At 67.9% G+C, this 56,105-nt stretch carries 51 protein-coding genes and 1 pseudogene (1 of these 52 only partly in view); 26 read left to right on the top strand and 26 right to left on the bottom strand.

The window, feature by feature from the left end:
• Positions 1-119: 119 nt before the first annotated feature.
• Positions 120-923: a CoA pyrophosphatase gene (locus G4G00_RS05410; RefSeq protein ID WP_108752640.1), complete on the top strand. Its 804-nt coding sequence runs from the start codon at positions 120-122 to the stop codon at positions 921-923.
• Complete coding sequence (locus tag G4G00_RS05405) at positions 920-1,822, top strand: sulfurtransferase (protein WP_108752641.1); 903 nt, start codon at positions 920-922, stop codon at positions 1,820-1,822. Before G4G00_RS05410 ends, G4G00_RS05405 begins: the two co-directional genes overlap by 4 nt.
• Positions 1,823-2,127: 305 nt before the next feature.
• Here the strand turns inward: G4G00_RS05405 and G4G00_RS05400 are convergent, their stop codons facing one another.
• Positions 2,128-2,697, bottom strand: coding sequence for an N-acetylmuramoyl-L-alanine amidase (locus tag G4G00_RS05400; RefSeq protein ID WP_164271714.1), 570 nt, complete (start codon positions 2,695-2,697; stop codon positions 2,128-2,130).
• Between the two features lie 72 nt (positions 2,698-2,769).
• Between G4G00_RS05400 and G4G00_RS05395 the strand changes: the two genes are divergently transcribed.
• Positions 2,770-3,297: a hypothetical protein gene (locus G4G00_RS05395; protein ID WP_108754762.1), complete on the top strand. Its 528-nt coding sequence runs from the start codon at positions 2,770-2,772 to the stop codon at positions 3,295-3,297.
• 145 nt (positions 3,298-3,442) lie between these two features.
• Positions 3,443-5,581 carry a bifunctional 23S rRNA (guanine(2069)-N(7))-methyltransferase RlmK/23S rRNA (guanine(2445)-N(2))-methyltransferase RlmL gene (gene rlmKL, locus G4G00_RS05390; protein ID WP_164271711.1) on the top strand — a complete coding sequence of 713 codons (2,139 nt, stop codon included), beginning with the start codon at positions 3,443-3,445 and terminating at the stop codon, positions 5,579-5,581.
• Between the two features lie 218 nt (positions 5,582-5,799).
• Here rlmKL and G4G00_RS05385 read toward each other — a convergent pair whose 3' ends face one another.
• The 8 genes from G4G00_RS05385 to G4G00_RS05350 all read right to left on the bottom strand — a co-directional run bounded on the left by G4G00_RS05385 (position 5,800) and on the right by G4G00_RS05350 (position 15,140).
• On the bottom strand, positions 5,800-6,129 hold the full coding sequence (locus tag G4G00_RS05385; RefSeq protein WP_108752644.1) for a DUF3325 domain-containing protein: 330 nt from the start codon (positions 6,127-6,129) through the stop codon (positions 5,800-5,802).
• Positions 6,126-7,754: a PepSY-associated TM helix domain-containing protein gene (locus G4G00_RS05380; protein ID WP_164271708.1), complete on the bottom strand. Its 1,629-nt coding sequence runs from the start codon at positions 7,752-7,754 to the stop codon at positions 6,126-6,128. The genes G4G00_RS05385 and G4G00_RS05380 overlap by 4 nt, the downstream gene beginning before the upstream one ends.
• A complete protein-coding gene (locus G4G00_RS05375) occupies positions 7,751-8,071 on the bottom strand; it encodes a DUF3649 domain-containing protein (RefSeq protein WP_108752646.1) in 321 nt (106 codons plus the stop codon). The genes G4G00_RS05380 and G4G00_RS05375 overlap by 4 nt, the downstream gene beginning before the upstream one ends.
• 105 nt (positions 8,072-8,176) lie before the next feature.
• A complete protein-coding gene (locus tag G4G00_RS05370) occupies positions 8,177-10,387 on the bottom strand; it encodes a TonB-dependent siderophore receptor (protein ID WP_164271706.1) in 2,211 nt (736 codons plus the stop codon).
• A gap of 262 nt (positions 10,388-10,649) precedes the next feature.
• On the bottom strand, positions 10,650-11,042 hold the full coding sequence (locus G4G00_RS05365; protein WP_159091884.1) for a DUF4124 domain-containing protein: 393 nt from the start codon (positions 11,040-11,042) through the stop codon (positions 10,650-10,652).
• A 445-nt stretch (positions 11,043-11,487) separates the two neighbouring features.
• Positions 11,488-12,774: a DUF445 family protein gene (locus G4G00_RS05360; protein WP_108752648.1), complete on the bottom strand. Its 1,287-nt coding sequence runs from the start codon at positions 12,772-12,774 to the stop codon at positions 11,488-11,490.
• 71 nt (positions 12,775-12,845) lie between these two features.
• Entirely contained in the window at positions 12,846-13,724 is an 879-nt protein-coding gene (locus G4G00_RS05355) for a plasmid replication/partition related protein (protein ID WP_164271703.1), read from the bottom strand.
• Between the two features lie 63 nt (positions 13,725-13,787).
• The gene (locus tag G4G00_RS05350) at positions 13,788-15,140 is read right to left on the bottom strand and encodes an aspartate aminotransferase family protein (RefSeq protein WP_108752650.1); all 1,353 of its coding nucleotides are present in this window, start codon (positions 15,138-15,140) and stop codon (positions 13,788-13,790) included.
• A 119-nt stretch (positions 15,141-15,259) separates the two neighbouring features.
• Here G4G00_RS05350 and G4G00_RS05345 point away from each other — a divergent pair, with 119 nt between their 5' ends.
• Both G4G00_RS05345 and G4G00_RS05340 read left to right on the top strand, forming a co-directional pair.
• Entirely contained in the window at positions 15,260-16,756 is a 1,497-nt protein-coding gene (locus G4G00_RS05345; protein WP_164271700.1) for an aldehyde dehydrogenase, read from the top strand.
• 347 nt (positions 16,757-17,103) lie between these two features.
• On the top strand, positions 17,104-18,384 hold the full coding sequence (locus G4G00_RS05340; RefSeq protein WP_108752652.1) for an MFS transporter: 1,281 nt from the start codon (positions 17,104-17,106) through the stop codon (positions 18,382-18,384).
• Between the two features lie 6 nt (positions 18,385-18,390).
• On the opposite strand, the gene G4G00_RS05335 is transcribed toward G4G00_RS05340, so the two are convergent.
• Together G4G00_RS05335 and G4G00_RS05330 are read right to left on the bottom strand one after the other, a co-directional pair.
• Positions 18,391-18,852, bottom strand: a complete 462-nt coding sequence (locus tag G4G00_RS05335) for a bacteriohemerythrin (RefSeq protein WP_164271697.1) — start codon at positions 18,850-18,852, stop codon at positions 18,391-18,393.
• Positions 18,853-18,938: 86 nt separating this feature from the next.
• The gene (locus tag G4G00_RS05330) at positions 18,939-20,282 is read right to left on the bottom strand and encodes a diguanylate cyclase (RefSeq protein ID WP_108754764.1); all 1,344 of its coding nucleotides are present in this window, start codon (positions 20,280-20,282) and stop codon (positions 18,939-18,941) included.
• A gap of 284 nt (positions 20,283-20,566) precedes the next feature.
• Between G4G00_RS05330 and G4G00_RS05325 the strand changes: the two genes are divergently transcribed.
• On the top strand, positions 20,567-20,998 hold the full coding sequence (locus G4G00_RS05325; RefSeq protein ID WP_108749131.1) for a hypothetical protein: 432 nt from the start codon (positions 20,567-20,569) through the stop codon (positions 20,996-20,998).
• A gap of 50 nt (positions 20,999-21,048) precedes the next feature.
• Here G4G00_RS05325 and G4G00_RS05320 read toward each other — a convergent pair whose 3' ends face one another.
• Together G4G00_RS05320 and G4G00_RS05315 are read right to left on the bottom strand one after the other, a co-directional pair.
• The gene (locus tag G4G00_RS05320) at positions 21,049-22,629 is read right to left on the bottom strand and encodes an MASE1 domain-containing protein (protein WP_234414668.1); all 1,581 of its coding nucleotides are present in this window, start codon (positions 22,627-22,629) and stop codon (positions 21,049-21,051) included.
• A gap of 178 nt (positions 22,630-22,807) precedes the next feature.
• The gene (locus tag G4G00_RS05315; protein WP_240336088.1) at positions 22,808-24,046 is read right to left on the bottom strand and encodes an FAD-binding oxidoreductase; all 1,239 of its coding nucleotides are present in this window, start codon (positions 24,044-24,046) and stop codon (positions 22,808-22,810) included.
• A gap of 199 nt (positions 24,047-24,245) precedes the next feature.
• Here G4G00_RS05315 and G4G00_RS05310 point away from each other — a divergent pair, with 199 nt between their 5' ends.
• The 10 genes and pseudogenes from G4G00_RS05310 (at position 24,246) to G4G00_RS05265 (ending at position 36,753) form a co-directional block, all read left to right on the top strand.
• Positions 24,246-25,007 carry a gamma-glutamyl-gamma-aminobutyrate hydrolase family protein gene (locus tag G4G00_RS05310; protein ID WP_164271691.1) on the top strand — a complete coding sequence of 254 codons (762 nt, stop codon included), beginning with the start codon at positions 24,246-24,248 and terminating at the stop codon, positions 25,005-25,007.
• Positions 25,004-26,401 (top strand): glutamine synthetase family protein, encoded by a 1,398-nt coding sequence (locus tag G4G00_RS05305; protein WP_164271688.1) that lies wholly within the window; start codon positions 25,004-25,006, stop codon positions 26,399-26,401. The genes G4G00_RS05310 and G4G00_RS05305 overlap by 4 nt, the downstream gene beginning before the upstream one ends.
• 90 nt (positions 26,402-26,491) lie before the next feature.
• Positions 26,492-27,604 (top strand): polyamine ABC transporter substrate-binding protein, encoded by a 1,113-nt coding sequence (locus G4G00_RS05300; protein ID WP_108761659.1) that lies wholly within the window; start codon positions 26,492-26,494, stop codon positions 27,602-27,604.
• A gap of 429 nt (positions 27,605-28,033) precedes the next feature.
• Positions 28,034-29,134: pseudogene (locus G4G00_RS05295) on the top strand (HlyD family secretion protein); the annotation flags it as partial.
• Positions 29,131-30,687, top strand: a complete 1,557-nt coding sequence (locus tag G4G00_RS05290) for a DHA2 family efflux MFS transporter permease subunit (protein ID WP_108761661.1) — start codon at positions 29,131-29,133, stop codon at positions 30,685-30,687. The pseudogene G4G00_RS05295 and the gene G4G00_RS05290, both read left to right, overlap by 4 nt.
• Positions 30,687-32,228 carry an efflux transporter outer membrane subunit gene (locus tag G4G00_RS05285; protein ID WP_164271683.1) on the top strand — a complete coding sequence of 514 codons (1,542 nt, stop codon included), beginning with the start codon at positions 30,687-30,689 and terminating at the stop codon, positions 32,226-32,228. The genes G4G00_RS05290 and G4G00_RS05285 overlap by 1 nt, the downstream gene beginning before the upstream one ends.
• A gap of 190 nt (positions 32,229-32,418) precedes the next feature.
• Positions 32,419-33,555 (top strand): polyamine ABC transporter ATP-binding protein, encoded by a 1,137-nt coding sequence (potA, locus tag G4G00_RS05280; protein ID WP_108771407.1) that lies wholly within the window; start codon positions 32,419-32,421, stop codon positions 33,553-33,555.
• The gene (locus G4G00_RS05275; protein WP_108752662.1) at positions 33,552-34,484 is read left to right on the top strand and encodes an ABC transporter permease subunit; all 933 of its coding nucleotides are present in this window, start codon (positions 33,552-33,554) and stop codon (positions 34,482-34,484) included. The genes potA and G4G00_RS05275 overlap by 4 nt, the downstream gene beginning before the upstream one ends.
• On the top strand, positions 34,481-35,323 hold the full coding sequence (locus tag G4G00_RS05270; protein ID WP_108752663.1) for an ABC transporter permease subunit: 843 nt from the start codon (positions 34,481-34,483) through the stop codon (positions 35,321-35,323). The genes G4G00_RS05275 and G4G00_RS05270 overlap by 4 nt, the downstream gene beginning before the upstream one ends.
• A 65-nt stretch (positions 35,324-35,388) precedes the next feature.
• Positions 35,389-36,753 (top strand): NAD-dependent succinate-semialdehyde dehydrogenase, encoded by a 1,365-nt coding sequence (locus tag G4G00_RS05265; RefSeq protein WP_164271680.1) that lies wholly within the window; start codon positions 35,389-35,391, stop codon positions 36,751-36,753.
• 162 nt (positions 36,754-36,915) lie between these two features.
• On the opposite strand, the gene G4G00_RS05260 is transcribed toward G4G00_RS05265, so the two are convergent.
• The 9 genes from G4G00_RS05260 to G4G00_RS05220 form a co-directional block, all read right to left on the bottom strand.
• Positions 36,916-37,938, bottom strand: a complete 1,023-nt coding sequence (locus tag G4G00_RS05260; protein WP_108752665.1) for a magnesium and cobalt transport protein CorA — start codon at positions 37,936-37,938, stop codon at positions 36,916-36,918.
• Between the two features lie 6 nt (positions 37,939-37,944).
• Positions 37,945-39,183 (bottom strand): DUF4105 domain-containing protein, encoded by a 1,239-nt coding sequence (locus tag G4G00_RS05255; protein WP_164271677.1) that lies wholly within the window; start codon positions 39,181-39,183, stop codon positions 37,945-37,947.
• The gene (locus tag G4G00_RS05250; protein WP_108749147.1) at positions 39,180-40,061 is read right to left on the bottom strand and encodes a transporter associated domain-containing protein; all 882 of its coding nucleotides are present in this window, start codon (positions 40,059-40,061) and stop codon (positions 39,180-39,182) included. The genes G4G00_RS05255 and G4G00_RS05250 overlap by 4 nt, the downstream gene beginning before the upstream one ends.
• A 64-nt stretch (positions 40,062-40,125) precedes the next feature.
• The gene (locus G4G00_RS05245) at positions 40,126-40,671 is read right to left on the bottom strand and encodes a hypothetical protein (protein ID WP_164271830.1); all 546 of its coding nucleotides are present in this window, start codon (positions 40,669-40,671) and stop codon (positions 40,126-40,128) included.
• A gap of 71 nt (positions 40,672-40,742) precedes the next feature.
• Positions 40,743-41,354, bottom strand: coding sequence for a hypothetical protein (locus tag G4G00_RS05240; RefSeq protein WP_164271674.1), 612 nt, complete (start codon positions 41,352-41,354; stop codon positions 40,743-40,745).
• 47 nt (positions 41,355-41,401) lie between these two features.
• Entirely contained in the window at positions 41,402-41,887 is a 486-nt protein-coding gene (ybeY, locus tag G4G00_RS05235) for an rRNA maturation RNase YbeY (protein ID WP_108752668.1), read from the bottom strand.
• Positions 41,884-42,870 (bottom strand): PhoH family protein, encoded by a 987-nt coding sequence (locus tag G4G00_RS05230; protein ID WP_108752669.1) that lies wholly within the window; start codon positions 42,868-42,870, stop codon positions 41,884-41,886. The genes ybeY and G4G00_RS05230 overlap by 4 nt, the downstream gene beginning before the upstream one ends.
• Positions 42,871-43,136: 266 nt before the next feature.
• Positions 43,137-44,555, bottom strand: a complete 1,419-nt coding sequence (gene miaB / locus G4G00_RS05225) for a tRNA (N6-isopentenyl adenosine(37)-C2)-methylthiotransferase MiaB (RefSeq protein WP_108749151.1) — start codon at positions 44,553-44,555, stop codon at positions 43,137-43,139.
• Positions 44,556-44,754: 199 nt separating this feature from the next.
• On the bottom strand, positions 44,755-45,375 hold the full coding sequence (locus G4G00_RS05220) for a glutathione S-transferase family protein (RefSeq protein WP_108755838.1): 621 nt from the start codon (positions 45,373-45,375) through the stop codon (positions 44,755-44,757).
• A gap of 83 nt (positions 45,376-45,458) precedes the next feature.
• On the opposite strand from G4G00_RS05220, the gene G4G00_RS05215 reads away from it, so the two are divergent.
• From G4G00_RS05215 to G4G00_RS05185, 7 genes are all read left to right on the top strand, one after another.
• Positions 45,459-46,427, top strand: a complete 969-nt coding sequence (locus tag G4G00_RS05215) for a WYL domain-containing protein (RefSeq protein ID WP_108752671.1) — start codon at positions 45,459-45,461, stop codon at positions 46,425-46,427.
• 46 nt (positions 46,428-46,473) lie between these two features.
• Positions 46,474-47,391, top strand: coding sequence for a lytic transglycosylase domain-containing protein (locus G4G00_RS05210; RefSeq protein ID WP_164271671.1), 918 nt, complete (start codon positions 46,474-46,476; stop codon positions 47,389-47,391).
• A 157-nt stretch (positions 47,392-47,548) separates the two neighbouring features.
• The gene (gene petA, locus G4G00_RS05205) at positions 47,549-48,169 is read left to right on the top strand and encodes a ubiquinol-cytochrome c reductase iron-sulfur subunit (RefSeq protein WP_108749154.1); all 621 of its coding nucleotides are present in this window, start codon (positions 47,549-47,551) and stop codon (positions 48,167-48,169) included.
• Entirely contained in the window at positions 48,169-49,428 is a 1,260-nt protein-coding gene (locus G4G00_RS05200) for a cytochrome bc complex cytochrome b subunit (RefSeq protein WP_108752673.1), read from the top strand. The genes petA and G4G00_RS05200 overlap by 1 nt, the downstream gene beginning before the upstream one ends.
• Entirely contained in the window at positions 49,421-50,170 is a 750-nt protein-coding gene (locus G4G00_RS05195) for a cytochrome c1 (protein WP_164271668.1), read from the top strand. Before G4G00_RS05200 ends, G4G00_RS05195 begins: the two co-directional genes overlap by 8 nt.
• Positions 50,171-50,303: 133 nt before the next feature.
• The gene (locus G4G00_RS05190) at positions 50,304-50,939 is read left to right on the top strand and encodes a glutathione S-transferase N-terminal domain-containing protein (protein WP_075674863.1); all 636 of its coding nucleotides are present in this window, start codon (positions 50,304-50,306) and stop codon (positions 50,937-50,939) included.
• Positions 50,940-51,023: 84 nt separating this feature from the next.
• A complete protein-coding gene (locus tag G4G00_RS05185; protein WP_108752675.1) occupies positions 51,024-51,476 on the top strand; it encodes a ClpXP protease specificity-enhancing factor in 453 nt (150 codons plus the stop codon).
• 43 nt (positions 51,477-51,519) lie between these two features.
• Here G4G00_RS05185 and G4G00_RS05180 read toward each other — a convergent pair whose 3' ends face one another.
• Positions 51,520-51,870, bottom strand: coding sequence for a DUF3301 domain-containing protein (locus G4G00_RS05180; RefSeq protein WP_108752676.1), 351 nt, complete (start codon positions 51,868-51,870; stop codon positions 51,520-51,522).
• Between the two features lie 210 nt (positions 51,871-52,080).
• On the opposite strand from G4G00_RS05180, the gene G4G00_RS05175 reads away from it, so the two are divergent.
• The gene (locus G4G00_RS05175) at positions 52,081-53,589 is read left to right on the top strand and encodes a PhoPQ-activated protein PqaA family protein (protein ID WP_108752677.1); all 1,509 of its coding nucleotides are present in this window, start codon (positions 52,081-52,083) and stop codon (positions 53,587-53,589) included.
• Here the strand turns inward: G4G00_RS05175 and G4G00_RS05170 are convergent.
• From G4G00_RS05170 to G4G00_RS05160, 3 genes are all read right to left on the bottom strand, one after another.
• Positions 53,483-54,433, bottom strand: coding sequence for a DUF2272 domain-containing protein (locus tag G4G00_RS05170; RefSeq protein WP_164271665.1), 951 nt, complete (start codon positions 54,431-54,433; stop codon positions 53,483-53,485). The genes G4G00_RS05175 and G4G00_RS05170 overlap by 107 nt on opposite strands.
• A gap of 114 nt (positions 54,434-54,547) precedes the next feature.
• Positions 54,548-55,399: a carboxylating nicotinate-nucleotide diphosphorylase gene (nadC, locus tag G4G00_RS05165; protein WP_164271661.1), complete on the bottom strand. Its 852-nt coding sequence runs from the start codon at positions 55,397-55,399 to the stop codon at positions 54,548-54,550.
• Positions 55,396-55,665 (bottom strand): Trm112 family protein, encoded by a 270-nt coding sequence (locus G4G00_RS05160; RefSeq protein WP_005408847.1) that lies wholly within the window; start codon positions 55,663-55,665, stop codon positions 55,396-55,398. Before G4G00_RS05160 ends, nadC begins: the two co-directional genes overlap by 4 nt.
• 58 nt (positions 55,666-55,723) lie before the next feature.
• On the opposite strand from G4G00_RS05160, the gene purE reads away from it, so the two are divergent.
• Positions 55,724-56,105: the 5' portion of a 5-(carboxyamino)imidazole ribonucleotide mutase gene (purE, locus tag G4G00_RS05155; protein WP_079221357.1), read on the top strand. 122 nt of this gene lie beyond the right edge of the window; only the first 382 of its 504 coding nucleotides appear in the window; it begins with the start codon at positions 55,724-55,726; its stop codon lies off the right edge, out of view.

The raw sequence follows: 56,105 nt of genomic DNA, 5'->3' as shown, positions 1-56,105 counted from the left end.
GAAGTAGTGAACCGAACGCGCCGGTGGCTTCCACCGGCGCGTTTTCATTTGTGCGCCACACGGTGGCCGACGCCGCCCCAAACATGGCCATTCGCGCTACTGTTGCAGGGGTGCAAACTATGGAAGAAACGTCGCGTGTTGTCGCAAGCCCCTGCATCGGCGTGTGCAAGCTGGACCTGGCCCGGCACTGTACCGGTTGCGGGCGGACCCTCGATGAAATCGCGCGGTGGTCGTCGATGAGCGACGCCGAACGCGACCACGTGCTGCATCGGCTGCTGCCGCTGCGCGAACAACTGCAGCACTCCCTGCGAGGCTCGCTGGCCGACCACGAACGCCTGCTGCGCGCGCTGCACCCGCTGGCCGAGCCGCCGCAGGGCGATGGCTGGAACCGCAGCGAACTGATCGACCTGCTGCCGCCGGGCCCGGCGGTGGAGGCGGCCGTGCTGGCCGGCATCGTGCCGCGTGCCAATGGCGCGCAGGTGATCCTGACCCGCCGCACCGAAACCCTGCGCCAGCATGGCGGCCAGGTTGGTTTTCCCGGTGGGCGCACCGAACCGGATGACCGCGACGCACTGGCGGCTGCGCTGCGCGAAAGTCAGGAAGAGATCGCGCTGGCGCCCACCCAAGTACAGGCGCTCGGCTACCTGGACCCGTTCGTCACCATTACCGGTTACCGGGTCACCCCGGTGGTGGCGGTGATCGATCCGGACTTCGTGCCGGTGGCACAGCCCAGTGAAGTGGCCGAAGTATTCGAAGTGCCGCTGGATTACCTGATGGCGCCGGACAACCTGCACCAGGTCGAAATCAACCATCGTGGGCGCGTGCGCCACGTGCTGGAATACGGCTGGCCCGGGCATCGGATCTGGGGCGCCACGGCCGCCATTCTCTACAACCTGCGCCGCCGCCTGGAGCAAGTGACATGACGCCGAACGACACGACGTGGACCACCCTGGTCGATGTGCCCCGCCTGGCCGCTGCACTGGGCGAATCCATCCGCGTGGTCGATGCCCGCGCCACTGCCAGCACCGCCGTGCGCGTGGTCGATGCACGTGCATCGTTGGCCGACCCGCAGGCCGGGGCAGGGCAGTACGCCGCCGGCCATATTCCCGGTGCGGTGTACGCCGATCTGAACCACGATCTGTCCGACCTGGGCCGCAGCGGCCACGGCCGCCACCCCCTGCCGGACAGCGATGCCTTCGCCGCAACGCTGGGGCAGTGGGGCATCACCCCCGAAACCCAGGTGGTGGTGTACGACGGCAGCGATGGCAGCATGGCTGCCGCGCGCCTGTGGTGGCTGCTTCGCTTGATCGGGCACAGCCGCGTGGCCGTGCTCGACGGCGGCATGGCGGCCTGGCTGGCGGCCGGCCAGCCGGTGGTGACCGGGCGCAGCGAAGTCGCCGCCCAGCCGCCCTATCCGGGACGCTTCGACAGCACCCAGGTGGCCAGCGCTGATGAGATCGCCGCGCGCCTGAAGCACGCCCCTGGCTGGCTGGTGGACGCCCGTGCCGGCGAGCGCTTCCGCGGTGAAGTGGAGCCCTTGGATCCGGTGGCCGGGCATGTGCCCGGTGCGGTCAACCGCCCCTTCGCCCTGAACGTGGCCGACGGTCGCCTGCGCGATGCGCAGGAACTGCGCGCCGAACTGCAGAGCGTGATTGGCAACCAGGACCCGCAGCGGGTGGTGCTGATGTGCGGCTCGGGCGTGACCGCCTGCCACCTGCTGCTGGCGATGGAAAGCGCCGGCCTGAGCGGCGCGCGCCTTTACTCCGACTCCTGGAGCGGCTGGGTAAGCGACAGCAGCCGCCCGGTCGCCACCGGCGCGTGACAGCACGGGGTCGGATCCGTTTCCCGACGGGAAACGGCTCGGACCCCATTGGTTGGAATCCGTGTGAAGCGCAGTCGAGCAACGCTCGACTCTACAACCGCATTCTTCAATCGATTCGACCCCCAATCAGGGGTCAGAGCCCGTTGCGTAGCAACGGGCTCTGACCCCGTGCCGTTCCGACAGCACGCGGGAAACTGTCGAAGGCGAGGTGGACCCACCTCGCCATTCCACGGAAAGCAGGCTTTTGACGTTGCTCCAGTCGAGCATGGCTCGACTCTACAGGGGGTAGGGCGCAGCCCTGCCAGCTACTCCCCCAGCCCCTGCAGCGGCACCTTCGCCAGCACCCGTGCCCAGGGGAACAACGGGCCGGGATCGCGCTTGCGCGCCACCGTCAGCCTTGGATCATCGCTGGCCGGTACCTGTTCCAGATCCAGCTGGTCATGCCCGGCAATCTGCCGCAGCGACGGATAGCGTTCCACCAGTGCCTGCAGCAGGGCCTCCAGCGCCTGCAGCTGCGCCTCGGCATACGGCTCGTCCATCGCCTGGTGACGGCTGTCGAACCAGTCCGGGTAACGCCCGGTATTGACCAGTTCAATGCCCACCGTGTCCGCGTTCATGCCGCGCACGTGGTGGGCGATGCGTTCGGGCGCCACGTACTGCACCACGCTGCCGTCGCGATCGATGTAGAAATGGCCGCTGTTGCCGGCGCCACTGTCATACAGCACGCGCTCACCGTACTCACGGGCCATGGCCAGGTCCGGCAGTTCGGTGCAGTGGATGACCACCATGCGCAGGCTGGCCGGGTCACGCAGGGGCAGGCGGTCGTGGTAGGGCAGCGGCTGCAGCTGCAGGCCGGGCAGGAGCGGGTTGGGCATGCGGCGATGCTAGCATTGCACGATGAACCTGCCTTCCCGATCGACCTCGAACCGCTTCGCGGGCGTGTGCGCATGAGCCGCGGCCACTGCATCCTGTCCCACGGCTTCGAGAGCGGCCCGGAGGCGACCAAGGTCACCGCGCTGGCCGAAGTCGCCCAGCGCCTGGGCTGGTCCCACGAGCGCCCCGACTACACCGACCTGGACGCCATGAGCGAGGTCAGCCGCGTGGGCGACGTGCGTACCCGCCTGCAGCGCCTGGTGGAACGGGCCGCCGCGGCCGCCGCGCAGGGGCCGGTGGTACTGGCCGGCTCCAGCCTGGGCGCCTACATCTCCGCCATCGCCTCGCTGCAGGTGCCGGTGGCCGGCCTGTTCCTGATGGTGCCGCCCACCACCATGGGTCCGATGCCGGCACTGGACGCCGCCGCCGTGCCGACCAGCGTGGTCCAGGCCTGGCACGATGACGTGGTGCCGGCCACCGGGGTGATCGCCTGGGCGCAGGCGCGCTCGGCGCAGCTGCTGCTGGTGGACGATGGCCACCGCCTGGAACATCACGTGGAGGCCTCCGCACAGGCCTTCGAGCGCCTGCTGCGGCAGCTGTGAAGCCCGGGCGCACGGCGCGCGCGCCCGCATTGACTACAATGGCAGCCCCGCCGCCGCCGGCGCGGGCCTGCTGGCCGTTTCCGCGGCCCTCCCTTCCGAAAGGCCTGGCGCTCGCGCCGCGCCCGTCCACCTGCGAACCGATCCCGTGAAATTCTTCGTCTCCTGCGCCAAGGGCCTGGAATACCTGCTTGCCGACGAACTGTCGGCCCTGGGCCTTGGCAAGGCCACCGCCACCATCGCCGGCGTCAACGCCGAAGGCGAGCTGGCGCAGGCCCTGCGCATCGTGATGTGGTCGCGCCTGGCCAGCCGCGTGCTGTGGCCGATCGACGAGTTCGACTGCCCGGACGAGCAGGCCCTGTATGACGGCGTGCGCGCCCTGCCGTGGCACGAGCACATCAAGCCGGAGATGACCCTGGCGGTGGACGCGCACGTGTCCGGCGACAAGATCACCCACGCGCGCTTTGCCGCGCAGCGCATCAAGGACGCCATCGTCGACCGCATGCGCGATGAAGGCCTGGAACGGCCGTCGGTGAACACCGATCTGCCCGATGTGCGCGTGAACCTGTCGCTGCGCAAGGGCCGTGCGTCGCTGTCGATCGATCTGGGCGGTGGCCCGCTGCACCGCCGTGGCTGGCGTGGTGCCGCCCACGAGGCACCGCTGAAGGAAAACCTGGCTGCCGCGCTGCTGCTGCGCGCGCAGTGGCCGCGCCTGCACGCCGCCGGCGGTGGCTTGCTGGATCCGATGTGCGGCAGTGGCACCCTGCTGATCGAAGGCGCGCTGATGGCCGCCGACGTCGCCCCCGGCCTGATGCGCCACGGCAGCCTGCCGCCCAGCCGTTGGCTGGGCTTTGACAAGGCCGCCTGGAAGGCGATCCAGACCGAAGCACGCGACCGCGAAGCGGCCGGCCTGGCTGCCTTGAAGCCGGTCATCCACGGCAGTGACATCGACCCGGTAGCGATCCAGGCCGCGCGCGAGAACGCCGAAGTGGCCGGCGTGGCCCACGCCATCCGCTTCACCCGTGCCGACGTGGCCGACCTGGCCGCGCCGGAACAGGAGATCGGCGCGGTGGTCTGCAACCCGCCGTACGACGAGCGCCTGGCCGCCGACCCGGCCCTGTACCGCGCGCTGGGCAACGCCCTGCAGAAGGCGGTGCCGCAGTGGCGCGCCAGCCTGCTGTGTGGCAACGACGAACTGGCCTTCGCCACCGGCCTGCGTGCGTCCAAGAAGTACCAGATGTTCAATGGCGCGCTGGAATGCGCGCTGATCGTCTGCGACCCGATCGCCGTACCGGGCCGTGACCCGGCGCAGCCGCGCGAGCTGAGCGAAGGCGCGCAGATGGTGGCCAACCGCCTGCGCAAGAACCTGAAGAAGTTCAAGAGCTGGCGCGCGCGCGAGGACATCACCTGCTTCCGCGCCTACGATGCCGACCTGCCCGAGTACGCGGCCGCCATCGACGTCTACGAAGAAGACGGTGGCCAGCGCCGCACCTTCCTGCATGTGCAGGAATACGCGGCACCGGCGGCCATTCCGGAAAACGACGTGCGCCGCCGCCGCAACGAACTGCTGGCCGCCGCGCGCGAGGTGTTCGGCGTGCCGCCGGAACAGGTATCGATGAAGTCGCGCGAGCGCGGCAAGGGCGGCAGCAAGTACGGTCGCTTCGAGCAGCGCGATGAGTTCATCGTGGTGCGCGAGAACAACGCGCTGCTGCAGGTGAACCTGTTCGATTACCTCGATACCGGCCTGTTCCTGGACCACCGCCCGCTGCGCCGCATGATGGCCGAGCAGGTGTGTGGCAAGCGCTTCCTCAACCTGTTCTGCTACACCGGCGTGGCCAGCGTGCAGGCCGCCGTGGCCGGTGCGGCCAGCACCACCAGCGTGGACCTGTCGGCCACCTACCTGCAGTGGTGCTACGACAACCTGGCGCTGAACGGGCAGGGCGGCAACCAGCACCTGCTGGTGCAGGCCGATGCCATGGCCTGGCTGGAAGGCGATCGTGGCCAGTACGACGTGATCTTCTGTGACCCGCCGACGTTCTCCAACTCGGCCCGCGCCGATGACTTCGACGTGCAGCGCGAGCAGTTGAAGCTGCTGCGTGCGGCCGTGGCGCGGCTGGCGCCGGGCGGCGTGCTGTATTTCTCCAACAACTTCCGCCGCTTCAAGCTGGAAGAGAACGCCATTGCCGAATTCGCCCAGTGCCGCGAGATCACTGCGCGCACGATTGGTCCGGACTTCGAGCGCAATGCACGCATCCACCGTGCGTGGGAACTGAAGCGGGTGGGGTGAGCCCCCGCTTGGGGTCGGAGCCCCTGCGCTGCGCGCACGGGATCCGACCCCAGGATGATCGCGGAGCCCATCGGAACCGGCTTCTGTAGAGTCGAGCCTTGCTCGACTGCGCCTTGCAGGGACCCTTGTGGCCAGTAGATCCACGCCATGCGTGGATGGCGCCGTCTATGGGGTCAGAGCCCCTGCGCTGTGCTCAGGGGATCCGACCCCACGTGCGGTTACAGCAGCGCCACCAGCAGGCCCAGCAGCGGCAGGGCGATGGCCAGCGGTGCGATCCACTGCGGGCGGTACGGGTACAGGCCGAAGGCCAGCGGCACGCCGGCCAGGGTCAGCGCACCCAGCCACAGCACCGGGCCCATGGCCCAGCCGTGGTCGACCACGCACAGGGCGAAGGCCACCACCAGCAGCGCCCAGCCCAGCACGCGCCATTGCGTGCGCCGTGCCGGTGCCGCCGCGGCCTTCCCATGCAGGTCCTGCTGGTGTTTTTCCATTGCCAGCGACAGCGCGGTGAACGCAGCGAACGACAGGGTCAGGGCCAGCAGCATCATGCGCCAGCCTCCACTTCGGTCGCCGCAACCGGCGCCTTGGTTGCCGCTGCCGCCGCCGCGCGTTTCTTCTTCTCGGCCGCGCTCAACGGCGGCGTCCAGCGCTGCATGCGCCAGCCACACAGGGCCAGCATCGCGCCGAAGGCAAGCATCGACAGATCGAACCCGGCCAGCACCCAGTCACCGTTGCGCAGGGTCACGCCCAGGTGCGCGTGGGTGGTCAGTGCATTGACCACCGGCACCAGTGCGAACAACGCTGCACCCAGATACAGCTGCCAGGCCCACATCATCCGCTTGGGCCAGATGAAGGCGGCCAGCAGCGCCGCGCCCCAGGCGTAGAAGAACACGTTGGCTTCGGCGCTGGAGCGTTCGGCCAGGTCCAGCGGCAGCAAGCGGTTGCCCCAGAAGTAGGCCGCGAAGGCGATCGGCAGGCCAGCCACCGCGCCGATGTTCAGCGCATCGACCAGGCGCAGGCCGAAACCGATGCGGCCACTCTTGGCATGCTTGGGCCGTTCCTTCACCGCCCACAGCACCACGCCGCTGGCCACCATCAGGCAGCCGGTCAGGCCGGAGAGGAAGAACAGGGCGCGCAGGCCCCAATCGGCAAAGCGCGCCAGGTGCAGGCCGTACAGCACACCGCGGGTGGCGGTGGCACCGCCGGAAGGCGGGCTTTCCTGCAGCAGCGTGCCGTTGACCATGTCGTAGCGCAGCGACGGGGTGTCGATGGACAGGCGCTTGCCATCACGCTGGCGGATGTCGATCACCGCATTGCCCGCACCGGGGTTGGAAATGGTGAAGCCAGCCACTTCGACGCCGTGCCAGTGCGCGCGGGCGCTGTCGAGCAGGCGCGCGATGGCCACCGGTGCGGCCTTGCCCTGGGCCGGCTCGCTGACCTCGGCCATGCCACCGAACGCTTCGGCGAAGAACTTGTCCTCATCCTGCGGGTAGGCCACCTTCACCCCCCACGGCAGGTACATGATCATCAGCGTGACGATGCCGGTGTAGGTGATCATGGCGTGGTACGGCAGCGCCATCACCGCGCTCACGTTGTGGAAATCCAGCCACGAGCGCAGGCCCTTGTCCTTGCGGAAGGTGAAGAAGTCCTTGAAGATTTTCTTGTGGGTGATCACCCCGGTGATGATCGCCACCAGCATGAACATCGCGCAGAAGCCGACCAGGTAGCGCGCCCAGTACACCGGAATGTAGTGCAGGTCGAAATGCAGGCGGTAGAAGAAATCACCGCCGCGGGTTTCGCGCGCCTTCAGTTCGTTGCCGGTGTTGGGGTCCAGGGTGGCATCGCCGAACGCGCCGCGACGGCCCTTGGCCGGGTCGGCCTGGTCGGCGGGCACGCGCCAGAAGGTGCTCATGGCCGGGTTGCGCGGCTGCGGCAGCGTTACGTACCACATCTCGGCATTGCCGGCGTTGGCCTGCAGGTAGTCGACGGCGCGCTGCGCGGCCACGTCGGTGCTGACCCGCGCGCTGGGCAGTTCCGGGCGCATCCAGCGGCTTATTTCTTCGCGGTAGTAGCTGGCGGTGCCGGCCATGAAGATCAGCAGCAGCAGCCAGCCCACCAGCAGGCCGGTCCAGGTGTGCAGCCAGGCCATCGATTGGCGGAATCCGTTCTTCATGCCCAGGCCCCCAGCAGGCGCGCGATCGCGGCCATCAGCAGGGTGGGCAGCAGAATGCCCACCCAGGCGCGCAGCGCGCTGCGCGTGGCAAATGCCCACAGCGCGGCGCAGGCGGCCATCAGGATGCCCAGCATCATGCCGGTCAGCACGGTCTGCCCTCGCGCGCCGGGCAGGGCGACCACGCAGAACACACTGGTGACCGACGCCAGCGCGTAGCCGCCGAAGATGGCGGCCAGCGAACGGGACAGCACACCCCAGCGTGGGCTGGCGAAGAAGGTGCTGAGGCGGGAGCTGGCAATAGCGGGCGAGCGATCCACGGCAATCCTGCAGGTTGGTTGAAAGAAGGCCGGCGCACCGAAGTGCGCCGGGGGGCCATCCCTGGCCGGGTGCCGGTCGCAGAACCGGCACCATCCATCAGGTCATCAGAGCTTCCAGCGCAGGGTCATGGTGACGTTGCGCGGTTCGCCCCAGTACACGCCGTTGTAGAAACCGACGTTGTTGTAATACTTCTTGTCCAGCAGGTTGTTGACGTTCACCTGCGCACTGAAGTTCTCGTTGAAGCGGTAGCCACCGCCCAGGTTCAGCAGATAGAACGCGTCCTGGGTGATGCGTGCGCTCTGCGTGCCACCGGTGGCGACCGGCTTGGTGCTGTTGTTCCAGATGCTGCTCTGCCAGGTCACGCCGCCGCCCAGCCAGAAGCGGCTGTCGGCACCGCCGGGGCGCCAGCTGGCGTTGAGGCGGAAGGTGTCCTGCGGGGTGGTGGTCCGCTGCAGCACGCCGGCGGCGTTGCGGATCTTGGTATGGGCGAAGCCCGCCGACACGTTCCACTGCTCACCGATGCTGCCCTGGGTTTCGATTTCCCAGCCCTTCACCTTGTTGCCCTGGCCGGTGGAGCGGTAGGCCTGGCCACCGTCGGGCAGCGAGTTCAGCGGCACCGAATCATCGATCTCGGCCACGTTGTCCTGCTTGCCTTCAAACACCGCGGCCGAGGCATTGAGCAGGCCGCCGAAGAACTCGGCCTTCACGCCGGCTTCGTACATGTCGCCGACCACCGGCTCCAGGTAGTTGCCGTTGCGGTCGCGGTAGTTCTGCGGCTTGAAGATGTCGGTGTAGCTGACGTAGCCGCTGAAGATGTCGTTGAAGTCGTAGACCAGGCCGGCGTACGGGGTCAGGGTGTCATCGGGCTTGTAGCCGGTGCGGGTGGTGCGGTTGCGGTTGCCATTGGCATCGTAGCCGTAGGCCCACTGGCGCGTTTCCCAGCTGCCGTAGCGGGCGCCGACCACGGCCAGCAGCGGGTCGGCCAGGCGCAGGCGCGCGGCCACGTACGCGGCGCGCTGGCGCAGCTCGTTTTCCGAGGCCAGGCGGCCGTAGCGGGTGACCGGCAGCACCGGCACGTCACCGGTCCAGAGGCGCCAGTCGGCAACCTGCATGTAGCCCGGTGCGCTGGTATCGAACGAGGTCGCCTCCGATTCGCCCTTGCGCACCGCCTGGCCCAGGCCGAACACCAGTTCATGCTCGCGCCCGAACAGCTGGAACGGGCCGCCGACATTCACGTCGAACACGTCCATGGTGCTGTGTTCGTTGAAGTGCGAGACATAGGCGGTCACGCCGGTGCCGTCCGGGCGCGGATTGCCGGCCGCGCCGTACCAGACGCTGCCGTCGGTATCGCGCACGGCATGGGTCACGTTGCCCTTCAGCGACCAGCCATTGCCCAGCTGCTGTTCCAGGCGGGCGAAGGTGGTCTTTTCCACCATCGGCCAGCTGCTCCACGACGCCGACAGGTTGGTCGAGCGCGGCAGGTTGGCCGGGTTGCCATCGGCGCCCCAGTACGGCACCACGCCCCAGGTCACGCCGGTGGTGCGCGGCGACTGGTATTCGTAACCCAGTTCGAACAGGGTGCTGTCGCTCAGGTCGGCCTGCACGATGCCGTAGAACACGTCCTTGTCGAGCTTGTAGACATCGCGGAACGAATCGCTCTGCTGCTTGGCGGCGACCACGCGCGCACGGATGCGGCCGTCCCAGGCGATCGGGCCGCCCAGGTCGACTTCCATGCGCTGGTTGCCCCAGCGGCCCAGGATCAGGTTGGCGCCCATCTGCACGGTGTCGGTCGGGCGCTTGCGCACCATGCTGATGGTGCCCGACGGATCGCCGGCACCGGTGGTCAGGCCGGTGGCGCCTCGGATCACTTCGATGCGCTCGTAGATCACGTTGTCGGTGTTGGTCTTGATCGAGCCACCGAAGGTGTTGAGCATGCCATCGATCTGGAAGTTCTCGATGGTGTAGCCGCGCGAGACATAGTTGATGCGCTCGCTGTCGGTGACCGACACGGTGACGCCGGTCACCTGGCCCATCACATCGGACAGCGAGAACAGCCCCATGTCGTCCAGGCGCTGGCGGGTGATGACCGTGACCGACTGCGGCGTCTCGCGCAACGACAGGTCCAGCTTGGTTGCACTGCGGGTGTTCTTCACCGTGTAGCTGTTCTGGATCTCGCCATCGGCGGTCACCTTCACCGTGTCCAGCGTGCGCGCATCGGCATCGGCCGGCGCATCGGCGTGGGCCAGCGGCGCGCAGAACAGCATGGCCAGCGCCAGCGCCAATGGGGAAACAACGGGAACGTTCGGTCGGGACATGCAGTGCGATTCCATGCAGGAGAAAAACATCAGCGATGGAATCCATGCGTGCGGGCGCCCGCGCGGAATCGCGCGACCCGAGGCATCTCCCATCGCCACGCGCTGACGGCCAGGGCCGTCGGCGCACGAGGAGCCGGGGATGTACACGGGCGGAAGCGCGGTGGGGGCGCCGGGTGGCTGAGCGTACAACCGATCAGTAAATGATAGGCATTCGCATTTCGTTAATCAAGTGTGTACGCGCGCGCCGCGGCGTGGCCGCGCTTCAGCGTGAAGCGCAGCTGCGGGTGACGTCGTCGTTGAGCTGGCGCGCGGGCGTGCGCGAACCGAACCACTCGGCCAGCTCGCGGCGCGTGCGGGCCTTGTCGCAGGCTTCGGCATTGCTGGCCGCCTCGATCACCGTGCCGGTCACCGGCGCGGCACCACGGCCGGCATTGGCCTGCAGTTCGCGCCGCGCAACGCGCAGCTCGCGGTCCACGCGCTCGGCCTCCTGCCAGCTCAGTTTCGGGTCACGCACGATCGGTCGGGTCACCCCGGTATCCTGCCCGGCCGGGCAGGGCGTGCTCTGGTAGATCGTGCGGCCACCGTCGTTGCACTTGTACACGCGCTGCGCGCACGCCTCACCGGCCGCCAGCAGCAGCGGCAGCAGAACCAACATCCTTTGCATGGATCCCCCCGTGGGCCACCCTGGCCCACATGGCGCGGGAGCATACGGAGTGTGACCCCCGTCGCGCAATACGCCTGCGCCATCCACCACAGCTGGGGTCAGAGCCCGTTGCTGCGCAACGGGATCCGACCCCGTGCCGTTCCGACAGATCGCGGGAAACTGTCGAAGGCGGGGTGGGTCCGGTTGCGGGGGCGTGAGCCGCATGGATGCGGCGACCGAGCCTACATGGGTGAGGGCGCTTTGCTTGCGAAGCACTGCTTCGCAAGCGCCCGAACGCACAGCCGCCAGCGGCTGGGCCGGGCCCCGGAGGGGGACTTGCAGCGTCCCCCGCAACCGGACCCACCCCGCCATCCCACGGAATGCCAGCTTTTGACGTTGCTTCAGTCGAGCATGGCTCGACTCTACACGGGTACAGGGCGCCGCCCTGTCGCCCCCCTCAGAACCGGAATACCACCGTCGCGGCATGCAGCAACAACCCGATCAGCCCGCCCACCAGGGTGCCGTTGAAACGGATGAACTGCAGGTCGCGGCCCACGCTCAGTTCCAGCTGTTCCACCAGGTGGCGCTCGTCCCAGCCCTTCACCGTCTGCGCGATGTGGCTGGTCACCCCTTCGCGCAGGCGCCCGGTCAGGCGCTGCGCACCTTCCAGCAGATGCTGGTTCAGCGCATCGCGCAGGGCCGGGTCGGCCTGCAGGGTCTGCCCCAGCGACGCCAGGCTGCGCTGCAGATGCCCCACCAGCGCCGAATCGTCGCGCTGCAGGTCGGCGCGCAGCGTGGCGTGGATGCGCGACCAAAGGCCCTGCACGTACTCCTGCAGGGCAGGGTGGTCGATCATTTCCTGCTTCAGCTGTTCGATGCGCTCGGCCAGCGCCGGATCATCGCGCAGGCGCTGTACGTAGTTCTGCAGCCAGGTTTCGTAATCCTGGCGCAGCGGATGCTGCGGCTCGGCCAGTACCTGCTGCAGTTCCTCCAGCACCGCCCGCGCCAAGCGCTCGGCCAGGCTGTCGCCGATCTCGTCGATCGGCTTCACCCAGTTCACCGTGCTGGACAGCGTGGGCCATTCGCGTTGGATGTAGCGCACGATCAGCTGCGAGGCGCGTTCTTTTACTTCCGGCTGTTCCAGCCAGCGGCCCAACCGCTGCAGGCCTTCGTCCAGCACGCGCTGGTGGCGGCCATCGGCGGTCAGCAGGGCCAGCAGTTCGCCGGCAGTGGCCGCCGCGTTCCACTGCCGCAGCTGCTGCACCACGAAGCCATGCAGCTGCCGGCGCACCGCGCCTTCATCGAAGAAATCCAGCGCCTGCAGGGCCCAGCCACGGGCCATGTCGGCCAGCATGCGCGCGCGTTCGGGTTCGGCCAGCCAACTGCCCAGGCGGCCGGCCGGGTCGAACACCTGCAGGCGGGCCAGCAGCACGCCCGGTTCCAGGAACTGGTCGCGCACGAACAGCGCCAGACTGTCGCCGATGCGTTCCTTGCTGCGCGGAATGATGGCGGTATGCGGAATGGGCAGCCCCATCGGCCGCCGGAACAGCGCGACCACCGCGAACCAGTCTGCAAGTGCGCCCACCGCGGCGGCTTCGCAGAAGGCCGACACCCAGGCCCAGATGCCCCGTTCACCCTGCCAGTGGCTGACCGCGAAACCGGCCAGCATCAGCAGCAGCAGGCCCAGGGCCAGGGCTTTCAGGCGCCGCAGCTGGGCGCGACGCGGATCGATGGCAGACGTCATGGCCGCAGTCTAACCGGCACCGGATGACGCCAACGCAACGGTGGCGCCGGGCAGGACCCGGCGCCAGCCGATCACAGGGCTTCCAGCTGCTTTCGCAGTGCGGCCAGCTGCGCGCGCAGGGTGTCGTTCTCGCGGGTCAGCGCCACCACCCGGCGGCGCAGTGCCGGCGCGTCTTCGCCCAACTGCTCCAGCGCCGACAGCACCTCGGCATCGCGGCTGGCCACCTCGTCGTCGCTGGGCTCTTCGAAATCCATCTCGGCCGGTTCGGGCTTCGGCGCGCGCGGCTTGCGTTTGGATTCGCGCACGCGCTTGGCGGCCTGCTTCAGCTCGTCCTTGCCACCGGCCGCAGCCGCGCGCTGCTCTTCTTCCGGCAGGTCGGCCACGGCGGCGGCCGCGCTGATCGAAATCACCCCGGCCTTCACTGCCTCTACCACTTCAGCCGCGGCCTGGGCGTGGATGCGCTCGATCATGCCCACCTGGCTGGTGCTCAGCTTGGCTTCGCGGGCCAGTTCCGCGCGGCTGACCTTCGGTGCCGGTTCCCACGGCGGGCTGTCTTCGCCCGCGTCGTCGGCCGGGTCGGCCGTGCCATCGCTTTCGCGCTGCAGCTGCGCCTGTTCCACCTGCTTGCGTGCGGACAGGATGTCACGCTTGCGCAAGGCCAGCACACCGCGCTGGAAGTCGGACACGCTGCGGCGGCCCAGGTGCTGCTCGATCATCCACAGGTGTACGTCTTCCATGCTCTGGAAGCGGGTGTTCTGCACGGTGTTGAACGGCAGGCCGTGTTTCTGGCAGATGCCAAAGCGGTTGTGGCCGTCCACCAGCACATCGCCCCACAGCACCAGCGCATCGCGGCAGCCTTCGGCCAGGATGCTGCGCTCCAGCGCGTCATGCTCGTCGGCGGTCAGCGGGTCGATGTAGGCCTTCAATTCTTCTTTGACGACGATATCCATGGGCACGGCAACAGGCAGGAGCGGAACCGACCATTGTACCCGCTCGCCCGGTCCGGCCCCGGCTCAGGCGGTGGCCCGGATCATCTCGCCCAGGATGCCGGTGATCTGGTCGATCTGTGGCTTGTCCACGATCAGCGGCGGTGACAGCGCGATGATGTCGCCGGTGCAGCGCACCAGCAGCCGGCCATCGTGGAAGCAGCGCCGGAACACCTCGTAGCCGCGGCTGCCGGGAGCATCGCGGCGCGGCGCCAGCTCCACCGCACCGACCAGGCCGAAGTTGCGGATGTCGATCACGTTGGGCAGGCCCTGCAGCGCGTGCAGGCGTTCCTGCCAATACTCGCCCAGCTCGATGGCGCGCTCGAACAGCCGTTCTTCGGCGTAGATGTCCAGCGTAGCCAGCGCCGCGGCGCAGGCCAACGGGTGGCCCGAGTACGTATAGCCATGGAACAGTTCGATCGCCTGCGCCGGGCCCTGCATGAAGCTGGCATGCACGCTGTCGCTGACCAGCACCCCGCCCAGCGGCACGGCGCCGTTGCTGGCGCCCTTGGCGAAGGTCAGCAGGTCCGGGGTGACCCCGAAGCGCTGTGCTGCGAAGGGCATGCCGACCCGCCCAAAGCCGGTGATCACTTCGTCGAACACCAGCAGGATGCCGTGCTGGTCGCAGATCTCGCGCAGCCGCTGCAGGTAGCCGGGGGCGGGCAGGATCACCCCGGCCGAACCGGCCACCGGCTCGACGAACACCGCGGCGATGGTGGACGGGTCGTGCAGTGCGACCAGCCGTTCCAGGTCATCGGCCAGTTCGGCACCCTGCCGCGGCAGGCCCTTGCTGAAGGCGTTGCGCTCCAGGTCCAGGGTGTGCCGCAGGTAGTCCACGCCGCCCAGTTGCAGGCCGAACTGTTTGCGGTTGTTGGGCAGTCCGCCCAGCGCCATGCCGCCGAAACCCACCCCGTGGTAGCCCTTTTCGCGGCTGATGAAGCGGGTGCGCTGGCCTTCGCCGCGCAGGCGATGGTGGGCCAGCACGATCTTCATCGCGGTATCCACCGCTTCCGAGCCGGAACTGGTCAGGAACACATGGTTCAGGCTGGCCGGGGCCAGTGCGGCCAGGCGCTGGGCCAGGGCGAAGGCCGGCGGCGAACCCATCTGGAAGCCGGGCGCGTAGTCCAGCGTGGCGGCCTGGTCGGCGATGGCCTTGATGATGCCGGGACGGGCGTGGCCGGCATTGCAGCACCACAGGCCGGCGGTGCCATCGAGGATGCTGCGCCCGTCCACATCTTCGTAGTGCATGCCGGCGGCGCGCACCAGCATGCGTGGCGCACCCTTGTATTGGCGGTTGGCGGTGAACGGCATCCAGTACGCATCGAGCGATTCGGGGCGCTGGGTCGCCAGCGCGTGCGGGTCGATCGCGGGATTCTTCATGCCGCCTCCGTCGGGTCCGTTGCGCTGACTGTAGCGCAGCCGGTGGGCGCGATGCCCGCTCACGGGCGGAATGCGGGCGTGGCGGTATAACCGGGGCAGTTCTCCACCCGGAACCGGACATGGCCGACTTCCCCGACCGCAGCCATTGGCAGGCACTGGCCCGCCAACTGGCCCTGCCATCGCAGGCCTTCATCGATGGCCGCTACGTGGACGCAGCCAGCGGCGCGCGCTTCGACTGCATCAGCCCCATCGATGGGCGCTTGCTGGGCCCGGTGGCCGACTGCGATGCACACGACGTGGACCGTGCGGTACTGGCCGCGCGCCGCGCGTTCGATGCGGGCCACTGGTCGCAGGCCAGCCCGCCCCATCGCAAGCGCGTGCTGCAGGCGCTTGCCGCGCTGGTGGAACACCATGCCGACGAACTGGCGCTGCTGGAAACGTTGGACATGGGCAAGCCGGTGCGCGATGCGCGGCGCATCGACCTGCCCGGCGTGGTGCGCTGCCTGAGCTGGACGGCCGAGGCGGTGGACAAGCTGTACGGCGGGATAGCGCCCACCGGGCCGCACGAACTGGGCCTGGTCAGTCGCGAGCCTGCCGGCGTGGTGGGGGCCATCGTGCCGTGGAATTTCCCACTGCTGATGGCCTGCTGGAAGATCGCGCCGGCACTGGCGATGGGCAATTCGGTGGTGCTGAAGCCGTCCGAGCGCTCACCGTTGAGCGCGCTGCGGCTGGCCGCGCTGGCCGCCGAAGCCGGGCTGCCGGACGGTGTGCTGAACGTGCTGCCGGGCCATGGCGAACGCGTGGGCGAACCGCTGGCCCTGCACATGGACGTGGACGTGCTGGCCTTCACCGGTTCCACCGCCACCGGCGCCCGGCTGCTGCAGTACGCCGGGCGTTCCAATCTGAAGCGGGTCTGGCTGGAGTGCGGTGGCAAGAGCCCGCACCTGGTCTTTGCCGATGCACCGGATCTGGATGCCGCGGCCAAGGGCGTGGCGCAGGGCATCTTCTTCAATCAGGGTGAGGTCTGCACGGCGGGCGCGCGCCTGTTGGTGGAGCGCTCGATCCGTGATGATTTCGTGCACCAGGTGCTGGCGTACGCGCGGCACATGCAGCCGCGGCACCCGCTGGAAGCGGACGCGCCGATGGGCGCGCTGGTGGATGCGGCGCACGTGGAAAAAGTGCTGGCCGATATCGCCCGCGCCGAGGCCGACGGTGCGCGCCTGCTGTTGGGTGGGCAACGCGCGCAGGTCGAGGCGGGCGGATGCTACGTGCAGCCCACCGTGTTCGACCAGGTGCGGCCGGAACAGGCGCTGGCCCGCGAAGAAGTGTTCGGGCCGGTGCTGGCAGTGTTGGGTTTCGACGGCGAAGCCGAGGCCGTGCGCCTGGCCAATGACAGTCGCTATGGGCTGGCCGCAGGGTTGTGGACGCGCGATCTGGGCCGCGCCCACCGCGTGGCCCGCCAGTTGCGCGCGGGCAGCGTGTGGGTGAATGGCTGGGATGGCGGAGACATGACCGCGCCGTTTGGCGGCTACAAGCAATCGGGAAATGGCCGCGACAAATCGCTGCATGCCTTCGACAAGTACAGCGAGATCAAGGCCACCTGGATCCAGTTGTAGAGTCGAGCTTGCTCGACTGCTCTTCGCTTTCTGTAGAGTCGAGCCATGCTCGACCGCTCTTCGCTTTCTGTAGAGTCGAGCCATGCTCGACTGCTCTTCGCGAACGGCAGTCGAGCAAGCTCGACTCTACAACGGCACGGCAGTCGAGCAAGCTCGACTCTACAACGGCACGGCAGTCGAGCAGGCTCGACTCTACCGGCAACGTGCGCTGATCCATGCAGTAACCGGTGGCGCAGCGTAACGCCCGGCCAGAAAAATTCCGTTGTCTTGGTGTCGGCTGAAACCATCGTCTCGTCAGGGCGTCCGCGCGTGGCAGAATCGGTCGGTCCACCTTCCACGCCTCGCCGATGTCCACGCTCTCCACTGCTGCAGCCCCCGTGAATTCGCCCCGCCGTGTGCTGCTGGCCAGCCTGATCGGCACCACCATCGAATTCTTCGATTTCTACATCTATGCCACCGCAGCGGTGCTGGTGTTCCCGCACCTGTTCTTCCCGGAAAGCAGCGACCAGGCGGCCCTGCTGCAGTCGCTGGCGACCTTCGCGGTGGCCTTCATCGCGCGGCCGGTGGGCTCGGCAGTGTTCGGCCACTTCGGCGACCGCATCGGTCGCAAGGCCACGCTGGTGGCGGCGCTGCTGACCATGGGGCTGTCAACTGTCGCTATCGGCCTGCTGCCGACCCATGCGCAGATCGGGCTATGGGCGCCGGCACTGCTGGCCCTGTGCCGTTTCGGCCAGGGCCTGGGGCTGGGCGGCGAATGGGGCGGGGCGGTGCTGCTGGCCACCGAGAACGCACCGCCGGGCAAGCGCGCCTGGTACGGCATGTTCCCGCAGCTGGGTGCGCCGCTGGGGTTCCTGTTGTCGGCGGGTATTTTCCTGCTGTTGGGGCGCTGGCTCAGTCAGCAGGATTTCCTGCAGTGGGGCTGGCGCATTCCGTTCGTGGCCAGCGCGCTGCTGGTCACGCTGGGGCTGTGGGTACGGTTGAAGATCCACGAAACGCCGGATTTCCAGAAGGCACTGGATCGCAAGGCGCCGGTGCGCCTGCCGATGTGGACCGTGCTGCGCCACCATGCCGTACCCATGCTGCTGGGCACGCTGGGCGCCTTTGCCACCTTCGTGCTGTTCTACCTGATGACGGTGTTCAGCCTGGGCCACGGCACCGCGGTGCTGGGCTACAGCCGCGAGCAGTTCCTGCTGATGCAGATGGTGGCCATGCTGTTCTTCGCCATTGGCATCCCGTTGTCGGCGCGCTATGGCGACCGCTGGGGCACGCGCCGCACGATGATCATCGCCAGCGTGCTGATCCTGGGCTTCGGTGTGCTGTTCGCGCCGCTGTTCCAGGCGCACAGCCCGTGGCTGGTGCTCACCTTCCTGTGCCTGGGGCTGTTCCTGATGGGCCTGACCTACGGCCCCTGCGGCACCTTCCTGGCTGAGATCTATCCGGTGGAGGTGCGCTACACCGGCGCCTCGCTGTCGTTCAACCTGGCCGGCATCCTGGGCGCGGCGCCGGCACCGTATCTGGCCACCTGGCTGGCCGAACGCTTCGGACTGGTGGCGGTGGGCTACTACCTGTGCCTGACCGCGGTGGCCACGCTGTGCGCGCTGGTGGCGCTGCACCGGCGCGGTCGTTGACGGCCGTCAGCCGAAGACGCGCTTGAGCGTGCGGCCCAGCCAACCGCCGCTCTGGTGCTCGCGGGTGAACTGGTTCAAGTGCGCCTTCACCTGCTCGGCATAGGCCTGGTCGTCGCCACGGATGTGGTTGAACAACCAGCGCGAGAGCATGGTGCGCAGCTCGTCGCTGACATCCTCGCCAGCCTGGAAACGCAACCGGTACTCGGCCACGCGCTTGATGAAGATTTCATGCACGCGCTTGTGCGCCGCGCAGAACGGGTAGCCCGCTTCCTCCATCAATTCCTCTTCGAACGCGAAGTGGGACATGGTGTAGTCCACCACCTCGTCGATCACCTCGGCCACCGCCACCCGCTGCAGGCTGGACTGCGCTACGTGCAGGTGGTTGAGCATTTCCACGATGCGACGATGCTGCTGGTCGATCACATCGATGCCCGTGTTCAGATCGTCCTGCCAGAGCAGTAGTGCCATCCGTGCGCCCCCCTTCATGCTGATGTCGGGTGCGACTGTAGGCGCGCGCCCGGCAGGCGGCGTTGATCTGGATCAAAGCATGCGTGTCAGGATAAAGCAGGCTCACGCGCGCGCTGCGGCGGTGCCACCGTGGTGCTGCTGACCCGGTTGCGGCCGCCGGCCTTGGCCAGGTACAGCTGGCGGTCGGCTTCGGAAATCAGCCGGTGCAGCGAATCGCGCTGCGGCTGCAGGCAGCACAGGCCAATGCTGACGGTCATGCGCAGGGTGGCGGTGCCGATATCCACCTGCAGCGCGGCGATGCGCTGGCGCAGTTCCTCGAAGTACTGCAGCGCTTCGTCCTGTTCCATGTCCGGCACCAGCAGGCAGAACTCTTCGCCACCAAAGCGTGCGATCAGGTCCTGGCTGCGCGCATGGTCGCCCACCGCGCGGGCGACGGCGCGCAGGGCATCGTCGCCGGCTTCGTGGCCGTAGGTATCGTTGATGTGCTTGAAGTGGTCGATGTCGATCATCGCCACCGCCACGCTCTGGCCATGCAGCTGCAGTTGCGGCAGCTGGCGCTGGCTCTGTTCCAGAAAACAGCGGCGGTTGGGCAGGCCGGTGAGGAAATCACGGGTGGCCAGATCCTGCAGGGTACCGATCAGTTCCAGCTGGTCCACGTTCTGCGAGACGCGGCAGAAGAATTCTTCGCGCGAGAATGGCTTGCGCAGGAAATCGTTGGCGCCGTTCTTCAGGAAGCGCGGGATCAACGAGGCGTCGGTGTTGCCGGAAATACCGATCACCGCCACCTTGTCGCGCGAGCGCAGGGTACGCAGGCGGCGGGTGAATTCCACGCCCTGCATGCCCGGCATTTCCTGGTCCACTACCGCCAGGCGGATGGCCGGATGGGCCTCGATGGCGGCCAGGCCCTCGTTGCCATCGGCTGCTTCGTACACTTCATGGCCGTACATGCGCAGCAGCGCGGCTGCATAACCCCGTGCGGATGGCGAATCGTCCACCACCAGCGCGGCGATGCGCCGGTTGCGCTCCAGCCGCTGTACCAGCCAGACCAGGTAATCGATGCTGCCCGGGGTGTTCTTCAGCACATAGTCGATGATCTGCTGCTGCAGCACGCGCTTGCGCAGGTCTTCGTCATACACGCCGCTGACCACCACGGTGGGCAGATCGCGCTTCAGGAAGAACTCGACCACCGCATCGCGGTCACCATCGGCCAGCACCAGTCCGGTCAGTACCAGGAACCAGCCGTCTTCCTCGCTCAGCAGGCGGCCGGCCTCGGCCAGGGTGGACGCCACCACCACAGGCAGCTCCAGGCGCTGTTCGATCGCCTCGCGCAGCATGCCGGTGAACGCACGTGAATTTTCCACCAGCAGGATCCGCTGCGGCAGGGGATCGGCCAGGTCGCCATCGACAACGACCTGCGGCAGGACGGGCATGGTGCGGTGGCTCACGTGGGAGGGCTTGGCCGGGGTAGCGGCCGTTGCAGCCGAAACTTTAGCCCAGGGTGGCCGGTGGCAGCGGGGGCGGCACATGGCTGCGCTGGCCCCGGACCGGTATGCTCGGTGCCGCTACCCGACCGTCCTGGCCGGGGGCCCTCGGAGTTCCTGGGCACCGCCGGTGCCCGCGCCGATGCACACCGGTTGTGCCAGGCGAACGCGGCAGTGCCTGGCCGCCCATCAACATTCAATCCACAAGGGGGTTGCCCGTGCGTTTTTCCCGTATGCGTATCGCAATTGCAGCGGCTGCGCTGCTGTCCACGCCGATGATTGCTGCAGCCGCCTGCTGCCCCAGCGACGGCAATGGTATCCAGCTGGCCAAGAGTGGTCTGGGCGAAGCGCTGCCCGCCGCACTGAACCTGAGCCAGGATCCGGCCTGGCAGGTCTATGGGTTCCAGCGCGATGGCATCACCTATTTCCAGGTGAATGACCTGACCGGCCAGGTGAAGTTGATCGTCGGCACGCTGGACAACGTGTTCTGGACCCTGCCGGCCGGCAAGTCGCCGGCCAAGACCTCGCTGCCCTCGCAGCGTCTGGTGATTCCGGCCAACGCATCGCGCCAGGTGGTGTACCGCCGCGCCGAGTTCTCGCTGGTGGTCTACGGCAAGGGCGCCGATGCGATCTGGTCGGTGGAACTGCCGGGCGAAGGGCAGTAAGCACGGTGCATGACCGGCCCTGCTGCATGCGGGGCCGGTCGTTGCTGCGCTCAACCCAGGCCGTGCGGCGCCAGCCGTGCCCGCAGCGGGGCGTCCTGTTCCACCTGCGCCGGTGAATCCAGCAGCAGCATCCGGATGCGGTTGCCACGGCAGTCCACGCGGCCGCCGTAGGCAATGGCCCGCGCGCTCAGCCGGCGCCGCGCCAGTGCCATGGTTTCCTCCGACAGCGTGCGGTGGCGGTCCAGCAGACCCACCGTTACTACGATTCCGCGCTGCGCGCCGCGTCGGCCGCAGCGTGCGCGCACCTGGATCTGCCCACGCTCGCCGTTCAGCAGCAGCGACACGGCCTCGGCCAGGGTGCGGTATGTGGCCAACTGCAGGCCCAGGTTCAACTGGCAGGGGTCGCCCTGCAGCTGGTGACGGCCCAGGCGATCTGTCGCGTCCCAGGCCTGGTGGATGCCGCTGGCCTGCAGGGCCAGGTACAGCCCCAGCTGCTCCAGCTCGGCCGGGTAGACCATGCTGGTCAGCTCGCGGAACTGTCGTGAATGGCTCGTCGCGGTGCCCAGCAGTTGCCGCGCGGGTTCGTGGTGGCCGTGCAGCTTCAGCAGTTCGGCGGTCTCGCCCAGCGATGCTTCAATGTCATCGGCAATCCGGCGCAGCGCCAACGCACGCTGGCGCAGGTCCATTTCGTTGGCGATGTGCGCGTTGCGGGAAAAGTCGGCGGCCTGCCGACCGGCCTGGTCGTGGTGCGCGTACTGGTGGTAGTGCTGGCTGATGCGCGAGCCCAGCGCCAGCAGCGCGGTACCGGCCACCGCCACGATCTGTACGGTCATGAAGGTGCGCTCGTCGAACGAGCCGGGTAGGCCACTGCTGGGCGTGCCCACGCTGATCAGCATGTTCAACAGCGGCACGGCCACCGCCGCGCCACGCCAGCCGTGCATGCAGGTCAGAGCCACCGCAGGCAGGGCCATCAGCAGCTGCAGGCTGGTCTTGGCCGGATCGGAACTGGCGCCGGCCCAGATTGCCGTGCCGCCCAGCAGCAGCAGGGCCGCCAGCGATGCCAGCGTCGGCCACTGCCGCCAGCTGGACCAGTCATGGCCCGCACTGCGCTGCGACCACAGCAGGGCCAGCGGTACCACGGTGATGATGGCGATGTAGTCGCCCAGCACGTAGCGCACGGCGGTGCCCAGCACCGGATCGGACGGCGGGGTGGGCCACAGCAGATGGGCCAGGCCCAGCTTCAGTACCGCGGTGGCCAGCGCGGCCCACGCGGCGATGGACAGCACCCAGCCTTCACCGGCCGTGGCCAGGCGACGACGGTGCAGGCCCACCACCAGGGCGACCGCCGGTATCAGGCAGGCCGATGCCAGCACCACCCACGGCAGGCCATAGCGGTCGACCATGGGGTAGCGCATCTGCGCGAAGTAGGCGTATTCGCCCAGGATCAGATAGCCCCACAGCCGGGGCGGGCACAGCAGCAGCGCGGCCACGCGGATGCCGGCCGGCAGGTAGAACTGGTCCAGCGAAATCTGCCGGGTGGCCCAGCAGGCAAGCGCATACAGCGCCGCCAGAGCAAGCCCCGCCGGCCGGATACGCACATCCAGGCGAATTCCATTCGTCCACCAGTTCAATCGCAAGCCTCCCTTGCTGCTGCGCGTAAGCGCCACCCAGGCATCGCACCTGGCCCCAGTCCGCGACAGTATCGGCTGACGCGGACGCTTGCAATTGCCTGCAACCGGCGTGCCGGGGCGGCCGGTGCCCACTGCGGGCCGCCGGTGCTGACCGGGTTCACACTTTCACATCAGGCGGTTACCACAGGGCATCGCGCAGCTTGTACCAGGACATGGCCGCCACCAGCAGCGGGGTCCGCAGCAGGCGCCCGCCGGGGAAGGGGGCGTGGTGCAGGCGCTGGTACACGTCCAGGCGTTCGCTTTGGCCGGCGATCGCCGCGGCGATCACCTCGCCGGCCAGCCCAGCCGCGGCCACGCCGTGGCCGGAAAAGCCCTGCGCGAAGTACAGGTTCGGGTCCAGCCGGCCCCAGTGCGGGGCGCGGTTGCGGGTGATGTCCACCAAGCCGCCCCAGACCTGTTCCAGGCCTACATCGGCCAGCTGTGGGAAGACCTGGTGCATACGCCGCTGCATCACCCGGCGCAGGCCCGGCGGCGGCAGCGCCGAATAGCTGGCGCGGCCGCCGAACAGCAGGCGGTGGTCGTGGCTGAGGCGGAAGTAGTCCAGCGCCCAGGCGGTGTCTGCCACCGCCATGTTGTTGGCGATCAATGCGCGCGCGCGTTCGGCGCCCAGCGGTGCGCTGGCGCCCACGTAGGTGCCGACCGGCATGATGCGGCGCTCCAGGTCGGGCAACAGGCCCTGCAGCAGCGCGTTGCCCGCCACCACCAGATGGCGGGCGTGCACGCTGCCGGCGGCCGTGTGCAGGGCCGGCGCCGAACCGCGCTGCAGCCGCACCACCGGTGAGCGTTCGTGGATGACTACCCCGGCCGCACGCGCCGCGTCGGCCAGGCCGCGCGCGTAGGCCAGTGGGTGCAGGTGGGCACTGAGTGGGTCGAACATGGCCGCGCGGTAGCGCGGGCTGTCCAGCTGGGCGGCAAGGGTGGGGCGGTCCCACCATTGCATGGGGTAGTCGTAGTGGCGCTGCAGGTGTTCGCAATGCCCCCGCAGCTCGCGCTCGTGGCGGGCGCGGATGGCCACGCTGGCGTGGCCTTCCACCCAGTGGCAATCGATGGCATGGCGATCGATGCGCCGGCGCATTGCCTGCACGGCCTCGCGTGACCAGTCGAACAGCAGGCGGGCGTCGGCGCGGCCGACCTCGCGCTCCAGCGTGTCCACTTCGCAGCCGTAGCCCACCAGCGCCTGGCCGCCGTTGCGGCCCGACGCCCCCCAGCCGATCCGCTGCGCTTCCAGCACCACCACCCGGTAGCCGCGCGCGGCCAGTTCCAGCGCGGCGGTCAGGCCGGTGTAGCCGGCGCCCAGCACCGCCACGTCGGCCTGCACCTGGCCCTGCAGGGGCGGCAGTGGCGACGGCTCGGGCAGGCTGGCCGCGTACCAGCTGGGCGGGAAGGCCGCGCTCACAGCGGCCCTCGCAGGCGTGCGGTGGGCGGTTCGGACGGGGCAGGGGAGGCGCTGTTCACCCGCGTAGTTTCGCCCAGCGGCGTGCCCGTGGACGTGATGGCGACGCCTTGCCGCCCTGGCCACGGCGCAGGTACCGTGCAGGCACGCCAAGGAGTCCTGCATGCGCCGCCTGCCCGCGGTGGGCCTGCCCACCGACAGCACCGTCATGGGCCACCATCGTTTCGCGGTGGCTGGCGAAAAGTACGTCCGCGCGCTGGTGGACGCCGCCGAGGTGACGCCGTGGCTGCTGCCCAGCCTGCAACCGCCACTGCCTGCCGCAGACTGGCTGCAGGATCTGGACGGGCTGCTGCTGACCGGGGCGGTCAGCAACATCGAGCCGCAGCACTACGAAGGCGGGCGTACCTGGCCGGGAAACCCGCATGACCCGGCGCGCGATGCCAACGCGTTCGCGCTGCTGCAGGCCGCCCTTGCGCTGGACCTGCCGGTGCTGGCGGTCTGCCGTGGCTTCCAGGAACTGAATGTCAGCCTGGGCGGCAGCCTGCACCCGCAGGTACATGCCGTGCCGGGCCTGGCCGACCATCGTGAAGATCCGCTGGCCCCGGTCGAGGTGCAGTACGGGCCGGCGCACAGCGTGCAACTGGTCGCCGGCGGCTGGCTTTCACAGTGGCACGGCGGCGACACGGCGCAGGTCAATTCGGTGCACGGGCAGGGCATTGCGCGGCTGGCACCGGCGTTGCAGGTCGAGGCCACCGCCAGCGATGGTCTGGTCGAAGCCGCACGCAGTGGCCACCACCGCTTCGTGCTGGGCGTACAGTGGCACCCGGAGTGGCGTGTCACGCAGACGCCGTTCTATCACGCTATTTTCCGTGCTTTCGGCCAAGCTTGCCGTCAGTACCAACAGAAACGACTGGATGCCCGATGAGTTCCCGACCGCGCCCGCGCAAGACGGCCACGCCCCCCGAGCCGCAGGAAAGCAGCCTGCTGCGCTGGCTGAAGGAACGGCGCATCACCGAAGTGGAATGCCTGGTGCCGGACATCACCGGCAACGCGCGCGGCAAGATCATCCCCGCCGACAAGTTCTCGCACGACTACGGCACGCGCCTGCCCGAGGGCATCTTCGCCACCACCGTCACCGGCGAATTTCCCGATGACTACTACGACCTGACCTCGCCGTCGGACTCGGACATGATGCTGCGCCCCGACCCGGACACGGTGCGCATGGTGCCGTGGGCGGCCGATGCCACCGCGCAGGTCATCCATGACTGTTACACCAAGAGCGGCGAGCCGCACGAGCTGGCCCCGCGCAACGTACTGCGCCGCGTGCTGGCCGCCTATGCCGAACTGGGCCTGCGCCCGGTGGTGGCACCGGAACTGGAATTCTTCCTGGTGCAGAAGAACACCGACCCGGACTTCCCGCTGCTGCCGCCGGCCGGCCGCTCCGGGCGCCCGGAAACGGCGCGGCAGTCGTACTCGATCGATGCGGTGAACGAATTCGATCCCATCCTCGACCTGATGTACGACTACGCCGATGCCATGAAGCTGGACGTGGACACCTTGATCCACGAATCCGGCGCGGCGCAGCTGGAGGTCAACTTCACCCATGCCGACGCGATGGACCTGGCCGACCAGGTATTCCTGTTCAAGCGCACCATGCGCGAGGCGGCCATGCGCCACGGCGTGTACGCCACCTTCCTGGCCAAGCCGATGGAGAACGAACCGGGCAGTGCCATGCACATCCACCAGAGCCTGGTGCGGGTGAGCGACGGCAGCAACGTGTTCACCGGCGAGACCCATGGCGAGGGTGAGTTCAGCCCGGTGTTCGGCCATTACCTGGGCGGCCTGCAGAAGTACGTGCCGCAGGCGATGGCCTTCTTCGCGCCGAACGTCAATTCGTACCGGCGCCTGGTGTTTGGCGAGGTGTCCCCCAGCAACACGCACTGGGGCTATGACAACCGCACCTGCGGCCTGCGCGTGCCGCTGGACACGCCGGAGAACATGCGGGTGGAAAGCCGCTTCGCCGGATCCGATGCCAACCCCTACCTGGCGATGGCCGCGACCCTGGCCTGCGGCCTGCTCGGCATCCGCGAGCGGCTGGCCCCGGACGCCCCGGTGACCGACAGCGCCAAGGAGCTGGGCTACAACCTGCCGCGCTCGCTGGGCGAGGCGCTGGACGGGCTGGAACAGTGCGCCGAACTGCAGGCCCTGCTGGGCGAACGCTTCTGCCGGGCCTACATCTCGGTCAAGCGCAAGGAATACGAGACCTTCTTCCGCGTCATCAGCTCCTGGGAGCGCGAATTCCTGCTGTTGAACGTGTGAAGGCCCACAATTGATGAATGAGCCGCCGGGGGGTAGGCTGGCACCCGTCGCCGGCCCGGCCGGCCCCCCACCCGCATTCTGGAGCACCCGATGAAGCTGCGTATCCTCACGCTCGGCCTGGCCTCCGCCTTGCTCGCCGCCTGTGGCGGCGGTGGCAACGGTGGCGCGCAGGACAGCAAGGTCCTGAACGTCTACAACTACAGCGACTACATCGCCGAAGACACCATCCCGAACTTCGAGAAGGAGAGCGGGACCAAGGTCACCTACGATGTGTTCGACAGCGACGAGATGGTCGAAACCAAGCTGCTGGCCGGCAACAGCGGCTACGACGTAGTAGTGCCCACGCTGAACTTCTTCGGCCGCCAGATCCAGGCCGGCGTGTTCCTGCCGCTGGACAAGAGCAAGATCCCGAACCTGGCCAACCTGGACCCGTCGGTGATGCAGCGCATCGCCACCCAGGACCCGGACAACAAGTACGGCGTGCCGTACATGATCGGCACCACGGGCATCGGCTACAACGTGGACATGCTGAAGGAGCGTTTCGGCGGCAGCGCCGACATCGCCAACAGCTGGGACCTCATTTTCAAGCCGGAAAACATCGCGAAGATGAAGGACTGCGGCGTGACCATCCTGGACACGCCGGCCGACATGATCCCGATCGCCCTGCATTACCTGGGCCTGGACCCGCACAGCGGCGACCCGGCCGAACTGCAGAAGGCGGCCGACCTGCTGAAGTCGATCCGCCCATACGTGCAGAATTTCCACTCCTCGCAGTACGTGGGCTCGCTGGCCAACGGCGGCACCTGCCTGGTGGTGGGCTGGTCGGGTGACATCATCCAGGCCCGCGACCGCGCCGAAGAAGCCAGCAACGGCGTGCACGTGGCCTATTCGATCCCCAAGGAAGGCGCCCCGCAGTGGTTCGACATGCTGGCCATCCCCAAGGACGCCAAGCACCCCGAAGCCGCCTACGCCTTCATCAACTACCTGCTGGAACCGAAGGTTGCCGCAGCCAACACCAACTTCATCCACTACGCCAACCCGGTGACCGCCGCCACCCCGCTGGTGGACGAAGCGATCCGCACCGACCCGACCATCTACCCCCCGGCCGACGTCGCCGCGAAGATGTTCACCTACTCGATCAACACCCCGGAAACCGACAAGCTCTACACCCGCCTGTGGACCGAAGTGAAGACCGGCAAGTAGGTGCCAACCGTTGGTCGGCACGCATTCTGATAGGGCCGACCAACGGTCGGCCCCCACCAGATAGGAAAAAACGGAGGCCAACGGCCTCCGTTTTTTTTTTGCTTCTGCCCTGCCGTTGACCTCCTGTCCGCCGCCGGAATGCGTGAGGGCAGGGGCCAAAGCCGGGGGCTTGGCCAGGACCGCAGGCGCCAGGGATGGCGCCTACGAGCCCCATGGATGGGTTCACCGCGTGTCCTGGCCAAGCCCCCGGCTTTGGCCCCTGCCACACAGGAAACCCACACCGGCAAGCGACAAACGCTTTCACCTCACCTCCGCACTCCTTCCCCTACCGTCCCGTATGGCACTGACCACCGCCACGACGAGACGATGACCGACCAGCCCCCGCGCGAAGACGCTCCCACCGACCCGCCCCCCTCGGCCAGCGAGGACAAACCCTCGCCCCTGAAGAATCCCAAGGTCCGCTGGACCCTGGCGATCATCGGCATCGTGGTCGCCATCGCACTGGTCATCTGGCTGGTCTACCACCTGCGCGTAGGCCGCTACCTGCAGGACACCAACAACGCCTACCTGCAGGCCGACGCCGTCGCCGTCGCCCCGCGCATCAACGGCTACGTCACCGACGTCCTGGTGCAGGACAACCAATGGGTGAAGGCCGGGCAACCGCTGCTGCGCATCGACCCGCGCACCTACCGCGCCACCCTGGACCAGGCCGAAGCCGTGATCGCCGTGCGCCAGGCCGATATCGCCGCCGCCACCGCCGGCGTGCAGGGCCAGCAGTCCAGCCTGCTGCAGGCGCGCACGCAACTGGTGGCCGCCAGCGCCTCGCTGCGCTTCGCCCGCGCCGAACTGGCCCGTTTCACACCGCTGGCCGCCAGCGGTGCCGACACCCATGAACACGTGGAAAGCCTGCGCCACGACCTGGAACGCGCACAGGCGCAGCACGATGCGGCCAAGGCGCAGATTGCCGGCGCGCAGAGCCAGATCGAAGCCAGCCAGGCCCAGCGCGCACAGGCCGAAGCCGGGCTGAAGCAGGCGCAGGCCGACGCCGCCCAGGCCCGGGTGGCCTTCGAAGACACCGAACTGCGCGCGCGCATCGACGGCCGCGTTGGCAACAAGACCGTGCAGGTGGGCCAGTTCGTGGCCGCCGGTACCCGCACCATGACCGTAGTGCCGGTGGCCGCGCTGTACCTCAGCGCCAACTTCAAGGAAACCCAGGTGGGCCTGATGCGTGCCGGGCAGCCGGCCGAGATCAAGGTCGATGCGCTGCCGGGCACCACCCTGAAGGGCACGGTGGAAAGCATCTCGCCGGGCACCGGTTCGCAGTTCGCGCTGCTGCCGCCGCAGAACGCCACGGGCAACTTCACCAAGGTCGTGCAGCGCGTGCCGGTGCGCATCCGCGTGGATGCCGGTGCCGAGGCGCGCAAGGTGCTGGTGCCGGGCATGTCGGTGGAGGTAACCGTGGACACCCGCAGCGCGAAGGACGATGCCGAGCGCAGCCGCGACGAAGCCGAGGCTCGCGGCGCGCGATGAACGCTGCAACCGCACCCGCCGCACCCGCTGCGGAAGGCAAGGCCGACGCCGCAGCGTGGCTGGCCGTGGCCGCCGGCACCATCGGCTCGTTCATGGCCACGCTGGATATCTCCATCGTCAACGCGGCACTGCCCACCATCCAGGGCGAGGTCGGCGCCAGTGGCACCGAAGGCACCTGGATCTCCACCGCCTTCCTGGTCTCGGAAATCGTGATGATTCCGCTGACCGGCTGGTTCGTGCGCACGCTCGGCCTGCGCACCTTCCTGCTGATCTGCGCCACGCTGTTCACCGCGTTCTCGGTGATGTGCGGGCTGGCCGATTCACTGCCGATGATGATTGCCGGACGCGTAGGGCAGGGCTTCGCCGGTGGCGCACTGATTCCCACCGCGCTGACCATCGTCGGCACCCGGCTGCCGCCGAAGCAGCAGCCGCTGGGCACTGCCCTGTTCGGCATGACCGTCATCCTCGGCCCGGTGATCGGGCCACTGCTGGGCGGCTGGCTGACCGAGAACGTCAGCTGGCACTACGCATTCTTCATCAACGTGCCGATCTGTGCCGGACTGGTCGCGCTGCTGCTGCTCGGCCTGCCGCACGAGAAATCGGACTGGGGCGGCCTGCTGCGCGCCGACTGGCTGGGCATCCTGGGCATGACTGCCGGCCTGTCCGCGCTGACCGTGGTGCTGGAAGATGGCCAGCGCGAGCGCTGGTTCGAATCCACCCTGATCGTGGTGCTCAGCATCGTCTCGCTGCTCGGCTTTGCCCTGCTGGCGGTCTCGCAGTTCACCAGCAAGACGCCGGTCATCCGCCTCAACATCCTGTTCCAGCGCAGCTTCGGCGCCGTGTTCGTGATGGTGATGGCGGTCGGCATGATCCTGTTCGGGGTGATGTACATGATCCCGCAGTTCCTGGCGATCATCGCCGGCTACAACACCGAACAGGCCGGCTACGTGCTGCTGCTGGCCGGCCTGCCGACCATCCTGCTGATGCCGTTGATGCCGAAGATGCTGGAAACGGTGGATGTGCGCATCATGGTGTTCGGCGGCATGCTGTGCTTTGCAGCGGCCTGTTTCGTCAACCTGGGCCTGAGCCCGGACAGCATCGGCCCGCACTTCGTGGTCGGCCAGCTGCTGCAGGGCTGCGGGCTGGCGCTGGCGATGATGGCGCTGAACCAGGCCGCCATCACTTCGGTGCCGCGCGAATACACCAGCGATGCCTCGGGCCTGTTCAATGCCGCGCGCAACCTCGGCGGCTCGATCGGCCTGGCGATCATTTCCACCTTCCAGGAGCGCCGTACCACCCTGCACGTGGACGCCATCGGCAGCAGCGTCACCGCCAATTCCACCGTGGCCCAGGACGCGCTGCACGCCTATGGCCAGCAGCTGGGCGATGCCGGCCAGGCCGTGGCCGTACTGGCGCAGACCGTGCAGATGCAGGCGATGGTGATGGCCTACAACGATCTGTTCTGGATCTTCGGCCTGATCGTGGTGCTCACCTTTCCCCTGGTGTTCCTGCTCAAGCCCCTGCCCAAGGGCGTTCCCCTGGCCATGCACTGATGACTTCGACTTCCTTGCCCGTTCCTTTCCGCCTGCGACACCTGTGCCCGGCGCTGCTGCCGCTGCTGCTGGCCGGCTGCATGCTGGGGCCCGATTACGTGAAGCCCGAGCTGGCCGGTGCTGCCACCTCGCAGGCACAGCTGCACCGCGCGCCACAGGCAGGGGTGCAGCCTGCCTCGCCGCCCAGCCAATGGTGGCGTGCGTTGCATGATCCGCTGCTGGACCAGCTGGTGGACGAGGCGCTGCGCAACAGCCCCGACCTGCGTGCCGCGCAGGCCAAGCTGCTGGCCTCGCGCGCGCTGCAGCGCCAGCGCCGTGCAGAACAGCTGCCATCGGTCGGCGCCGCCGCCGGCTACGCCAACATCAAGGCGCCCGATTCGCTGGAAAACAGCGTGCGCGGGCTGGGCGAGAACATTGCCGGCGTGGCCGAAGCCAACGGCCGCCCACAGGAAGCCGCGCAGCTGCGCCAGCAGTTTGCCGATCTCGATCTGGACACCGAACTGTACGTGGCCGGCTTCGATGCCAGCTGGGAACTGGACCTGTTCGGGCGCCGCCGCCGTGCGGCCGAGCAGGCCGCCGCCGAGGCCGAGGCCAATGCCGCCGCGCTGGCCGACGCGCAGGTGCAGCTGGCCGCCGAGCTGGCCCAGGTCTACCTGGGCTTCCGCAGCAGCCGCGAACGCATCGCCTTGGCCGAAGACAACCTGCGTGCGGCCGCGGACAGCCTGCAGCTGACCCGGCAACGCCGCCAGCGCGGCGCCGATTCGGACCTGCAGGTCGAGCGCGCGCAGGCACAGCTGCAACAGCAGCAGGCCGCGCTGCCGCCGCTGCGCGCCCAGGCCGATGAAGCACGCGATGTACTGGCGCTGATGGTGGGGCGCGAGCCCGGCGCGCTGGACGCACGTCTGGCCGTCGACCAGCCGCTGCCGCGACTGCCCGCCAACGTGCCGGTGGACGACGCAGGGGCGCTGATCCAGCGCCGGCCCGACGTGCGCAAGGCCGAGCGCGAGTTGGCCGCCTCGTCCGCGCAGATCGGCCAGGCCTTGTCCGCGTATTTCCCGCAGGTGACTCTGCTGGGCACCATCGGCGCCGGCGCGACCTCGGCATCGGACCTGGGGCGGGATTCGGCGGCCACGATCGTCGCCCCGTTCCTGCGCTGGTCGCTGTTCGATTTCGGGGTGAACAAGGCACGGGTGGCGCAGGCCCGCGCCGGCAACCAGGCGCGCCTGGCAGCCTACGAAAGCAGCGTGCTGGCGGCCCTGCAGGACGCCAACACCGCGCTGGCCCGTTTCGGCGCGGCACGCGAGCAGCTGCAGGCCAGCGAACGGGCGCAGGCCTCGGCCGAGCGCTCGTTGGCCCTGATGACCCAGCGGCGCCAGGCCGGGGCGACCTCGCAGATCGACCTGCTGGACGTGCAGCGCCAGCGCCTGCAGGCCCAGGACGGTGCCGCGCAGGCGCGCCTGCAGCTGCTGGTGCGCTACGTGGCGCTGCAGAAGAGCCTGGGCCTGGGCTGGCAGGAAGCGCCGCCGGTGGCCGTGCGTTGATGTTTCCCGCCGGGCATGGCCCGGCGCTACCAACACGACGCCCCCGGTCGCGTTGACGTCGCCGCGCACCCCGGTAGCGCCGGGCCATGCCCAGCGGACCACCCGCCGCCCGCCACACCCCGTCATACCGCCATCGCCCCCCGGCCGGTAGAATGGCCGCCGCTGTCCACCGCCCGCTCCCGGAGCCCCCATGCCCGTTGAAGCCCAGCCGGAAGCCGCCGCCGTTGATACGGCCAGCGCGCCCGGCTATCTGTCCATTCGTGATCTGCGCAAGGAATTCGATGGCTTCATCGCCGTCGACGACGTCAACCTGGACGTGCGCAAGGGCGAGATCTTCGCCCTGCTCGGCGGGTCGGGCAGTGGCAAATCGACCCTGCTGCGCTGCCTGGGCGGCTTTGAAACCCCCACCAAGGGCAGCATCACCCTGGATGGCCAGCGCCTGGACGCGCTGCCGCCGTACCAGCGGCCGGTCAACATGATGTTCCAGTCCTACGCGCTGTTCCCGCACATGACGGTGGAACAGAACATCGCTTTCGGCCTGAAGCAGGACGGCCTGGACAAGGCTGCCATCGCCAGGCGCGTGGGCGAGATGCTGGAGCTGGTGCAGATGGGCCACCTGGGCAAGCGCAAGCCGCACCAACTGTCCGGTGGCCAGCAGCAGCGCGTGGCGCTGGCGCGGTCGCTGGCCAAGGGGCCGAAGCTGTTGCTGCTGGACGAACCGATGGGCGCGCTGGACAAGAAGCTGCGCTCGCAGATGCAGCTGGAACTGGTCAGCATCATCGAATCGTCGGGCGTGACCTGCGTGATGGTCACCCACGACCAGGAAGAGGCCATGACCATGGCCACCCGCATCGCGGTGATGGATGCCGGCTGGATCCAGCAGGTCGGCAAGCCCGACGAGGTCTACGAACAGCCGGCCAACCGCTTCGTGGCCGGCTTCATCGGCTCGGTGAACCTGTTTGACGGGGTGATCGACGAAGATCTTCCCGAGTACGTGACCGTGCGCTCGCCGCTGTTCCCGGCGCCGGTCTACATTGCCCACGGCATCACTTGTTACGAAGGGCAGCCGGTCGCGTTCGCGCTGCGCCCGGAAAAGGTGATGATCGGCAAGGACGAGCCGGAAGGGCACACCAACAAGGCGCAGGGCGTGATCGAGGACATCGCCTACTTCGGCAGTCACTCGGTGTACCACGTGCGTCTGCCCAGTGGTGCCAAGGTGCTGGCCAACTTCGCCAACTCGCAGCGCTGGGCCAGCGATGGCCTGACCTGGGGCGATCAGGTCTGGGTGCACTGGCGCGACAACGACGGCGTGGTGCTGACCTCATGAGCGCGGCAGGCCTGAAGCGCTGGCTGCCGGGCACGCGTGCCACGGTCATCGGCATTCCCTACCTGTGGCTGCTGCTGTTCTTCGCGGTGCCGTTCCTGATCGTGCTGATGATCAGTTTCTCGCACAGCCGGGTCGGCTCGCCGCCGTATACCTGGCTGCTGCAGTACGTCGATGGCGCGTTCTCGCTGAAGCTGAACCTGGAAAACTACCTGGCGCTGTTCCGCGATTCGATCTATGCCCAGGCCTTCCTCAGTTCGATCAAGATCGCGGCGATCTCCACCTTCCTCACCCTGCTGATCGGCTATCCGATGGCCTATGCCATCGCCCGCCTGTCGCCGGCCGCGCGCAACGTGGCGATGATGCTGGTGGTGCTGCCGTCGTGGACCTCGTTCCTGATCCGCGTGTACGCCTGGAAGGCGATCCTGGACCGCAACGGCCTGCTCGACCAGTTCCTGCAGTTCACCGGCCTGCAATCTCTGATGACCAGCATGGGCCTGCCCAAGCTGCAACTGATCGATACGCCCACAGCGGCCTACATCGGCATCGTTTACTGCTACCTGCCGTTCATGGTGCTGCCGTTGTACGCCAACCTGGTCAAGCATGACCACCGCCTGCTGGAAGCGGCCTACGACCTGGGCGCCAAGCCCTGGCAGGCGTTCCTGCGCATCACCCTGCCGTTGTCGAAGGCGGGCATCATCGCCGGCTGCATGCTGGTGATGATTCCGGCGGTTGGTGAATTCGTGATTCCGGAGATGCTGGGCGGCTCGGAAACCCTGATGGTTGGCCGCCAGCTGTGGAACGAGTTCTTCAACAACCGCAACTGGCCCGGTGCCTCGGCCATGGCCGTGGCGATGATCGTGCTGCTGCTGGTGCCGATCCTGTGGTTCAACCGTTCCCAGCAGCGCCTGCTGGAAGGGAAGCAGGCATGAGCCCGCGTACCGCCAAGGGCCTTGGGCTGGGCGTGCTGCTGCTCGGCTTCGCCTTCCTGTACCTGCCGATCCTGTTGTTGATGTTCTATTCGTTCAACAGCTCGCGGCTGGCGATGGTCTGGGCCGGGTTCTCCACCCGCGCCTACGGCGATCTGTTCGCCGACCGCGCGCTGATGGAGGCGATGTGGACCAGCCTGGTGGTGGCGTTCTGGACCGCCTGTACCGCCACCGTGCTGGGCACCCTGGCAGCGATGGTGATGACCCGCTTCAAGCGCTTCCGTGGCAAGCCGGTGTTCGGTGCGCTGGTCACTGCGCCGCTGGTCATGCCCGATGTCATCCTGGGGTTCTCGCTGATGGCCCTGCTGGCCTCGATGGGCGCCATTCCCGGCTTCCCGGCCCGTGGCCTGGCCACCATCTGGATCGCGCACGTCACCTTCACCCTGTGCTTCGTCACCGTGGTGGTGTCCTCGCGCCTGCAGGAAATGGATCTGTCGCTGGAAGAAGCGGCGATGGACCTGGGCGCCAGCCGACTGACCGTGTTCACCCGCATCACCCTGCCGATCATCGCCCCGGCGCTGGTGGCCGGCTGGCTGCTGGCCTTCACCCTGTCGCTGGATGACGTGGTGGTGGCCAGCTTCGTCGCCACGCCCGGTTCGACCACGCTGCCGATGAAGGTGTTTGCCTCGGTGCGCATGGGCATCAGCCCGAAGATCAATGCACTGGCCACGCTGCTGGTGTCGGCGGTGTCGATTGCTGCGGTGATTGGCTGGTACATCAATGCGCGTGCGGAAAAGCGCCGCCAGCGCGACCTGCAGCTGGCCCGCCAGGACAACGGCTGAGGCCACAGCCACGCCCGGCTCACGGGCGGCGGCGCACAATTGGGTCACCCTGATGGAGACCCCCCATGACCGTCGAGATCGTCGATCCGGCCACCGGCCAGGTGACCTACCGCCATGAACTGATGGGCGCTGCCGATATCGAGCAGCGCCTGCAGGCCGCCTCCGATGCCTTCCGCGGCTGGGCCCAGCGGTCGCTGCAGGAACGCGGCGCCATCCTGCGCCAGATCGCCGCGCAGCTGCGCAGCCGCCGCGACGACCTGCAGCAGGCGATGACCCACGAGATGGGCAAGCTCAAGGCCGAGGCGCTGGCCGAGGTGGACAAGTGCGCTGCGGCCTGCGAGTACTACGCCGACCACGCAGCGGATTACCTGAAGCCGCAGCTGATCGACACCGAAGCGCAGCGCAGTTACGTGCGCTACGAGCCGATCGGCTGCGTGTTCGCGGTGATGCCGTGGAATTTTCCGATCTGGCAGGTGTTCCGTTTCCTGGCGCCGGCGTTCATGGCCGGTAACGTAGCCCTGCTCAAGCACGCCAGCAACGTGCCGCAGTGCGCCGACCTGATCCTGGCGGTGTGCCGTGACGGCGGCCTGCCGGACGGTGTGTTCGACGTGCTGCACATCGACAACGACCAGGCCGCCGAGGTACTGCGCGATGCGCGGGTCAAGGCCGTTACCCTGACCGGCAGCGAGCGGGCAGGGCGCTCCATCGCCTCCAATGCCGGCAGCCAGCTGAAGAAATCGGTGATGGAACTGGGCGGCAGCGATGCGTTCGTGGTGCTCGATGATGCCGACCTGGACAAGGCGGTGGCGGCGGCAGTGAAGTCGCGCTTCGACAACAGCGGCCAGACCTGCATCGCGGCCAAGCGCTTCATCGTGGTGGATGCCGTGGCCGACGAGTTCACCCGCCGCTTCGTGGAAGCAGCGGGGGAGCGGCAGTACGGCGATCCCGATGCGCGCGGCACAACGCTGGCGCCGATGGCGCGCCCCGACCTGCGCGATGAGCTGCACAAGCAGGTGCAGGCCAGCGTGGCCAAGGGCGCGCGCGTTTTGTTGGGCGGCGAACCGATTGCCGGCACGCACGCGGGCTACCCGGCCACCGTGCTGGACCAGGTGGGCCCGGGCATGCCGGCCTACGACGAGGAACTGTTCGGGCCGGTGGCGGCGGTGATCCGCGTGGCCGACGAGGACGAGGCCCTGCGCGTGGCCAACGACACCCGTTTCGGCCTGGGCGGCAGCGTGTGGACGCGCGATCCAGTGCGCGGCGAATCCTTCGCCCAGCGCATGGAATGCGGCGCCGCCTTCGTCAATGCCATCGTCAAGAGCGATGCGCGACTGCCGTTCGGCGGCAGCAAGCAATCCGGTTTCGGCCGCGAACTGGCCGACCACGGCATCCATGAGTTCATGAACATCAAGACCGTCTACGTGGCCTGATACCCCGCTTCTGTAGAGTCGAGCTTGCTCGACTGCTGTTGCGCCCTTGTAGAGTCGAGCCATGCTCGACCGCCTTGCTTGTAGAGTCGAGCCATGCTCGACCGCCTTGCTTGTAGAGTCGAGCCATGCTCGACTGCCTTGCTCGACTCTACGAAATGCGGGTCACAACCATTTGGCGCGCTTGAACAGGCGGTACAGCCCCACGCACACCGCGCCCACGCCGACGATCATCAACGGGTACGCCCACGGCTGGTTCAGTTCGGGCATGTGGCTGAAGTTCATGCCATACCAGCTGGTGATCAGGGTCGGCGCGGCCAGCAGCGCTGCCCATGCACCCAGCCGCTTCACCGTCTCGCCCTGCGCCAGCGTCACCAGTGACAGGTTCACGCTCAACGCGGTGCCCAGCATTTCGCGCAGGGTGTCGATCACATCGCTGATGCGCACGGCGTGGTCGTGCACGTCGCGCACATACAGCTTCACTTCGTCGGGAATCAGATCGCCCTGGTAACGGCGCAGCTGCGCCAGCACATCCTGCAGCGGCGCCACGGCCATGCGCATCTTGTTCAGTTCGCGCTTGAGCTCGTACAGCCGCACCACCGTGCTGCGCTTGTAGCTCTCGGCGAAGATGTCCTTCTCCAACAGCTCCAGCGTGTCGCGGAAGCGATTGGTGATGGGCAGGTAGTTGTCCACCACGAAGTCGGTCACCGCATACAGGCAGTACGAGGGGCCCATCTTCAGCAACTGCGGCTCGCGCTCCACGCGGGCGCGCACCGGGGCGTAGGACAGCGACGCACCATGGCGCACGGTCACCAGGAAGCGCGGGCCCAGGAAGGCATGGGTTTCGCCGTACTGGATGCGCTCGTCCACCATCTGCGCGGTGGTCACCACCACGAACAGGGAATTGCCGTAGGCCTCGACCTTGGGCCGCTGGTGCGCGTTGCGTGCGTCCTCGATGGCCAGGTCATGCAGGCAGAATTCTTCCTGCAGTTTCAGCAGCACGGCGTCGGCCGGATCGTACAGACCCACCCAGACGAAGCCGTTGCCACTGGCGATCACATCGCTGATCGCATCCAGGCTGATGTCGTGGCGGATGCCCTGGTCATCGTAGTGAACGCAGTTGATGACACAGGCAGGATTGGCCGAAGCGGCCGTGGAAGCAGGGGCGGGCAATGACATGCCCGCCATCGTGCGTCACTGCGCCGTGTGGGACAAGTGAGGACGACGCCCCAGCACCCAGGCCAGGGCCACATGCACCGGCAGCAGCAGGACGATCCACTGCACGTTGTACTGCGCCTGCAGGCTGAGCCAGTGCAGTACCAGTGCGGCTACCGACTGTACGGCCAGCAGCCACAGCACCACGCTGAACACGCGACCCGGCACGCGCCTGCGCAGCAGGGCGATGGCGCCGGGCAGCAGCAGCACCGCCAGCGGCGACAGCAGCAGCAGGTTGCGGTTGGCCCAGGCGGCGTAGTGGATGCTGAAGCCCCACAGGAACACCAGCAGCCCGCCGGCGATCGTGCACAGCAGCCACAGCGGCAGGGCCAGGCCGGCCAGCAGGCGCGGGCGCTGGCGCAGGGCCATGATGCCTGCGGCGGCCAGCAGGCCACACAGCAGCCACGGCCACCAGCGCCGCGGCGATTCCTTCGGTTCGGCGGCAATGCGGTGCGGCAGCAGTTCCTGCTCGCTCTGCACCAGCGGGCGGCCATCACTGTTGCGTACCTGGCGCAGGGCATCGGCCAGGCGCATCGGCACGAACGCTTCCTGCCAGCGCGACAGCGGCTGGTCGGCAAACGGACCCAGGCCGATGTCGAAGCCCAGCCACATCCACGGTGCCGGCGAGGCCAGGCGCACCGACTCACTGCGGTAAGTGTTGCCGCGCGAGCGCCCCGACAGCTGCGCATGCAGGCCGCCACCCAGGGCCTTGTCCAGGGTGTCGCGCACCATGGTGGCGCAGTTGGCGGTGTAGTAATCGTAGTGGTAGCGCGCGTTTTCCGGCCTTGCCCGCTCGGCCAGGCCATCGGCCAGGGCCCGCGCCTGGTCCGGGCGCAGGTCCAGCCACTGCACGCTGGCCCCGCGTCCGGTTTCGTCGTAGTAGGACAGGTCCTGCTGCAGCGGCAGCGCCACCAGGTAGTACATCATCTCGCCACGCACGAAGCGGCTGATGAAATCCTGTTCGGACGGATCGAAATAGCCGAAGTTGTAGGACGTGGCCGCGCCGCTGACCGGGTCCAGCACCACGATGGCGTCGTGGCCGAAGCGTTCGAAGAACACCGTGCCCGGCTGCATGGTCACCACGCCGATACGCGGCGGCGCTGCGTCCGCAGCCACCGCGGAATCCGCGGCGGCCTGCGCGAAGGCCGACCCTGGCAATGCCAGGGCCAGTGTGCACAGCGCCAGCCATGCCAGCATCAACAGGCCGCGGCGCTTCAAGCGTCGTCCTGCGCGTCCGGCGGCAGCACGGTCACATGGAAGGCCTGCACCCGGCGCGCGTCGGCACGCGCCACGCGGAACATGAAGCGGTCCAGCGCCAGTTCGTCGCCCACTTCCGGCAGGTGGCCCACGGCCTCGGTCACCAGGCCGCCGATGGTGTCGTAGTCCTCATCGGAGAAGGTGGCGCCAAAGCGCTCGTTGAAATCGCCGATCGGGGTCAGCGCGTCCACCACGTACTGGCCATCGGCCTGGATGGCGATCTGCGCCGAGGGGTCTTCGGCTTCATCGTGCTCGTCGTCGATCTCGCCGACGATCTGTTCCAGCACGTCTTCGATGGTGACCAGACCGGCCACGCCACCGTATTCGTCCACCACCATCGCCATGTGGTTGCGCGACAGGCGGAATTCCTTCAACAGCACGTTGAGCTTCTTGGCCTCGGGAATCAGCACCGCCGGCCGCAGCAGTTCGCGCACGTTGGCCGGGCCGTTGTCGGCCACCACGCCGCGCAGCAGGTCCTTGGCCAGCAGGATGCCAAGGATGTCGTCCTTGTTCTCGCCGTGCACCGGGAAGCGCGAATGGCCGGATTCGACCACCTGCTTCATCAGTTCCAGGAAGGGCGCCTCGACCGGCAGCGAGACCATCTGCGAACGCGAGATCATCACGTCGCCCACGGTCAGCTCGGCCACCGAAATAGCGCCTTCCATCATCTTCAGGGTATCGGCGGCGATCAGCCCTTCGTCCTGCGCGGTGTGCAGCACGGCCACCAGCTCGTCGCGGGTATGGGGTTCGCCGGAGAAGGCGGCCGTCAGGCGTTCCAGCCAGCCGCGCTTCTTTTCATTGGGCTCCTGCGGGGAGCTACTACTGTCGTCTTCAGACATCTCTGGAAAAAGGGCACCCGGAAACCCGGGCGTTGGCCCCAGTCTAGCAGGATGTGGGGGCCTTTCAGTGACCGCTGGCTGCGTCGCCGGGGGCCTCGTCTTCGGCCGGCAGGTCCAGGCTGTAGGTGCAGCCGGCCAGGGTCCGGCCGGGGTGGCTGGCCACCGTGGACACGCTCAGGATGATCGATTCGATCTGCGCCTCGCCGGTCTTCGGGTCGGTGACATCGCGGCTGACCACTTCGCGGCCGGCCATGAACTTGCCGCCCTGGTCGTAACCGGTTTCCAGCGCCAGGCGGGTGGCCAGCGGGTGCGGGTCGGCCTGGTCCAGCACGGCCATCACGCTGGCCCCGGCCACCGCGATATGGTCGGTCTGCTGCCCGAACACGGTGATCGGGTTGGCCAGGCGGAACTCGGTCATGAACTGGTTGGCCTGCGGCAGCGGCTGCAGGCCGTTGGCCACGGCCTTCAACGGGTCGGCCAGCAGCGGCGCCAGGGCGGCATGGTCGGCCACGCCCTGGCGGCATTCGATCAGTGCGGGCAGGTCCAGCGGTGCCGCCGAGGCGGTGGCGGCAACAGAGGCAAGCAGCAGGGGCAGGGCAGTACGCAGCAGCACAGGCAGAGGGTCCGCGATGGAGGATGCCCGGCCATGGTAGCGGCCGGACCCCGTCATGTCCGCAGGTCTCAGCCCTGCGGCGCGCGGCCCAGCAGGGTCTGCGCACGCCGCAGCGTACGCCGCGCCAGCGCGCGCAGTGCCATCAGGGGCAGGGTCAGCATGACCGCGACCATGGCCAGATGGACCAGTTGCATCATCTCGCTCAGTGCGATCTGCAGCACACCCGGTTGCAGCAGCCAGGCCGGCACATCTGCGGCGTCGATCCGCTTGACCGCGGTTACGTAGACCGCGGCAAGCACGAACAGCGCGCACAGCTGGGTACGCGTAGCGTGGAAGAACGACAGACTGCTGCTGGCCCGCCCCAGGCGATGCTGCAGCACCACGCGCCAGCATACCGGCGCGGAGAACGCGCCGATCAGGACCAGCACCATCGACGTGGCCCACAGCGTGGGCGTACTGCTGGCCGATCCGGGACCGCCCAGCAGATGCGGCCCCACATTGCCCAGCACCACAGCGGCCAGCAGGCTGGCCGGGCAGACCAGGGCCAGCGCACGCAGCAGCCAGTGCTGTCCATCCGGGTGGCGGGCGCTGACCCGGCGCAGCACGTTGGCGGCCACGACCAGCAGCAGGGCAAAGATCGCACTTCCGGCCAGGAACGGCCCCATGTCGCCCATCATCATCCTTGTCTCCGGGGTGGTTGCCGCTGCAGGGTAGCGCGATCGGCGGCTCAGCGCTCGCCGGCGTAGGGATCCTCGATGCCCAGCTCGGCCAGAATCTCGCGCTCCAGCTGTTCCATCGCCTCGGCTTCCTTGTCGTCCTCGTGGTCCCAGCCCAGCAGGTGCAGCACGCCGTGTACGGTCAGGTGCGCGTAGTGCGCGTTCAGCGCCTTGCCCTGTTCGTCGGCCTCGCGCGCCACCACCGGTGCGCAGATCACCAGGTCACCCAGCAGCGGGAACTTCACCCCCTTGGGCAGGCCTTCGGGCAGCTCGGCGGGGAAGCTGAGCACGTTGGTGGCGTAATCCTTGCCACGGTAATGGCGGTTCAGCGACTGCCCTTCCTTGGCATCGACCACGCGGATGGCCAGGTCGGCTTCGCGGATGCGACCCTTCAATGCCGCTGCCACCCATTTGCGGAAACTGACGGCGGCCGGCAGGCCGGTGCGGGGCAGCGCATAGCTGATGGCGACATCCAGTCGCACGGGACCTTTGGTCATGGGGTGGCTCCGGGTTGGATCTGGTGCAGGTCGCGGCGGTCGTAGGCACTGACGATGCGGGCCACCAGCGGGTGGCGCACCACGTCGCGCGCTTCGAAGAAGGTGAAGCTGACGCCGTCAACGTCACGCAGCACGTCGATGGCATCGCGCAGGCCCGACTTCACGTGCTTGGGCAGGTCGGTCTGGGTCAGGTCGCCGGTCACCACCGCAGTGGAGCCAAAGCCCAGGCGGGTCAGGAACATCTTCATCTGTTCGATGGTGGTGTTCTGCGCCTCGTCCAGGATCACGAACGCATCGTTCAGCGTGCGCCCGCGCATGTAGGCCAGCGGCGCGATCTCGATCACGTTCTTTTCCAGCAGCTTGACCACTTTTTCCACGCCCAGCATTTCGTACAGGGCGTCGTACAGCGGGCGCAGGTAGGGATCGACCTTCTGTGACAGGTCACCGGGCAGGAAGCCGAGCTTCTCGCCGGCTTCCACCGCCGGGCGCACCAGGATCAGCCGCTGCACGCGCGATTCGTTCAGCGCTTCCACCGCACTGGCCACGGCCAGGAAGGTCTTGCCGGTACCGGCCGGGCCGATGCCGAAGTTGATGTCGTGGGTGGTGATCTGGTGCAGGTAGCGGGCCTGGTTGGCGCCGCGGCCACGCACGGTGCCACGCTTGACCTTGATCGCCACCTCCTGCGCTTCGTACGCGCGCTCGGCAATCTGGTCCAGGTTGGCCTTGGCCAGGCGCAGATGGATGGCGTGGTTGTCGAAGGTGGTCTCGGCCGTCTCGGCGTACAGCGCTTCAATCAGCTTCTGCGCTTCGGCGGTGGCTTCGTCGCGGCCGCTGATGCGGAACACGAAGCCGCGGTTGGCGATCTCCACGCCGAGCTTCAGCTCGATCTGGCGCAGGTGCCCATCGAAGGGGCCGGACAGGTTGGCCAGTCGCTCGGTGTCTTCCGGCGACAGGGTGAAATCTCGATGCTCGATGCTTTTCATTGCAGAGGGTGGGGCGGGTTCGCCGTCCACCGCGGTGGGTCAGGGAAGACAAGGGTAGCGCGCGGACGGGCGGGGCGACAGTTCTCCACACCGGGTGTGGATCGGCGCCGCAGAAAGCTGTGGACAAGTGGGTGCGGTGCCTGCCCCGCAACGCTTGTGAAGCGCTGGTGAAAAATGTGCCAGGCAACGACGGGGTCAGATCCCCGAAGGGGCTCTGACCCCATCGATGGGGCCCCGGTGGGTGCCGACCGTTGGTCGGCACGACCTTATTCCGCTACCACCCGCGCGCGCAGCGAATTGGTCAGCGCTTCGGTGATCACCACGTCCACGAACTGGCCGATCAGGCGCGCCGGCGCCGGGAAGTTCACCGAGCGCATGTTCTCGGTCTTGCCGGTCAACTCGTTCGGGTTCTTGCGCGACGGCCCTTCCACCAGCACGGTCTGCACCGTGCCGACCATCTTTTCGGAGATGCTGGCCGCGTGCGCATTGATGCGTTCCTGCAGGCGCGACAGGCGGGCGTGCTTCTCCGCATCGCTGATCGTGTCCTCCAGGTCGGCCGCCGGCGTGCCCGGGCGGCGCGAATAGATGAAGGAGAAGCTGTGGTCGAAGCCGATGTCCTCGATCAGCTTCATGGTCTTCTCGAAATCGGCATCGGTCTCGCCGGGGAAACCGACGATGAAGTCCGAGCTGATCGAAATGTCCGGGCGTACCGCGCGCAGCTTGCGGATCTTCGACTTGAATTCCAGCGCGGTATAGCCGCGCTTCATCGCCGACAGCACGCGGTCGCTGCCGGCCTGCACCGGCAGGTGCAGGAAGTTGGCCAGCTGCGGCACATCGCGGAATGCATCGACCAGCGAATCGCTGAACTCCAGCGGGTGCGAGGTGGTGAAGCGGATGCGGCCAACGCCATCGATCTCGGCGATGGTGCGGATCAGCAGGCCCAGGTCGGCGAACTCACCATCGCCATACGGGCCACGGTAGGCGTTGACGTTCTGGCCGAGCAGGTTGATCTCGCGCACGCCCTGTGCGGCCAGCTGGGCCACTTCCACCACCACGTCCTCGAACGGGCGGCTGACCTCGGTGCCGCGGGTGTAGGGCACCACGCAGAACGAGCAGTACTTGGAACAGCCTTCCATGATCGACACGAACGCAGACGCACCTTCGGCGCGCGGTTCGGGCATGCGGTCGAACTTCTCGATCTCGGGGAAGCTGATGTCCACCTGTGGGCGCTGCTGTTCGCGGCGGGCACGGATCAGTTCGGGCAGGCGGTGCAGGGTCTGCGGGCCGAACACCAGATCGACGAACGGGGCGCGCTTGATGATCGCTTCGCCTTCCTGCGACGCCACGCAGCCACCCACGCCGATGATGACCTCGCGGCCCTTGTTCTTCAGGCCCTTCCATACGCCCAGCTGGCTGAACACCTTCTCCTGCGCCTTTTCGCGGATGGAGCAGGTGTTGACCAGGATGACGTCGGCGTCTTCCGGGCGGTCGGTCAGTTCCAGGCCATCGCTGGCGGCAAGCACGTCGGCCATCTTGGCCGAGTCGTACTCGTTCATCTGGCAACCGTGGGTCTTGATGTAGAGCTTGCCTTTCACCTGGTCGGGCTTGCGCGGACCAGTGGGCAGGGCAACGAGCGGGGTACCGCCCGGTGCGGCGGGCGGAAAGACGTCTGGCGTCCCGGTCATGGCGCTTAATCCATTCGGGTGGCGGGAAAGGCGGCAATTCTACCCGTATCCCGCACCGCCCGCCGGAATGCCGGATGCGCCGCGACCCACGTTCCACGCAGCCCGCCGTCCCAGTAGAGCCAGGCCATGCCTGGCTGCATTCCATCCCGCAGGCGCGGCGGGCGGGGCATCCACGCCTGGCGTGGATCTACCGCACCCGTCAGGCCGCCACCAGCTCCGCGTCGATCTGCCGCGAGCGATCAAACGCGGTCAGTTCCGCCATGCGGGCGATGAACGCGGCCGTGGCCGGCGCCGGCTTTACCAGGCCGAACGCGGTGGTCCACTGCAGCGCGTTGCCCCACAGCACGTCGGCGGCACTCATGGTGTCACCCAGCAGGTACGGCCCCTGCGCCAGCTGGGCCTCGATCACCTGCAGCACGGTGTCGGCGTCGTTGTAGGGCGAGAACGCGTGCGGCGGCGGGTCGCGGTGCATCGCCCGGTCGATCATCGCCGGTTCGAAGCAGGCCCCGTAGAAGGCCATCCAGCGCAGGTAGGGGCCACGCAGGGCATCGCCGATCGGCGGCGCCAGCCCGGCTTCGGGGTACAGGTCGGCCAGGTACAGATAGATGGCCACCTGTTCGGTCACCAGCGCGCCGTCGTGAACGATGGCCGGCACCTTGCCCATCGGGTTGATGGCCAGGTAGGCCGGGGCCAGGTTGGCGCCGGCCTTCAGGTCCAGCACGTGCAGGCGGTAATCCGCCCCCAGCGCTTCCAGCAGGGCCACGGCGCCGCTCGAGCGTGAACGGGCGGCGTGGTAGAGGGTGATCAGGCGTGAGGACATGGTGGTGCTCCTTGCAGTAAGAGGGGTGAACCGTGGGGCCATGCTGGGGCACAATCGCGGACGACTTCTGTCCTTGATCCTTCATGCGCCATACCGCCCATCGACTGCTGCGCCTGATCGCCCTGCTGCAGGCCCGACGCCACTGGTCGGGCGCCGAGCTGGCCGAGCGCATGGGCGTGGACCGGCGCAGCATCCGCCGCGACATCGAGCGCCTGCGCGAGCTGGGCTACCCGGTACAGGCCTCGGCCGGGGTCGGCGGCGGCTACCGGTTGGGCTCAGGCGCCCCGGTGCTGCCGATGCTGCTGGATGAGGAAGAGGCGACCACCCTGGCCATTGCCCTGCGTGCGGCCTCGGCCACGGTGTCCGGCATCGACGACACCGCGCGCGGCCTGCTGTCCAAGCTCGACCCCCTGGTGCCGACCCGGCGCCGCCAGCAGGCCGGTGAAGTACACGCCGCCACCGCCACGCTGAACGAGCTGCCAGCCACCGACGCGCGCCTGCTGGGGCGGCTGGCCCAGCACTGCCGGCAGGCCTCGCGGCTGGCCTTCGAGTACCGCAGCGCACAGGACGTGGTCACCCAGCGCCAGGTCGAGGCCCAGCACCTGGTGAACTACGGCCGGCGCTGGTACCTGCTGGCCTGGGACCTGGGGCGGCAGGACTGGCGCACCCTGCGGGTGGACCGGATGGGGGCGGTGCAGGCGCTGGCCGAACCCGGCCTGCATCGACGCACACCGGCGCCGCCGGACGTGATGGTGCGCCAGGCCGTCAGCCAGGCGCCGTTCGCCCTGCAGGCCACCCTGCGCCTGGCCGGCAGCCAGGCCGAGCTTGAAAGTCGCATTCCGCCCTGGTGCGGGGTGCTGGAGGCCGATGGGCCACGGCACTGCCTGCTGCGCATGGGGGCCGAGAGTCGGGGCATGATGCTGGCGCAGATCCTCAGCTTGGACCGCCTGCCGCTGGCGCTGTGGACCACCCCGGAAACGCTTCGGCAGGAACTGGCCGAGCGGTTGGGCGGGTTGAGCCAGCTGCTGGCTGTGCCGACGGTCACGGACTGAGCCGTGGCGCTTGGCAAGGCCCGGCGAAGCTGGGACACTCGCGCCCATGAAGGGGAGACTGGGGATAACGGCGATCATCATCGCTGCGCTGACCGCTGCGCCGGCCAGCGCCGGCACCCTGTACAAGTGCGAAGGCGCTGACGGGGTCACCAGCTATGTCAGCAAGCGGGTGGCCGGTGCGCGCTGCACCACCATCAGCTACACGCGTCAGCCCAGTCGTCCAACACGCCCGGTCACGCCAGCGCCCACGCCCACGCCTACGCCTGCCGCCGCACCGGTGGCGGTGGCCAGCGCCGAGCGCAATCCGGTCGCCGTGGCCGCCAGTGCCGCCAGCCCGGCAGTCGCCCCCAGCACAGCACCTGTGGCCACACCGCGTGCGGGCCGCACGGTCAGTGGCCAGGTCTATTCGTACATGAAGGACGGGGTTCGCCACTACACCAGTGCGCGGCCAGCGCAGGTGGCCAACCTGGGGCCGGTGCGGACCATCCGCTACAGCTTCATCGAACGCTGCTACGCCTGCGGGGTCAATCCGCGCGTCGATTTCGGCAGCGTGCGGCTCAACACGACCTCGTTCCAGACCGAGATCGCCTCGGCCGCACGTGAGTTCGGCGTGGAAGAAGCCATCGTGCGCGCGATCATCCATGCCGAATCGGCCTACAACCCCACCGCGCTCAGCCGCGCCGGGGCACAGGGGCTGATGCAGCTGATGCCGCCCACCGCGGCGCGCTTCGGTGTCGCCGATTCCTACGATGCCAGCCAGAACATCCGTGGCGGCGTGCAGTACCTGGCGTGGCTGCTGAAGCGCTTCAACGGTGACCTGACCCTGGCCGCCGCCGGCTACAACGCCGGCGAGGGTGCGGTCGACCGCCATGGCGGCGTCCCCCCGTACAGTGAAACCCAGTACTACGTGCGCCGGGTCGGCCAGCTGGCCGATCGCTACCGCACGGCATTGACAAAGCAGTAGGTGCCGGCGGGCTGTCGGCACACGTTCAAGATTTTGTTGCACCGCGTTGTGTGGCGCGCGACGGTTCCGCTACACTCGACCACGATTCAATGCGGCTCTGGCCCCCACCGGATCCGCTGGCAGCCTTAAAGCTACCTAATCAATATCGGAGTGCCGGATGGCCAACGATGGGGTATACGATCCAGTCAACACCGGACGTCGGCGTTTTCTTACTGCCACCACTGCCGTGGTGGGTGCCGTCGGCGTCGGCTTCACCGCTGTTCCTTTCATCAAGTCCTGGAACCCCAGTGCCCGTGCCAAGCTTGCCGGCGCACCGGTGGTGGCCGACATCAGCGCGCTGCAGGAAGGCCAACGCCTGATCGTGGAGTGGCGCGGCCAGCCGATCTGGATCGTCAAGCGCTCCAAGGCCATCCTGGATGCGCTGCATGGGCTCGATGGCCGCCTGAAGGATCCCGAATCGGGCGAGAAGGACCAGCAGCCCGAGTACGTGCTGAAGCAGAACCCCGAGCTGCGTTCGATCAAACCGGAAATCTCGGTGCTGGTCGGGCTGTGCACGCACCTGGGCTGTTCGCCGGAAATGGTCGCCGAGATCCGCCCTGAACCCTACGATCCGCAGTGGAAGGGCGGCTATTTCTGCCCCTGCCACAAGTCGCGCTTCGACATGTCCGGCCGCGTGTTCAAGGACGTGCCGGCGCCGATCAACCTGCTGGTGCCACCGCACCACTACCAGGACGACAACACCGTCATCATCGGTGTCGATCCGCAGGGGGCTGCCTGATGAGCAACATCCTCAGCCGTACCGCAAGCGGCGTGGCCGACTGGGTCAATGCGCGCGCGCCCGGCCTGATGCCGGTCTACCGCAAGCATGTCAGCGAATACTACGCGCCGAAGAACTTCAACATCTGGTACTACTTCGGTTCGCTGGCGCTGCTGATCCTGGTCAACCAGATCGTCACCGGCATCTTCCTGACCATGCACTACAAGACGAACGCCGCCGAAGCGTTCGCCTCCATCGAATACATCATGCGTGATGTGGAATGGGGCTGGCTGATCCGCTACATGCATTCCACCGGGGCCTCGCTGTTCTTCATCGTGGTCTACCTGCACATGTTCCGCGGCCTGCTGTACGGCAGTTACCAGAAGCCGCGCGAACTGGTGTGGATCCTGGGCATGCTGATCTACCTGGTGCTGATGGCCGAAGCCTTCATGGGCTACGTGCTGCCCTGGGGCCAGATGTCGTTCTGGGGCGCCAAGGTCATCATCTCGCTGTTCGGCGCCATCCCGGTCATCGGCAACGGCCTGACCGAATGGATCATGGGCGACTACCTGCCCAGCGATGCCACGCTGAACCGCTTCTTCGCCCTGCACGTGATCGCCCTGCCGCTGGTGCTGCTGCTGCTGGTGGTGCTGCACCTGGGCGCGCTGCACGAAGTGGGCTCTAACAACCCCGACGGCGTGGAGATCAAAAAGGGGCCCAAGGGCAACCGCTGGTCGCCGAACGCGCCGGCCGATGGCATTCCGTTCCACCCGTACTACACGTTGAAGGATGGCGTCGGCGTGGGCTTCCTGTTGGTCATCGCCGCCTTCATCATCTTCTTCGCCCCGGCCTTCGGTGGGCTGTTCCTGGAACACGACAACTTCACCGAAGCCAACCGGCTGGTCACGCCCGAACACATCAAGCCGGTCTGGTACTACACCCCGTACTACGCCATGTTGCGCGTGGTGCCCAACAAGCTGGGCGGCGTGCTGGTGATGTTCTCGGCCATCGCGATCCTGTTCCTGGTGCCGTGGCTGGACCGCGCGCGGGTCAAGTCCTACCGCTACCGGGGCCTGCTGTCGAAGGTACTGCTGGGGGTGTTTGCCGTGTGCTTCGTGTGGCTGGGGGTGATCGGCTCCGGCCCGGGCACCGACGCGCACGAAACGTATGTCGGGCGGGTGCTGACCTTCCTGTACTTCGCGTTCTTCATCACCATGCCGCTATGGACAAGGCTGGACAAGACCAAGCCGGTACCGGAAAGGGTGACCACGCATGACTGAGCGCTGGATGGTCCGGTTGGCCCTGATGGCCGCCCTGGTGCTGGGCAGCAGCCTGGCCCACGCCGCCGAAGGTGGCGCCAAACTGCTGCAGGCCGGCAACGATCTGGGTGACCGCGCGTCGCTGCAGCGCGGCGCGCAGTTGTACATGAACTACTGTTCCGGCTGCCACGCGCTGAAGTACCTGCGCTATTCGCGCATGGGCCAGGACCTGGGCCTGAGTGAGGAAGAGGTGATGAACAACCTCAACTTCACCGGTTCGGCCATCGGCGATCCGGTGCCGGTGGCGATGCCCAAGGAGCAGGCCGAGAAATGGTTCGGCAAGATGCCGCCCGATCTCAGCCTGATCGCCCGCGTGCGTGGCAGCGACTGGATCTACACCTACCTGAAGTCCTTCTACCTGGACAGCAGCCGTCCGCTGGGCTGGAACAACACTGTGTTCCCCAATGCCTCCATGCCCAACCCGCTGTGGGAAATGCAGGGGCTGCAGCACGCGGTGCATGGCAAGGCCGAAGCGCCGGGCATGGACCCGCCGGTCACCGGCCTGCGCATCGACAGCCCCGGCAGCGTGGATGCCGGGCAGTACGACCAGGCCGTGCGCGACATCACCAACTTCCTGGAATACGCTGGCGAACCTGCCGCGCTGAAGCGCCAGCAGCTGGGTGTATGGGTGATCCTGTTCCTGGCCCTGCTGACCTTCCTGCTGTATCTGCTGAAGAAGGAATACTGGAAGGACGTGCATTGAGCCGGGCGAGGCATTGCCTCAAGCCTATTGGCTTTTGTGATGCCCGGTTGCACACTCGGGCAGGAGTCGACCACCGGCAAGGGGCTGGTGGCGCCGGTACGGCAGGCGGTCTCCTGTCGTGGGAGAGCCTTTGATGGCGGCGAGCGTACGCATGCGCAATACACTGACGCTGTTTTCCTCGAACGACGATGTCCTGTGCCATCGGGTGCGTCTGGTCCTGGCGGCCAAGGGCGTGACCTATGATTTCGTGCCGGTCGATCCGCAGAACCCGCCGGAAGACTTGATCGATCTCAATCCCTACCACTCGGTGCCCACCCTGGTAGAGCGCGAACTGGTGCTGTACGCCGCCTCGGTGGTCAGTGAGTACCTGGATGAGCGCTACCCGCATCCGCCGCTGATGCCGGTCGATCCGCTGTCGCGTGCCCGCATCCGCCTGGCCATGCTGCGCATCGAGCACGACTGGGTGCCGCAGGTGCAGGCCATCCAGCTGGGCAACAAGACCCAGGCCGAAGCTGGCCGCAAGCGCCTGAAGGAACTGCTGACCGCATCGCTGCCGCTGTTCAAGGCCAGCAAGTTCTTCCTGAACCCGGAAATGAGCCTGGCCGACTGCGCGATGGCGCCCATCATCTGGCGCCTGCAGTCGCTGGACGTGCCGCTGCCCAAGGATGGCAAGGCCATCGAAGACTATGGCAACCGTATCTTCCGCCACCCCGGGTTCGTGCGCAGCCTGACCGATCAGGAAAAGAAGCTGCGCGACCTGCCGGTCTAGGCGATTGCCGCAGTTCCCGTCTGCACGCCCACCGGCGTGCCGTGATGCGCCCCGACAGGGGCGTCGTGCGCGTACACTTCACGCATGACCGACGACTTCTTCCACATGACCAGCCACCGCCCGTACCTGCTGCGGGCCCTGGTTGAATGGATCAACGACAACCAGCTGACCCCGCACATCCTGGTCGACGCCGGCGTGCCCGGCGTGCAGGTGCCGCCTTCGGCCGTGAAGGACGGGCGCGTGGTGCTGAACATCGCCGAGCGTGCGGTGGTGCGGCTGATGATCGACAACGAGATGGTGAGCTTCTCGGCGCGCTTCTCCGGCACCAGCTACCCGGTGCAGGTACCGATCAGCGCGGTGCTGGCGGTGTACGCGCGCGAAACCGGGCAGGGCATGGCACTGCCGGACGATATTCCCGGTGCCGAAGCGACCGCTGCCAGTGACGAGCCGCTGCACGAGGGCGACACCCCGCCGGACGACACGCCGCCGTCCAACCCGCCGCCGAAGGGCCGACCGACCCTGCGCGTGGTCAAATAAATGTGGGTGCCGACCGTTGGTCGGCACAGCCCGGCGCTACCGCCTACACATCCTCGGCCTCATCCACATCCGCGCGGATCCTGCTGATCCGCGCCGCGCCCGGCCCAGTGAACGAGATGAGCTGGTCGCCGCGCAGCACCATGCGCCCGACATGGCGATCGATGCCATCGTAGGAATACTCGAACTTGAAGGTGCGCTCGAAACCGAGCCGGCCATCCTCGCCGCGCGACAGGCGCAGGCCGGTGGCATGCACCGCCTGGTCCAGCCACTGCACGTCGGCGGCACGGCAGGCATTGCGACCCAGTTCCACCGCGCGCTCGGCGGCCGAACGCGCCGCGTTCCAGAAGAAATAGACGATACCGCCAACGATCAGCAACAACAGCAGGGTGGGCATGGCGTGGAATGTCTGAAGTCGATGCAGCCAAGATGGCGGCGAAGCGGGCCGGGATCAAGCACCGTGACGTTTCCGGGCTGAAAGCGGCCGTGGGCCGGCCAGCGACTGCATCGCTGGACACCGCGCTGACAACGCTGTCGCCATTGCCTCTCGAAGCGCCGCCGCCACACGGGCAGGGTCGGTGCTTTCCTACAGGCGGCGAGGCGGCGAATGCACAGAGCGAGGACGGTGGTGATGGTGATGCTGATGGGCGCGGCATGCGCATCGTCCGCAGAAGGTGCCGTCGGTGCGGAGCCGCAGCCAGGGCAGGCCCTGTTGTACGCTCGGGGCGCAACCTCGTCCTTCCCGGGTGGCCAGCGGCGTCAGTTCACGCTGCAGTCGCAGCGCTGGCCTGACCGGCAGCAGGGGGCGACCTGGCGCCATCGGGTGGAGGTGCTTCAGCCCGATGCGCCGCAACCCGGTCCGGCCCTGCTGGTCATCAACAATGGCGTGGCCCATGACGGCGGCGGGCGCCCGGCCGGAGCGGCCACCGACCTGCCGGCCGAGGTGCTGGAAACGCTGGTGCGCACGCTGGGCATGGCGGTGGTGTCGCTTGCCGATGTGCCGCCGCAGGCCATGGCGTTGCCGGGGGACACCGCGCTGCGCACCGAAGATGATCTGGTGGCTGCCACCTGGCGCCGCTATCTGGACGACCCGGCGCGCCCCGCGCATTGGCCCCTGCACGTACCGATGACGGAAGCCGCAGTGCGCGCGCTGGATCTGGCCGACCGCGAGCTGCCAGCGGTTCAACGCCCGTCCTATATCGTCACCGGCGCGTCCAAGCGCGGCTGGATCACCTGGCTGCTGCCGCTGGTGGACGATCGGGTCAGCCACCTGGCACCGTTCGTGATCGACATGCACTGGCAGGCACTGGCACCGCACATCCGCAGCGTGCACGCCGGGCGCTGGCCGATCGCGCTGCAACCGTATGTCGACCACGGCATCACCGCCGAGATCGGTACCGACGGCTTCGCAGATCTGATGCGCATCGTGGACCCGTACACGCACCTGGACGGGCCACGGGCAGCACGGCTGGCCCTGCCCAAGCTGCTGGTCAACGCCAGCGGCGACGATTTCTTTCCGCCGGATGCGACGTCGCACTATCTGCGCGCGCTGCAGGGACCGACGGCCCTGCGCATGGCGCCGAACAGCGATCACGGCGGCATCCGCCGCTTCACCGCCGATGCGCTGCTGCCGACGCTGCGCCGCTGGCGCACCGGCAGGGGGTTGCCGCAGATCGATTCGCAGTGGAACGCCGAAGAGGGCCAGTTGCAGGTGCGGGCGCAGGGCGAACGGCCGCGCCGCGCGCTGCTGTGGCAGGCGCACAACCCGCACGCGCGCGATTTCCGCCGCGCCTGCGGCATCGCGTATGAATCGGCCGAGCTTGAACTCAACGACCAGGGCGGGGTGTCGCCACCACTGGCCGTGCCAACGCGCGGCTGGAGCGCTTCGTTCGTCGAACTGCACTACGACGACGGCATGGTGGTGACCACGCCGGTGCAGGTGCTGCCGCAGGATCGGTTTCCTGCACAGCCCCCGGCGCAGGGCGAGGGGCGCTGCAGGCTGGTGCCACTCAGCGGCTCGGCGCCGCCTGCACAGGCAGTGGCGACAACGCCGGTTGTGCCGGCAACGGGGCCGCTACATTCAGCTGCAGCAGCGCCGCCCAATCCTGTCGATTGAAGCTGCACTCGTCTTCGCGCCCCGGCGTGCAGCTGGGGTCGATGCCGGTGGTGTCATGCGAGCGTGCCGGCGGCAGCTGGATGCGCCCGCTGCGATCCAGTTGCAGCAGGCGCATGGCCACGGTGTTCATCACGTTGCCGCCCACCAGGTACAGGGTCTGGTCGCCGCCCAGGTTGGCCGCCACCACGACTTCGCAATGCGATTTCCAGTGGCCCACCGAGCCGTTGCCCAGTGCCTGCACCAGCCCGCTGTAGCTGAGGGTGCTGCTGCGGTCGCGCAGGAAGCACAGCATGTCGCCGGGGGCAGGCTTGGCGGTGGCCGGGTCCAGCAGCCGGTACGGGCTGCCGGCCGGGCCGGCCTGGTAGGCAGCGCGGATGTAGTCGATGTGGCGCGGCGAGGTGGTGAAGCCGGGCACCCCGGCGCGCACCATCACCCAGGAAATGAAGGCGGCCGACCACGGATTGTCGACCAGGAAGGCGCGGCAGTCGCTGTCGGTGTAGCGCACCCCCAGGGGTGCCAGGCAGCTGCTGGCGCCGTCGATGCTGCCCATCGCGTTCAACGTGCCGCTGTCACGCCAGTAGGCGGCCACGCGCCGCCAGGCCACCAGGCCGTTGTCGGCCAGGTAGCCGCTCTCGGCCTCGGTGACGGTGAGGCTGGCCGCACGGCCTTCGCGGTCGATGAAGGCGCGGTACCACAGCCGGTGTTCGTTGCAGGCCGCGTTGCGGATGGAGATCGCCAGCGGGCTCAGGCCATAGCGGGGTGGCACGTCGCAGGCTTCGGCGGCGACGGCCGACAGCGGCGCGGCGGCCAGCAGCAGGCAGGCAGGCAACAGCATCCGGCGCATGCGCGGCTCCTGTAGGGGATGGCCGCAGCGTCGCAGTGCCGTCGTGAACGCAGGGTGTGAGAACGGGGTCAGATCCCTTTCCCATGGGAAAGGGATCTGACCCCATGCCAGGCCTCAGCCCGGCGGCGGGCCCAGCTTCAGTGACAGGTCGATCGCCTGCACATGCTTGGTCAGGCCGCCGATGGAAATGCAGTCGACGCCGTCTTCTGCAATGGCGCGCAGGCCGTCCAGGCCCACGCTGCCTGATACCTCCAGTGGAATGCGGCCGGCGGTGATGCGCACCGCCTCGCGCCGCAGGTCGGCGCTGAAATCATCCAGCAGGATGCGCTCGCAGCCGGCGTCCAGCGCCTGCTGCAGCTGTTCCAGGTCTTCCACTTCCACCACCAGCGGCAACTGCGGCCACTGCTGGCGTGCGGCCGCCACCGCGGCCGGCAGCGAGCCGGCGGCGCGGATGTGGTTTTCCTTCAGCATCACCGTGTCGTACAGGCCGAAGCGGTGGTTGTCGCCGCCACCGCAGCGCACCGCGTATTTCTGCGCCAGGCGCAGGCCGGGCAGGGTCTTGCGGGTGTCCAGGATGCGCGTACCGGTTCCGGCCACGGCCGCCACATGGCGCGCGGTGGTGGTGGCGGTGCCGGACAGGGTCTGCAGGAAATTCAGCGAGGTGCGCTCGGCGCTGACCAGGCTGCGGCTGCGGCCCTGCAGCAGGGCCAACACGGTGCCGGCCTTGACCACCGCGCCTTCGTCCACCTGCCAGTCGATGCGGACCTGCGGATCGAGCGCGCGATGGGTGGCGTCGAACCATGGGCGGCCGCAGATCACCGCATCCTGCTTGCACAGCAGGTAGGCGCTGTCCGGTTGGTCAGGCAGCAGGGCGGCGGTGACGTCACCGCTGCCCAGGTCCTCGGCCAACGCGCGGGCGACATCGGCCGCGACCTGGGCCGCATCCGGCGTCGGCAGGGTACTCATGCGGCGGGGAAGTCGGCGATCTGCGCGGTCGGGATGGCCTCTTCGGCCAGCAGTACCGGAATGCCGTCGTCTACCCGGAACACCTGCTTGCGGTCGCGGGTCACCAGGGCCTCGCGCAGCGGCTGGGCCAGCGGGTTGCCATCGGCCTTGTTCACCGCACCGGCGGAAATGGCCTTGTTGAGGGCTTCCAGGCCCTTGCCATCCAGCAGGGACAGGGGCTGGCGGGTATCGGGCGACACCAGCAGGTCAAGCAGCTTGCGATCCATGGTTCTTCGTCTTGCGTGGAAGATGGCTAGAATACGTCTTTAAGGTAGGTGACGGCCAATGACCCCCAACCCGATCGCGCCGCTCGTCGGCATCGTCATGGGTTCCCGCTCCGATTGGGAAACCATGCAGCACGCGGCCCAGAAGCTTGAAGCCCTGGGTGTTCCGTTCGAAGTGAAGGTGGTTTCGGCCCACCGCACGCCGGACGTGTTGTTCAGCTATGCCGAAGAAGCCGGCCCGCGCGGCCTGCGCGCCATCATCGCCGGTGCCGGCGGTGCCGCCCACCTGCCGGGCATGATCGCGGCCAAGACCGCAGTGCCGGTGCTGGGCGTGCCGGTGCAGTCCAAGGCCTTGAACGGCATGGATTCGCTGCTGTCGATCGTGCAGATGCCGGCCGGCATTCCGGTGGCCACCTTCGCCATCGGCAATGCGGGCGCCTCCA

This window comes from Stenotrophomonas sp. B1-1 (genome assembly GCF_010894375.1).
Lineage (GTDB): Bacteria > Pseudomonadota > Gammaproteobacteria > Xanthomonadales > Xanthomonadaceae > Stenotrophomonas.
The sequence above is the reverse complement of the archived record's forward strand: the minus strand, read 5'-3'. Positions and strand labels throughout refer to the sequence as shown.

Coding starts and splice junctions, on each gene's coding strand:
- G4G00_RS05370 (WP_164271706.1), bottom strand. CDS start 10,387: ATGTCCCGACCGAACGTTCCCGTTGTTTCCCCATTGGCGCTGGCGCTG.
- G4G00_RS05270 (WP_108752663.1), top strand. CDS start 34,481: ATGAGCCCGCGTACCGCCAAGGGCCTTGGGCTGGGCGTGCTGCTGCTC.
- G4G00_RS05230 (WP_108752669.1), bottom strand. CDS start 42,870: ATGAAAAGCATCGAGCATCGAGATTTCACCCTGTCGCCGGAAGACACC.
- G4G00_RS05350 (WP_108752650.1), bottom strand. CDS start 15,140: ATGAAGAATCCCGCGATCGACCCGCACGCGCTGGCGACCCAGCGCCCC.
- G4G00_RS05250 (WP_108749147.1), bottom strand. CDS start 40,061: ATGTCTGAAGACGACAGTAGTAGCTCCCCGCAGGAGCCCAATGAAAAG.
- G4G00_RS05330 (WP_108754764.1), bottom strand. CDS start 20,282: ATGCCCGTCCTGCCGCAGGTCGTTGTCGATGGCGACCTGGCCGATCCC.
- G4G00_RS05305 (WP_164271688.1), top strand. CDS start 25,004: ATGAGTTCCCGACCGCGCCCGCGCAAGACGGCCACGCCCCCCGAGCCG.
- G4G00_RS05210 (WP_164271671.1), top strand. CDS start 46,474: ATGAAGGGGAGACTGGGGATAACGGCGATCATCATCGCTGCGCTGACC.
- G4G00_RS05310 (WP_164271691.1), top strand. CDS start 24,246: ATGCGCCGCCTGCCCGCGGTGGGCCTGCCCACCGACAGCACCGTCATG.
- G4G00_RS05175 (WP_108752677.1), top strand. CDS start 52,081: ATGCACAGAGCGAGGACGGTGGTGATGGTGATGCTGATGGGCGCGGCA.
- G4G00_RS05200 (WP_108752673.1), top strand. CDS start 48,169: ATGAGCAACATCCTCAGCCGTACCGCAAGCGGCGTGGCCGACTGGGTC.
- nadC (WP_164271661.1), bottom strand. CDS start 55,399: ATGAGTACCCTGCCGACGCCGGATGCGGCCCAGGTCGCGGCCGATGTC.
- miaB (WP_108749151.1), bottom strand. CDS start 44,555: ATGACCGGGACGCCAGACGTCTTTCCGCCCGCCGCACCGGGCGGTACC.
- G4G00_RS05285 (WP_164271683.1), top strand. CDS start 30,687: ATGACTTCGACTTCCTTGCCCGTTCCTTTCCGCCTGCGACACCTGTGC.
- G4G00_RS05400 (WP_164271714.1), bottom strand. CDS start 2,697: ATGCCCAACCCGCTCCTGCCCGGCCTGCAGCTGCAGCCGCTGCCCTAC.
- G4G00_RS05365 (WP_159091884.1), bottom strand. CDS start 11,042: ATGTTGGTTCTGCTGCCGCTGCTGCTGGCGGCCGGTGAGGCGTGCGCG.
- G4G00_RS05300 (WP_108761659.1), top strand. CDS start 26,492: ATGAAGCTGCGTATCCTCACGCTCGGCCTGGCCTCCGCCTTGCTCGCC.
- G4G00_RS05395 (WP_108754762.1), top strand. CDS start 2,770: ATGAGCCGCGGCCACTGCATCCTGTCCCACGGCTTCGAGAGCGGCCCG.
- G4G00_RS05405 (WP_108752641.1), top strand. CDS start 920: ATGACGCCGAACGACACGACGTGGACCACCCTGGTCGATGTGCCCCGC.
- G4G00_RS05335 (WP_164271697.1), bottom strand. CDS start 18,852: ATGGCACTACTGCTCTGGCAGGACGATCTGAACACGGGCATCGATGTG.
- G4G00_RS05190 (WP_075674863.1), top strand. CDS start 50,304: ATGGCGGCGAGCGTACGCATGCGCAATACACTGACGCTGTTTTCCTCG.
- G4G00_RS05275 (WP_108752662.1), top strand. CDS start 33,552: ATGAGCGCGGCAGGCCTGAAGCGCTGGCTGCCGGGCACGCGTGCCACG.
- G4G00_RS05380 (WP_164271708.1), bottom strand. CDS start 7,754: ATGAAGAACGGATTCCGCCAATCGATGGCCTGGCTGCACACCTGGACC.
- G4G00_RS05260 (WP_108752665.1), bottom strand. CDS start 37,938: ATGGCGGGCATGTCATTGCCCGCCCCTGCTTCCACGGCCGCTTCGGCC.
- G4G00_RS05385 (WP_108752644.1), bottom strand. CDS start 6,129: ATGATGCTGCTGGCCCTGACCCTGTCGTTCGCTGCGTTCACCGCGCTG.
- G4G00_RS05180 (WP_108752676.1), bottom strand. CDS start 51,870: ATGCCCACCCTGCTGTTGTTGCTGATCGTTGGCGGTATCGTCTATTTC.
- G4G00_RS05345 (WP_164271700.1), top strand. CDS start 15,260: ATGGCCGACTTCCCCGACCGCAGCCATTGGCAGGCACTGGCCCGCCAA.
- G4G00_RS05220 (WP_108755838.1), bottom strand. CDS start 45,375: ATGTCCTCACGCCTGATCACCCTCTACCACGCCGCCCGTTCACGCTCG.
- G4G00_RS05325 (WP_108749131.1), top strand. CDS start 20,567: ATGCGTATCGCAATTGCAGCGGCTGCGCTGCTGTCCACGCCGATGATT.
- G4G00_RS05410 (WP_108752640.1), top strand. CDS start 120: ATGGAAGAAACGTCGCGTGTTGTCGCAAGCCCCTGCATCGGCGTGTGC.
- G4G00_RS05355 (WP_164271703.1), bottom strand. CDS start 13,724: ATGGATATCGTCGTCAAAGAAGAATTGAAGGCCTACATCGACCCGCTG.
- petA (WP_108749154.1), top strand. CDS start 47,549: ATGGCCAACGATGGGGTATACGATCCAGTCAACACCGGACGTCGGCGT.
- G4G00_RS05215 (WP_108752671.1), top strand. CDS start 45,459: ATGCGCCATACCGCCCATCGACTGCTGCGCCTGATCGCCCTGCTGCAG.
- G4G00_RS05170 (WP_164271665.1), bottom strand. CDS start 54,433: ATGCGCCGGATGCTGTTGCCTGCCTGCCTGCTGCTGGCCGCCGCGCCG.
- G4G00_RS05240 (WP_164271674.1), bottom strand. CDS start 41,354: ATGATGATGGGCGACATGGGGCCGTTCCTGGCCGGAAGTGCGATCTTT.
- G4G00_RS05160 (WP_005408847.1), bottom strand. CDS start 55,665: ATGGATCGCAAGCTGCTTGACCTGCTGGTGTCGCCCGATACCCGCCAG.
- G4G00_RS05340 (WP_108752652.1), top strand. CDS start 17,104: ATGTCCACGCTCTCCACTGCTGCAGCCCCCGTGAATTCGCCCCGCCGT.
- G4G00_RS05360 (WP_108752648.1), bottom strand. CDS start 12,774: ATGACGTCTGCCATCGATCCGCGTCGCGCCCAGCTGCGGCGCCTGAAA.
- G4G00_RS05195 (WP_164271668.1), top strand. CDS start 49,421: ATGACTGAGCGCTGGATGGTCCGGTTGGCCCTGATGGCCGCCCTGGTG.
- potA (WP_108771407.1), top strand. CDS start 32,419: ATGCCCGTTGAAGCCCAGCCGGAAGCCGCCGCCGTTGATACGGCCAGC.
- G4G00_RS05185 (WP_108752675.1), top strand. CDS start 51,024: ATGACCGACGACTTCTTCCACATGACCAGCCACCGCCCGTACCTGCTG.
- G4G00_RS05290 (WP_108761661.1), top strand. CDS start 29,131: ATGAACGCTGCAACCGCACCCGCCGCACCCGCTGCGGAAGGCAAGGCC.
- ybeY (WP_108752668.1), bottom strand. CDS start 41,887: ATGACCAAAGGTCCCGTGCGACTGGATGTCGCCATCAGCTATGCGCTG.
- G4G00_RS05265 (WP_164271680.1), top strand. CDS start 35,389: ATGACCGTCGAGATCGTCGATCCGGCCACCGGCCAGGTGACCTACCGC.